Annotated in this window: 37 protein-coding genes and 5 pseudogenes; all 42 read right to left on the reverse strand. The window is 37.4% G+C overall.

The window, feature by feature from the left end:
* Nucleotides 1-126: 126 nt before the first annotated feature.
* The 42 genes and pseudogenes from ODU37_RS08130 to ODU37_RS08335 all read right to left on the reverse strand — a co-directional run bounded on the left by ODU37_RS08130 (nt 127) and on the right by ODU37_RS08335 (nt 42174).
* A pseudogene (locus tag ODU37_RS08130) lies at nt 127-1992 on the reverse strand (SAG1250 family conjugative relaxase).
* Nucleotides 1979-2344 (reverse strand): plasmid mobilization relaxosome protein MobC, encoded by a 366-nt coding sequence (gene mobC / locus ODU37_RS08135; protein ID WP_105159119.1) that lies wholly within the window; start codon nt 2342-2344, stop codon nt 1979-1981. Before mobC ends, ODU37_RS08130 begins: the two are co-directional and overlap by 14 nt.
* A gap of 6 nt (nt 2345-2350) precedes the next feature.
* Nucleotides 2351-2713, reverse strand: a complete 363-nt coding sequence (locus ODU37_RS08140; RefSeq protein WP_105159120.1) for an SAG1252 family conjugative relaxosome accessory protein — start codon at nt 2711-2713, stop codon at nt 2351-2353.
* A gap of 321 nt (nt 2714-3034) precedes the next feature.
* A pseudogene (locus ODU37_RS08145) lies at nt 3035-5503 on the reverse strand (Spaf_1101 family AAA-like ATPase); the annotation flags it as partial.
* Nucleotides 5504-5672: 169 nt separating this feature from the next.
* Nucleotides 5673-6410, reverse strand: a complete 738-nt coding sequence (gene erm(B) / locus ODU37_RS08150; protein ID WP_001038796.1) for a 23S rRNA (adenine(2058)-N(6))-methyltransferase Erm(B) — start codon at nt 6408-6410, stop codon at nt 5673-5675.
* 124 nt (nt 6411-6534) lie between these two features.
* Entirely contained in the window at nt 6535-6615 is an 81-nt protein-coding gene (locus tag ODU37_RS08155) for a 23S rRNA methyltransferase attenuator leader peptide ErmL (protein ID WP_032501554.1), read from the reverse strand.
* 65 nt (nt 6616-6680) lie between these two features.
* On the reverse strand, nt 6681-6914 hold the full coding sequence (locus ODU37_RS08160; RefSeq protein WP_020220349.1) for a peptide-binding protein: 234 nt from the start codon (nt 6912-6914) through the stop codon (nt 6681-6683).
* Between the two features lie 115 nt (nt 6915-7029).
* Nucleotides 7030-7596: pseudogene (locus tag ODU37_RS08165) on the reverse strand (topoisomerase DNA-binding C4 zinc finger domain-containing protein); the annotation flags it as partial.
* A gap of 63 nt (nt 7597-7659) precedes the next feature.
* Nucleotides 7660-8427, reverse strand: a complete 768-nt coding sequence (pezT, locus tag ODU37_RS08170; protein ID WP_001235242.1) for a type II toxin-antitoxin system toxin PezT — start codon at nt 8425-8427, stop codon at nt 7660-7662.
* Nucleotides 8427-8903, reverse strand: a complete 477-nt coding sequence (pezA, locus tag ODU37_RS08175; RefSeq protein ID WP_000578719.1) for a type II toxin-antitoxin system antitoxin PezA — start codon at nt 8901-8903, stop codon at nt 8427-8429. Before pezA ends, pezT begins: the two co-directional genes overlap by 1 nt.
* 69 nt (nt 8904-8972) lie before the next feature.
* Entirely contained in the window at nt 8973-9263 is a 291-nt protein-coding gene (locus tag ODU37_RS08180) for a hypothetical protein (protein ID WP_000667951.1), read from the reverse strand.
* A 50-nt stretch (nt 9264-9313) separates the two neighbouring features.
* Nucleotides 9314-9703, reverse strand: a complete 390-nt coding sequence (locus ODU37_RS08185; protein ID WP_000048066.1) for a DUF5945 family protein — start codon at nt 9701-9703, stop codon at nt 9314-9316.
* Nucleotides 9700-9927 carry a DUF5965 family protein gene (locus ODU37_RS08190; RefSeq protein WP_000110922.1) on the reverse strand — a complete coding sequence of 76 codons (228 nt, stop codon included), beginning with the start codon at nt 9925-9927 and terminating at the stop codon, nt 9700-9702. Before ODU37_RS08190 ends, ODU37_RS08185 begins: the two co-directional genes overlap by 4 nt.
* A 27-nt stretch (nt 9928-9954) precedes the next feature.
* A complete protein-coding gene (locus ODU37_RS08195) occupies nt 9955-11055 on the reverse strand; it encodes a toprim domain-containing protein (protein WP_249562498.1) in 1101 nt (366 codons plus the stop codon).
* A complete protein-coding gene (locus ODU37_RS08200; protein WP_249562497.1) occupies nt 11052-11720 on the reverse strand; it encodes a peptidylprolyl isomerase in 669 nt (222 codons plus the stop codon). The genes ODU37_RS08195 and ODU37_RS08200 overlap by 4 nt, the downstream gene beginning before the upstream one ends.
* Before the next feature lie 1591 nt (nt 11721-13311).
* Entirely contained in the window at nt 13312-13911 is a 600-nt protein-coding gene (locus ODU37_RS08205; RefSeq protein ID WP_105158868.1) for a response regulator transcription factor, read from the reverse strand.
* On the reverse strand, nt 13889-14743 hold the full coding sequence (locus ODU37_RS08210; protein WP_235181381.1) for a sensor histidine kinase: 855 nt from the start codon (nt 14741-14743) through the stop codon (nt 13889-13891). Before ODU37_RS08210 ends, ODU37_RS08205 begins: the two co-directional genes overlap by 23 nt.
* 650 nt (nt 14744-15393) lie before the next feature.
* Entirely contained in the window at nt 15394-16089 is a 696-nt protein-coding gene (locus ODU37_RS08215) for an ABC transporter permease (RefSeq protein WP_105202451.1), read from the reverse strand.
* A 9-nt stretch (nt 16090-16098) separates the two neighbouring features.
* Nucleotides 16099-16818 (reverse strand): ABC transporter permease, encoded by a 720-nt coding sequence (locus tag ODU37_RS08220; RefSeq protein ID WP_105202452.1) that lies wholly within the window; start codon nt 16816-16818, stop codon nt 16099-16101.
* The gene (locus ODU37_RS08225; RefSeq protein ID WP_105105943.1) at nt 16796-17710 is read right to left on the reverse strand and encodes an ABC transporter ATP-binding protein; all 915 of its coding nucleotides are present in this window, start codon (nt 17708-17710) and stop codon (nt 16796-16798) included. The genes ODU37_RS08220 and ODU37_RS08225 overlap by 23 nt, the downstream gene beginning before the upstream one ends.
* Nucleotides 17682-19751: a cysteine peptidase family C39 domain-containing protein gene (locus ODU37_RS08230; RefSeq protein ID WP_238138767.1), complete on the reverse strand. Its 2070-nt coding sequence runs from the start codon at nt 19749-19751 to the stop codon at nt 17682-17684. Before ODU37_RS08230 ends, ODU37_RS08225 begins: the two co-directional genes overlap by 29 nt.
* Nucleotides 19752-19762: 11 nt before the next feature.
* Nucleotides 19763-22267 carry a DUF4135 domain-containing protein gene (locus tag ODU37_RS08235; RefSeq protein WP_398580463.1) on the reverse strand — a complete coding sequence of 835 codons (2505 nt, stop codon included), beginning with the start codon at nt 22265-22267 and terminating at the stop codon, nt 19763-19765.
* 83 nt (nt 22268-22350) lie between these two features.
* Nucleotides 22351-22524, reverse strand: a complete 174-nt coding sequence (locus ODU37_RS08240) for a type A2 lanthipeptide (protein ID WP_012775117.1) — start codon at nt 22522-22524, stop codon at nt 22351-22353.
* Between the two features lie 339 nt (nt 22525-22863).
* Entirely contained in the window at nt 22864-23160 is a 297-nt protein-coding gene (locus tag ODU37_RS08245; RefSeq protein ID WP_024381915.1) for a DUF5966 family protein, read from the reverse strand.
* A gap of 13 nt (nt 23161-23173) precedes the next feature.
* Nucleotides 23174-23473 carry a DUF5962 family protein gene (locus tag ODU37_RS08250; RefSeq protein ID WP_105105940.1) on the reverse strand — a complete coding sequence of 100 codons (300 nt, stop codon included), beginning with the start codon at nt 23471-23473 and terminating at the stop codon, nt 23174-23176.
* Between the two features lie 70 nt (nt 23474-23543).
* Nucleotides 23544-24503: pseudogene (locus ODU37_RS08255) on the reverse strand (hypothetical protein); the annotation flags it as partial.
* Nucleotides 24470-26353 (reverse strand): recombinase family protein, encoded by a 1884-nt coding sequence (locus ODU37_RS08260; RefSeq protein ID WP_043028856.1) that lies wholly within the window; start codon nt 26351-26353, stop codon nt 24470-24472. The pseudogene ODU37_RS08255 and the gene ODU37_RS08260, both read right to left, overlap by 34 nt.
* A gap of 53 nt (nt 26354-26406) precedes the next feature.
* On the reverse strand, nt 26407-26598 hold the full coding sequence (locus ODU37_RS08265; protein WP_000503424.1) for a hypothetical protein: 192 nt from the start codon (nt 26596-26598) through the stop codon (nt 26407-26409).
* 70 nt (nt 26599-26668) lie between these two features.
* Nucleotides 26669-26899 (reverse strand): YdbC family protein, encoded by a 231-nt coding sequence (locus ODU37_RS08270; RefSeq protein WP_000659121.1) that lies wholly within the window; start codon nt 26897-26899, stop codon nt 26669-26671.
* Nucleotides 26900-26975: 76 nt separating this feature from the next.
* Nucleotides 26976-27830 (reverse strand): ParB/RepB/Spo0J family partition protein, encoded by an 855-nt coding sequence (locus ODU37_RS08275; protein ID WP_000743701.1) that lies wholly within the window; start codon nt 27828-27830, stop codon nt 26976-26978.
* A gap of 7 nt (nt 27831-27837) precedes the next feature.
* Nucleotides 27838-28803, reverse strand: coding sequence for a MobV family relaxase (gene mobV / locus ODU37_RS08280; protein WP_001145977.1), 966 nt, complete (start codon nt 28801-28803; stop codon nt 27838-27840).
* A 6-nt stretch (nt 28804-28809) separates the two neighbouring features.
* On the reverse strand, nt 28810-29076 hold the full coding sequence (locus ODU37_RS08285) for a hypothetical protein (RefSeq protein WP_162495498.1): 267 nt from the start codon (nt 29074-29076) through the stop codon (nt 28810-28812).
* A gap of 245 nt (nt 29077-29321) precedes the next feature.
* Nucleotides 29322-30353 carry an AAA family ATPase gene (locus ODU37_RS08290; RefSeq protein ID WP_001170965.1) on the reverse strand — a complete coding sequence of 344 codons (1032 nt, stop codon included), beginning with the start codon at nt 30351-30353 and terminating at the stop codon, nt 29322-29324.
* 153 nt (nt 30354-30506) lie between these two features.
* Nucleotides 30507-30980: pseudogene (locus ODU37_RS08295) on the reverse strand (sigma factor-like helix-turn-helix DNA-binding protein).
* 83 nt (nt 30981-31063) lie between these two features.
* Nucleotides 31064-31489, reverse strand: coding sequence for a sigma-70 family RNA polymerase sigma factor (locus tag ODU37_RS08300; protein ID WP_000323895.1), 426 nt, complete (start codon nt 31487-31489; stop codon nt 31064-31066).
* A 94-nt stretch (nt 31490-31583) separates the two neighbouring features.
* Nucleotides 31584-32093 carry a sigma-70 family RNA polymerase sigma factor gene (locus ODU37_RS08305; RefSeq protein WP_105116765.1) on the reverse strand — a complete coding sequence of 170 codons (510 nt, stop codon included), beginning with the start codon at nt 32091-32093 and terminating at the stop codon, nt 31584-31586.
* A 490-nt stretch (nt 32094-32583) separates the two neighbouring features.
* Nucleotides 32584-32757, reverse strand: a complete 174-nt coding sequence (locus tag ODU37_RS08310; RefSeq protein WP_002779755.1) for a cysteine-rich KTR domain-containing protein — start codon at nt 32755-32757, stop codon at nt 32584-32586.
* Between the two features lie 51 nt (nt 32758-32808).
* Nucleotides 32809-34728 carry a tetracycline resistance ribosomal protection protein Tet(O) gene (tet(O), locus tag ODU37_RS08315; protein WP_014636291.1) on the reverse strand — a complete coding sequence of 640 codons (1920 nt, stop codon included), beginning with the start codon at nt 34726-34728 and terminating at the stop codon, nt 32809-32811.
* Nucleotides 34729-35094: 366 nt separating this feature from the next.
* Entirely contained in the window at nt 35095-35469 is a 375-nt protein-coding gene (locus ODU37_RS08320; protein WP_001140406.1) for a TnpV protein, read from the reverse strand.
* Entirely contained in the window at nt 35450-41398 is a 5949-nt protein-coding gene (locus ODU37_RS08325; RefSeq protein ID WP_249562496.1) for an SNF2-related protein, read from the reverse strand. The genes ODU37_RS08320 and ODU37_RS08325 overlap by 20 nt, the downstream gene beginning before the upstream one ends.
* A gap of 49 nt (nt 41399-41447) precedes the next feature.
* Nucleotides 41448-41999, reverse strand: coding sequence for a hypothetical protein (locus tag ODU37_RS08330; protein ID WP_000312468.1), 552 nt, complete (start codon nt 41997-41999; stop codon nt 41448-41450).
* The gene (locus ODU37_RS08335; protein WP_024400605.1) at nt 41983-42174 is read right to left on the reverse strand and encodes a calcium-binding protein; all 192 of its coding nucleotides are present in this window, start codon (nt 42172-42174) and stop codon (nt 41983-41985) included. Before ODU37_RS08335 ends, ODU37_RS08330 begins: the two co-directional genes overlap by 17 nt.
* Nucleotides 42175-42338 lie beyond the last annotated feature (164 nt).

Raw genomic sequence — 42338 nt, forward strand, 5'->3', positions numbered from 1 at the left:
TAGTACCTTTTTTGTTTACCAAACGTGTAATTTCTTCCAGTCGTTCTCGTTTATTCATGTTTAATCCTTTGTTGTTTTTTTACATTATATCAAAAATCAACAAGAATATGTTGGAATTTTGAACATTTAATCAATTTTAATGGAAAAATCGTCTGTCTTGTATTTATCCATATTTAAAACTCTTACGTATTCATCCAACTTCCTCACCGCATTTTCGTATTCTTCGATTTTATTGTCTAGCTGATTCTGTATCATTTCAATCTCATATTCAATCTGTCCAATCGTTACATCCTTCTATAAATTCATCTTGGAACATTCATACTTAGCTAATCGCTTAGCATCTGGATTCTCACTTTTTAGGTTAACAACTACTTCTGCCATCTTGTTTAAGGTGGCAGTTTTTTCTTGTAGATTTGTCAAATCAATATCTAGCTGTGCAATTTCTTCAACCAATTCATCTTTTACCTCAAGAAATGATTTGTTTTGAGTGTCCAGTGTCATTAACAAATTGATTTCTTCAATTTTTTGTTGAAGATCTACCAAACTTATTCGTTTCTTATATGGTAGAGACCTATTATCATATGTCAATTGGCGAATCAAGTCTCTTCCTTTCATAAAACGATTTTTTTCTGAGTCCTCTTTATGATAAATGAAATAAGAAGATGTTTCTCGAATAAACACCTGATACTGTTTCTTATTTTCTTGTTCTACGATATTTAGTTGATAATTTGGAATGAAGATTAGTCCTTCTTGTCCAATCCCCATCCAAACTTTAATGTAAAGCCCATCTGAAACCACCTTTTCAACTTGCTCTTCAGCAATCTCAACTTCAAACTCATGCACAGCATCTCTCTTAGTCTTGTACGTTTCATAAGCTTCGGTTATTTCTTCTACGGTCAATATGTCTGAATACAGTTGCATCTCAAATTTTTCAAATTCCATTTTTACTTCACTATTATGAAGCACTTTAACTAGATCATGTTCCTTGAAATAACTATCAAAATACGTAGTATCATAACGATTTTTCTTACTTAATGACTTATTTGGTATGGAAATGCAGCTTTTTCCATCAGTAAGAACAAAATCTATCGTTTTTATCTTGCTCTTCAATTCCATTCCCAGTAACCCAGCTTTCTCAACTAAATCATCAAATGAGTTGGATCTTGGCAATAAAAATTCTAAAATCAGTTCAATCTTTCTCTTAGCAAAGTAATGTTGAAAATATTCTTTTGAATAGGGTTCTCTCTTATTCAGCATATCTCCTCGAATGACTTGCTTCATATTTCTATCTGTCATAAAAAATCGGCTATGTTTCCTTGAGAAATCTATTTTGACATTTAGTTGCTCAGCTTTTTGCATAAAATCATTGAAGTCAATTGAGTTTTCCATTAGAAAAAATAATCTCTGCTTCAATTCGTATTTGTGATTAGAACTGCGATAGACCTCGTAATCCCTATGAGAATAGCGTTTAAGGGGAATAATTTTTGCACCAGCTACTTTAGAAATTCTATCCGAAATCATTTGTAAATTTCTTTCAAGAACGTAGTCCCACTTCAACTTTTTTTGAGATTGGCTATTGATTGAGTTGATAATAATATGATTATGACAATGGTCCTGATCAACATGAGTGGCAACAATAAATTTATATTGCCCCCCTGTCAACTCTTTTATCGTTTCATAGCCAATACGATTGATTTCCTCTGGGCTTAATTTATCTTCAGGTGAGAAAGACTGAATGATATGATGAGCATGTATTTTCTGTTGCTTTTTCTCTTGTCTATCAAACCGTGAATCGTATAGTTGGTCATTTGATAGGAAATTATTTTGATACATCTTTACAAGCTCTATATAGTCAGGAAAATCAAGATAATTACTCATCCCAAAATCTGAAATCAACGATAAATTACTGGTTTTCTTAGGATCAAGAATATACTTAATCAATTGACGTCGGTATTTTTTCCCATGAACAGCATAGTGCTTAGTGATGACCATAAAATTCTCTCAATCGTTGACACTTTATATCAAAATCTTGTTGTAACTGTTTTTCTAACTCTGCTATACCGAGCTGCAATTCTTTGACTTGTTGAAGACTAAGTAGGTGGCTTTGATTTACCGAACGTGCAATCTGGTTTATATTATTTCCAATCCTACGAATTTCAAAAATCAGGTCTTGAAAACCTCTTGTATCGATTGTGATATAATTCATACCAGGATTGAGTAAGGTTTTTCTGGCATAATGCGAAAAGTTTGGACACTGACTCTGAGCAAGATTTTTGTTGAGGATAATTAATTCTTGATCACTCAAATACACCTTTTTCAAATTGGTTCGATAACGATTTTCCATAATAACTTACCCCATGTACTTGTCTTTGAATGAATAGCTTAATGGAATAGTTACCTCAATTTCCTTCATCAAGTCTTTGATACAAGTCAGGATGATTTCAAGATGTTCCATAGTAACTGATTGAGACAACTTTGCCAGAACAAGTATTTCATGTACATCCCGGTAAATCTGTTCTACTTTTTGGTGCTGTAAATATTTTATCCATTCTTCAAGCTGCTGAGATGATTGGTGGTCTATTTTCAATAATTTACCTCTAGCAAAAGGAGAGAACTGCTCATATCCCTCTTGAACCATCAAATTTTGTATCTGTTGATACTCTTTTTCCGAAAAATTTACTTCCTTACGAATCTCTCTAACTAAGTTTTCCATCCAGCATTCTCCTAATTCTTTATTATCGGTACAACCCCGCCCTCGTATTGGACACGGCACTGCATAACACCTTCCTTTTAGGTCTTTGCGAGCTCAGATATTGTGTCCACAATATCCCAAAAATCTTATCGCCAGCCGACCAAAACCTTTGAGTTTTGATAGCCGATGATAAGATAACTTGGTGGCTTCGCCCCCAAACCCCCAGTGAAAAATCATGGATTGATTTTTTTAGGAATGATATTAGGATAATAGAGGTGATTTGGAAAAGGTATCACAAAACAAAAAGTAGGATATTTCTAACCTACTTTTCATTTCCTTATATTATTCAGAAAGAGCTGTCTCATATATGGACATCTTATGTTTAAATGAGTCTCTTCCACCTTCCAATTGATTGATAATATGGTTTTTTATAAATTTTTCACTAACATATCCCTGTGATTCAATCCAAGCATGAGCCCCATCTGATTCCATAATTACCACTTGATCGGTCATGGAATTTGTTACAATTGTCGCATTATGGGTTGCTAAAATAATTTGTCGTTGAGCTTTCACGTCTCTAAACTGTTGAACTAAATGTCTGTATATATAGCGGTTATCCAAATTATCTTCAGGTTGATCAATAATTAATGGTCTGAAATCCTTTGAATAATCACTATATGCTAGTAAAAAATCTAACATCGCTACAACTTTTTGACCCAAACTTAATACACTAACTTCTTTATAAAGAATGTCAAGATGTTGTGATGTTTCTTTTGAGTTAATGTTAAACTCCAAAAAAAGTCTTTCATTGGCTACGTGTTCTTTTAGCACTCTCTTTAACTCATCTAGTAAACTACTATTTGCGATTAAAGAATAAATACTAGTTTTTAAATAGGGTATGTTAGAATCATTAATCTCGGAATTATTTCTCCACTTATTCTCATGTTTTGCAAAATTCTCCTCAGAAATATTTTTTAATAATATAAAATACCTATTAGGAATATTTTGTTTCAAAATAACGTTAACAAATCCTTTTATTCCTAACTCCTGATAAACAAGGTATAGAATATCTGCAACATCCCGCTTACTAATTCTATAATTTTCAAATGAGAAATTGAGAGTTGAATTACTTTTGAAAAGAGTGCTTTCAAAATCTGGTACTTCCCATCTATCAATTTGCTCATAACAGATTCTTAACTTACCAACTTGAGTTTGATTGAAATCATCAATTATTTTGAGTATTGAATCCTTACGAACTCTCCTATATTTATCAAGTTCCTGTAGTTTAGCTTCGAATGATTCTAGAGTCTGAGTTCTTAAACCATAGTTTGGTCTCGGTAAATTTTTATTTTTTAGCATTAAGTCGGAAATAAATTCTGTAATTTTTTCTCCATCCGCTGTTCTAACCAACTCATTAACAGAATATCTCCTATCAAACATTTTTTCTAATATTCTAGTTTTATCAACTAATTTGAAAAATTTTCCCTCAACTTTGTATACTTTCGTATATTGAGAGCGTGTCCACTCTTTGATAGAGTCAGAATTGTAGTTATAAGGATATCCATACCTATTCTCACGATTTTGCCCATAATATTGTAAGATATTGTCCCTATTTTCCTGCAAGACATCTGGCAAACTAACCTCAATGATATATTCAGCATCCTCTAAAACATAGAGTACAAAAGCATTTGCATGGTTACATAGGAATTCTAATTTACTCTGCTTGTCGCAATCCTGAGAAAGTACAAATTGTAACATATCTATTAGTGTACTTTTCCCTGTACCTCTCCCTCCAATTAAACAGTTCATAGATGGTGAGAATGTTAAAAAGAAGTCTCTATCTTTTTCTAACTTATCACCTGTAAGAAAACTTCTATCGCCTCCACGACTTTGAATGTATAAACCTTTTATGTAAGACTTTTGTTCAAAATTTGGTTCAAATAAACTTACTGATACAGTGTAATCAAGCAAAGCTTCTTGGAACATTTTAAAAGAAATCTTTCCACCTTTTATCCACATATTATTCTTTCCGACTGAATCAATATCATGTGAATCATTATCTAATAAAAAATTTGGTTCACAATTAAAATCTGTCAATAAACGATTTTTCGATCCTTCAACAGAATTTATATTTTTTACACCAATAAATCGTGTATTTTCTTTTGTAAAAACTTGTCTCTTATATGCACCCGACAAGTGAGAACCTTTTTTCAAAATATTATAACTATTGAAATGAGCAATGTAGTTAATTATGTTTTGATTATTAAAATCTTTCATGATAGTCAACGAATGCTGATAACTTCCATCTTTTTCACTTATAATATTTTCACATAACCATTGATTAACCCAAGATTCTTTTTCATGATCGTATATACAAACAATATGTAACTTATCTGCTGCACTAATTTCTACTCCATGTAAAATATGAGGATGTATATTATAAGTCGGATAGGTTCTCGTTATAATTGAAACTGCTGTTTGAAGTTTTTTAATACCTTTGGTAGTATTATGATCAGTTACTACAACTATTTCTATTTCATTTTTTAAGATAGCTTCTGCTAACAAAAGAAAACTAATATATCCCTTTTCTCCGATTTTTACAACGGCATTGTAGGACTTTCTATCTTTCGTTTTGATTCCTTTTACCAGGGTTTCTTTTCCCTCTAGTAATTCTTTTACATTTGTTTTGGTGAGTTTTTTCTTTCTAAAATGTTCAGCTAAAGTGAAGGTACATTCAGGATAATTTGAACAACCATAAAACGATTTTTTTAATACAATATTGTTGCCACACTTAGGACATTTTCCTACAAGGGGTCCCGAGCGCTTAGTGGGAATTTGTACCCCTTATCGATACAAATTCCCCGTAGGCGCTAGGGACCTCTTTAGCTCCTTGGAAGCTGTCAGTAGTATACCTAATAATTTATCTACATTCCCTTTAGTAACGTGTAACTTTCCAAATTTACAAAAGCGACTCATAGAATTATTTCCTCCCGTTAAATAATAGATAACTATTAAAAATAGACAATACTTGCTCATAAGTAACGGTACTTAAATTGTTTACTTTGGCGTGTTTCATTGCTTGATGAAACTGATTTTTAGTAAACAGTTGACGATATTCTCGATTGACCCATTTTGAAACAAAGTACGTATATAGCTTCCAATATTTATCTGGAACATCTGTGGTATGGCGGGTAAGTTTTATTAAGACACTGTTTACTTTTGGTTTAGGATGAAAGCATTCCGCTGGCAGCTTAAGCAATTGCTGAATCGAGACTTGAGTGTGCAAGAGCAACCCTAGTGTTCGGTGAATATCCAAGGTACGCTTGTAGAATCCTTCTTCAACAATCAGATAGATGTCAGACGCACGGCTTTCAAAAACCACTTTTTTAATAATTTGTGTGCTTAAATGGTAAGGAATATTCCCAACAATTTTATACCTCTGTTTGTTAGGGAATTGAAACTGTAGAATATCTTGGTGAATTAAAGTGACACGAGTATTCAGTTTTAATTTTTCTGACGATAAGTTGAATAGATGACTGTCTAATTCAATAGACGTTACCTGTTTACTTATTTTAGCCAGTTTCGTCGTTAAATGCCCTTTACCTGTTCCAATTTCGTAAACGGTATCGGTTTCTTTTAAATTCAATTGTTTTATTATTTGGTTGAGTACTTTTTCACTCGTTAAAAAGTTTTGAGAATATTTTATATTTTTGTTCATTTAATCACTCCTGAAGTGATTACATCTATAAACAAATACAGAAGTTAAACGATTTGTTTGTAATTTTAGTTATCTGTTTAAAAAGTCATAAGATTAGTCACTGGTAGGAATTAATCTAACGTATTTATTTATCTGCGTAATCACTGTTTTTAGTCTGTTTCAAAACAGTAGATGTTTTATCTACATAACGCATTTGATAACGCATATTTGGAATACCAACATGACGAATCCCTCCTTCTTAATTACAAATTTTTAGCATCTAATTTAACTTCAATTCCTATTATACAAAATTTTAAGATACTGCACTATCAACACACTCTTAAGTTTGCTTCTAAGTCTTATTTCCATAACTTCTTTTACGTTTCCGCCATTCTTTGCTGTTTCGATTTTTATGATATGGTGCAAGTCAGCACGAACACGAACCGTCTTATCCCCCATTATATCTTTTTTTGCGCTGATTGGCGTATCATTTCGTTTTGCTTTCTGTGCGCCTAAATTTCCCACGATCTCTCACTTCTTTCTATTTCTTCTTATTCTTATTTTATCACAAATCACTTGTGATTTGTGATAAGTGATTTGTGATTAATATATAAAAGCCCTATTTAAAGGGCTTTTATGTTTATTTTGAGAAAGATATAAAATCAATATATCCCTTTTCTCCAATTTTTACAACGGCATTGTAGGACTTTTTATCTTTCGTTTTGATTCCTTTTACCAGGGTTTCTTTTCCCTCTAGTAATTCTTTTACATTTGTTTTGGTTAGTTTTTTCTTTCTAAAATGTTCAGCTAAAGTAAACTTACATTCAGGATAATTTGAACAACCATAAAACGATTTTTTTAATACAATATTGTTACCACACTTAGGACATTTTCCTACAATACTTTTTTCAGCTTCTTTTTCTTTCTGTACCTGGTAATCAGAAAAATTTAGTTTTTCTATATCGTTAGGTACAGCTTCCAGTAAATGAACGATAAACTTCTTGATATTATTAATAAAGTTTTCTTGATTGCCTTCTCTTTTACCGATTTTTTTTAAATACGTTTCCCATTTAGCCGTCATTTCAGCACTCGTTAAAAGGTGCTGACTTTCAACTGCCTGGCACAATAATTTTCCTTTTTCAGTTACAACAAGCTTATTCTTAATCACTTGGATATATTCTTTTTGTTTTAATTCTCGATAAACAGATTTTATCTTATTATTAAATCCTCGCAATTCTAACCCCCAAAAAAATATTATCTTTAAAATCAATTATTTATTTTTCTCAAGTAATTCCTTAAGTAGGAGTTCACTCTCCTTCACCATCTCCTCCTCTACCTTGCTCCATTTTCCAAATAGGCATTCTTGTAGCACTTCTGCTGCGGAACCTTCAGCAGTTTCAGAATCATAGATACAAGTTCTATCTCTTTGATAAATTTGAATCTGGTCAAAGAGATTTTCACTTTCTAACTCCCTCAAGTTATCAACCAAGTTCTCAACAATCCCATCGTGGTGTTCTTTTGGTGTTGCTCTAGCCTGAGTCGGATCGATGGCATAAAGCTCTTCGTAACGAATCAAGGTGCTGAGATAAGAAAGCTCTGGTTTGGTACCAATCACTGCTAAGGAAACTTGGTAACCTTTAGAAGATAATAATTGAGCAGTCTGACGAGGAACTTGAGTAGTTCGCAAGGTTCCCTCAATCAGCAAATGGTAGCCTTGCGTACTGAGTTCATCAACCAACTGTTCTACCATTTTTCCTGCAAATCCCTTGGTATAGTCCACGCTATCCTTGCCATACTTTTCTTGCAGGGCTAAGTAATTGGGATGCTGAGAACGGTAGCTGTCACCATCGATAATAATGATATTACCTTGAAATTCCTTTTGCTTGATACGATGAATAGTCGTCTTACCTGCTCCGCTTTGTCCACCAAGCAAGATAGCTTTCGGTTGATCTGGAATCGTCTTTCCTCGGGTTAAGGCCCGAATGGTTCGCTGCAAGGCCTTCTGAAACTCAGCCTCACTAAATTCTTCCAGTCTCATTAAGCCACCACCCGATGATGCACCATGTCTAACATCCGCTCTATACCATCTAAATAGCCATTGTAACGCTCTATTTCATCGAAAGTAGCGACAAGGTAAATTTTCGTATTGATCAATTCGGCCAAGTCATCACTCATCAAAATCCAAGGATTAGATTCATCATCAAAAACAATATCTTGACTATCCTGGTATCTATAAAGCTTTGATAAAATGGCTGCTCCACGTTCTTTTATCACTTCTACTTTTAAAGTCAGATGGTAATCTTCGACAGGTGTTAACATCTTGTCCTCTCCTACAATATCGACATAAGAAACGTTAAATTTCTGACAAATACGGTCGATGAGTTCAGTTGAAACAGTGCTGGTACCATTTTCGTAGCGACTCAGGCTATTGCGTGAAATCCCAACCATTTTCGCAAATTCTGGCTGTGTTAAATCGTGTGTTCGGCGTAGTGATTTTATATTGTCTCCGATCATAGATAAAGACCTCCTCATATTTGCTTTCATTATACCATAAAAAACGGATAACGCACCATATTTGGTGCATTATCCGTTTTTAGGTTTCTTCGATTGCTTAAACTCCTCTATTCGCTTCTCCAACTGCTCAGTATTCAGTTTATTTTTCGCTTCTTGGATTGACTTATCAAGAATTTGTTCCTCATCGGTTATAATGTCCCTAGATATTTCCACTCTCTCACTAGACTTGAAACTTGAATCAAAGACCACATCTAGGAGTTGCTCTACTTTGGTTAGTTCACTATCTGACATCTCTGATAGTCGATGAATCAGTCGTTTAAATTGATCCTGGTTCTGTTTTTTCTTTTGAAAAAATTTCATTATCTTCTCCTTCAATTATAAGTCAGGTAGCCCGCATAGGACTACCTGACTTATAAATCATCAATGGCTACTGAAATAGCCTGCAACTTTTTATTTTGGATTTTCTTTTCATCAATCAATTGATGAAGTTCTTCAATTTGCTTTTGACAGGCTGAAATATCCTTGTTGTTTTGTGCAATAGTGTCTGCCAAGTGTTGTTTATAGTCGCTTGTGATATTTACTTTCTTCGGCTGGCTTTGTTTAACTTTTGATTCGGGCGTCTGTACATCTTTAGATTCTGACTCCTTTTGTTGCTGTTCAAAAGCAGCCACATAGTCTACTTCTTCAATTGGTTTTTCATCTTGTTTATGGAAAAGTGCTGCAATTTTTGCTCGTTCTTCATGGGATGATGTTGGTTTCACATCATCTAGTGGCTGATCAAAATTCCATGTTTTACTCATTCTGTATCCTCATTTCTGTAATTTGGGTGTAGTGTGGTTTCTTTACCAAAGGCTTGCTCTAGTGCTTCATGAAATGACAACTGACTAGATTGTTGCCGTTTGATAAAGGTACTGTACATAGCTGTTTGTAGTTGGTCACGATAGTGTTCCAATTTCTCCGTCTCACGTGAGACCTTTTCTTCTTGTCTAGCTACTTTTTCAGCCAGACGTTCAATCACACTCATAGGGTGTCCTCCTTGTCACATTCTAGATTATGATAGCGGACTTGATTTTGTTATCACATCAAAAGTGTGCTCTCGTTTAGGTGGAGGATGATCTCTAATGACTTTTGTTTGGGCTGACTGGATAAGATCTCTTAAAGATAATTCCTTTTGTCGTTTCACAATATCATTCCAATCTAACTTTGTTTCAAGTCCTTGCAATGGTGGTAAATCTTGAGAAAGCGGAAGTCCTTTATCTGACAGTTTCTGACAAAATTCTCTTCCTGCCTCATCGTTATCAACAGCCAATGTTAATGCATTTGAATGAGTTTGGAAGAAGGTTGTCGTCTCTTGTATTGCCTGAAGATAATGACTAAGTCTGCTTGGATTTACTGTATCTAGAAATGCCAATTTCCCCTGTTCCTCTGCTGCTAGACGCAAGGTCTGATAAGCAATCACAGAAAGTTTTAAACCTTCCATTGAAATCAGGCGAACATCGGATAATTGCTTTTGGTAAAGCTGATAATAACTCATCATATCGATAACTGATTCACAAAAAATGAGTCGCTTAGGATTCCCAATATCGAAACTAATACCGACATAGCCTTTTGAGCCTTTCATGATTTTCTTCAAATACCCTCGATCGTGTTTTTCTTCATTTTTGACGAGACCTTGAAGGCTCGCTGCCTGTAAGACACCATTATGGTCATAACTTTTAAACACTAAAACCGACTCCGCTTGATAAGTAGCTTGAGCAAGCAATCCTTGTCTGCCAAAGGATTTGATAGTCTGATCACTTAGGCCACGGATGTCTTTTAAGTAAATACGTGCTTGCTGAAAGGGTTCTTCACGCAAATAATATTGAAACGGTTGATAAACCTCTTCTATTACTTTGGTCTGTTCAAAATCTCCAGTTTCAAGATAAGACACAGCCTCTTTGAAAGAAACACCTGCCACTAATTGAACAAAGTCAATTACATCCCCTTGTATATCTCTTGAAAACCATTTGAAAGTATTGGTATCGGCAAAAATCCGAAAGGAATCATGGTCTGGGTGTTCATAAATGTGTCCTGATAAACGTCTGAAGGAATAACCCAGACTTTCAGCCACATCTAAAATGGCCTTTTGTTTTACTACTTTAATTCGTGTCATCTTGTCTCCCTATCAAAAAAAGCAGAAGACTGTCTCCTGCTAGTTGTTCTCACTTGTTGCGTTGGTATGCTGGAATTAGCACCATTTGTGGCTTCTTTCATGTCCTCCAGTTTCCCATTCCAAATAGTCAACTGATTAACCAGGAGCTTGTCGGAAACTTTGGAGTAGGATAACATAATTGTCTTGGTTTCTGTCTGAGTTGTTCGCTGTTGTTGCTCACTCAAATCAGAAACATAAGTCACTTGATAGGAAACTTCCGCAAGTGCAACATTGCTTTCTGTATTGACATAGATACTGGCTGATTCAAATCGATAGTCAAGCATATAGTCTTTATAAACTTGATTGATCGCTTTATTCTGATTTGCTTCCTCTTCTGAAAATGCCGAATCCGTCATGTAGGTTTTGATACGACTGTTATTTTCTCCTAGCTGGACCTTTGTATAATATTGAGTGAGAAATTCTTTGACAAGCTCATCTGATAGGACTGTCGCTCTTTCCTCCTGATTTTTCTTTGAAACAAGTTTATTGGCTTCTGCTCGTATTTGGTTCTCTGTTTGCTTTGAAATGGTTTGTGAGCCAATCGTGTAGCCAATCATGACCATAAAACTGACTGCGATTAAACCTCCGACTCCAATCAGAAATCGAGCTTTCACTTTGTTTAACATGGCTTACTCCTTTATTAGTGATAACCACATCATAACAAGAATGACTTGGAAAATTTATCACACAAAAAATATGAATAACTACAAATTATACTCTGTAAAAATCAAAAATAGCAAACTAGAACCTATTCAATAGATAAAGATGTTGAATTATAGTTCGTTGCGTTTTGAAGTAGTCAGCTCTATTCCAAATTCTACTGAACTAATTTTCAAAAATTGGTGCTCAAACATCTTTTCAAGAAAATATAGCTATAATGACTCTTTAAGAAAATTAAAAATTTTCACTCCAATTACTTTAAAACTGAGCCAAATAACTTTATTTACCGGATTAACTACTTTGTAGAATAATTTAAGCTAAATATTTTTTAGATATACTACAATAAAAGACTTATCATATAATTTCTGTAGTAACAATCTATACAGAGGCTATAGTTTTTTGAGTATACAAAAAAGTTCCACAAGACCTCCCTAACCATCATTAGGAAGTGCTTATGGAACAATTTTAGAATACAACAGTACTCTTCGAATTAGAAAATAAGAACATCAAATCGAGACTACTTTTTCAAGTCAACACGCATATCACTATTCAGCATGAACTTGATTACCCAGCTCCAAACTGCCTTAGTCAGATGTTATTTCCAACATAAATCTACAGTATCTATTCTGAATATCAAAGAGATGCCAACTATGTTAAAACCCAAAGATGTCTTCTTCAGTGTAAATCCTGTAAACAGATGACAGTCACTGAAGTGTCTCTCATCACGAAAAACACCAAATCTCACAACCCATCTACATAAAGATTACTCAATACTACACCGAAAAACTCACCGACACTTCCACTACCTAAAGACTCCCTTTCTCAACCTCTGTCGTACAACAGCAGTTAGAACTGCTATCTGACTGAATTTCCCTATTCTAACACTAATTTAACGCAATCGATAAGCTCATCAAGGATATCAAACGTCAGTCACTCAGTTTTCGACAAGTTACAAACTTCAGAAACAAAATTCTAAACTAACTTAACATCAAAAAGATAGAATCAATCTGCTCCTCTCTCCTATAGATTATATGTCTCCTGCTACAGCTGGCAATGGGTCTTTTTAACAACCAAATTATGACCATCTGAATAATTTATAACTTATCAAATGTAGAAGATAGTATATCTTTCAGAACGTAGACAAACTCCTAAAAATAGAAAAAATAGAAAAAGTTTGCGAAAGATAACAAATCATTAAACTCTTAGAAATGTTGATATTTCGGTGTTTCTAAGAGTTTTTAATTTTCAACATTAAGAAAAAAGATTGAAGAAAATTGTCCAAAATGGACTTTTTCTTCAATCTGGAAGATAGTATATCTTTGTATTTATTCTACATTATAGCTTTCTAAATTTTAAACTACATACTAGAAAGACTATGAATAACAAAACATCGACAACATACAGAGACCTACTCTCAAGATATATTCGGATGGCATTGAATAGAAAAAACATTGATAGAGTTAATAACGCATACGGTATTACTTTTTTCATGAATTTGAACCTCCTTTACACCAGTATATCTAAGTTACAATACAAAATCATGAGTAAAAAGGGTAATTACTTAATATATCCTAACTTCTGAGCTTTTATAACAGCTTTTAACGTTGAATCAACTTCGAGTTTTTCCAATATATTTTGAATATGATTCGTTAGCGTTCTATCAGAAATGTAAAGGGATTTAGCAATGTCTTTTCGTTTTTCGCCATTTCCTAAATGTATAAGTATTTCTTTTTCGCGTTCTGTCAATTCATCTATAAAATAATTCTGATTTGGAAAATAATTTTTCCCATAGGAAATATCTTTAAGAATCTGAATTAATCTTTTGGAACTTATATTTTTAGGAACAAATGCCTTTACTCCTATCTTCTGAGCTTGATATTCATATACAGGTAAATCAAATCCCGTCAATAATGCTATCTTGGAATCAGGATATTCCTCTAAAATATCTTGAGCTATTCCAAAGCCATCCGTACTAAATTTATTGTCTAAGTTAATGTCTAATAGTATCACTTGGTACTCAATTACTTTTGAAAAAATGCTTTTAAATTCATCTTCATCATTCAATATATCAATGTGGATATCCGGATGATACTGATGTATAGTTAAGGCTAAACTCTCTGCAAACAGGATATGATCATCTATTAATAAAATTTTCAATTGCCTTCTCTCCCTCCATCATCAATTTGATATCGACTCTTAATCCGTTAGAGTCCGCTTGCTCAAAAGTAATAGTCCCCCCTACTGACTTTACTTGTTCTTCCAAGACTAATAATCCGTGTCCATGTTTAAATGGTTTTAACTTTTGATAATAGCCATTATCCATAACTGATAAAGAGAGTTCTCGCCCATCTCTAGCCAATTTTACAGTAACCGTTTGAGCATTGGAATACTTATAAGCGTTATTAACGAGCTCTCTTAACCATCTATATATTAAAAAATCATAAGGAGGATAGATAGCTATGTTTTTTGCTGAATAAAAGTTCAGAGAAATATTCATTTTAGGGTAACGTTTTTCAAATGCTTTTAGCATCATACGATAGTTATCATACAAAGATAAGCCTTTTAGTAATTGAGGACTATACTGATTCATTCGCTCACGAACAAAAGTATTGAGATACTCTAGTCTTTCTTCAATAATTTTAACTGATACACTTGGATTATCTAAACGAGATAGTTGAATTAAAGCATTGATATCTTGAAGAATATTATCATGCAGGAAATTCGCAAACTCTTGTTTTAAAGCTTCTTCTTTCAAAATTGAATTGATCCCTACATGTTCAGATTGCCTACTTCCAGTTATTAGTCTATAACTTTCTCCAACTAACTGGAAAAAGTACTGAAAATATAAAATAATTGTTACCGTTTCAAGAACAACTAGACTCGTTCTCTTTAAAATTAGAATAAACAGAACAATATATAATAAAATCAGAAAAATAAGTGTTAATAATTGTTCTTTTTGTTTAAATACTGCATCATTATGATAAAACAAGATGAGTATTAATCCTGTAATTAGAGCTAAAAAATAAAATAACCAGAACCCAGAAAATAAAGCTGATGAATTAAAAAAAATGAAACCAATAGAACTGAAACAAATCATGAGGTAAAAGATTAATAACATTAGCCAATAAAATCTATTGGAATCATTTCTATAAAACGTTTGCTTGTTCCTTAGAAGAACAATTAAGAGAGCCATCGCGAACGTAACTACCAAATAAAGTGAAAAGGCAATACTAGTCAATCTTGGAAAAAGTAAGCTTACACTCGATAGAAGTCCTACTATCATCACAAATAGATAAAAAGAAGTCTGTAACTTTTGAAAAAACAAGCTGAGCGATATAGATATTAACGAAGAATAGATTATAATGCCAATCATATACTGTATCCATGGAGGAAATGCGGAATCTCCTATGACAAACAAAATTGAGTGACACTGACAAAGTCTGATTAACCAAATAATAAATTTGCTAATCTTAGACCTAGTAGATATTGCTCTGTGCAAAATAAAATCCAATAACAATAATACATTTAAAGCAAGCAAAAACAAGATATTTTCGATGTTATTTAGAAAGCATTTAGCGGACAAATAGATTAGTCCTGTAATAAACAAAGCATAATACGCTGTACTTAACAAATTTCTTCTCATGTCTTACTCAAATCTATTTTTTTCTTACATAATATTATACCAATAAAAGACAAAGAAAAGACTAGAAAAAACGCTAAATAGTGGGTTACAGTAAATGATTTAAAATTTGCTAAATAACTTAAATAGGAGTAAGGGTTAACAATCCATGTGATTTCTCCCAGAGGGAAACGTCCAACAACGACTCCTACAATAGCTGTTAAAATAGGTAATACATAATTCCCGCTTGACTGATGTATCAGTAGACTAATATTGATGAGTGCAATAATACTTAAAATTGATAACAGTAAAAATAAGCTATTATCAATAATCACATTAAGGGCACTTTCTCCTCTCAAGGAAATAAAAATCAGTGGAATCAAAAAGTGACAAAGAAATAAAATTGGCATTACTATCCAATAAAATTTCACTATAGACCACTTTATCTGTTGACTAGATATTCCTTTTATTGTTAAGTTTTGAAAAGCAGTATTCTCAACTTCACGGTGCAATGAAATGATAAGAAATACAGGAATCATCACTGGTAGTAAAAAATTACTATATAAATCTAGACCTGTCACAAATAAAACCTTCGCTGGAATTTCTTTAATCGTATATCCAGCGTAGCTTTGAAAAATGACTAAAAATATACCTATCCCTATGAATACGGGAGCTAAATAGGTTCTCTTATACTTTAATAATTCTAATTTCCACATAATTCCCTCCTAAAGATGAAACTTTTTAGAAACTACTAAAAGAACAGCACCACTCCATATAATATTCTCTAAAGTGATTACTAAAATTGTAATTGGATTGAGAATACTAGAAGTTATCAGATAAGAAATACCATTTATCGGGAATACATAAATAAATATAGTATTAGAGGCGAAAAGTGTTTGCAACAGAATAAGAATAATAACACTGCTTAGAGCAGATAAACTATTTTTTTCTAGTAGGTGAGTACAAAACTGAAGTGTGATCGTGAGTAAGCTGAAAAATATTGCTGATGATAACACTAAGAATACCGTAGACCAATCAATCGTTAACGATAAATAGGTCTGTGTAACTATAACAAAGAAAATAGTTGACAGTAATTGATAAAAAATAAAAGATAGAATGACTGTAAAATATTTTGAAAAGAGAATTTTATTTTTCTTCCCTATCCCCAAAAGCAACAATTCCCAAGTATGGTTATTGTGCTCGCTTGAAGTCACAAAAAAGTTAGTAATACCATTTACCACTAAACTCACCAATCCAGAAAAACCTAAAAAAATTATCATAGACTTCTGAAAAGGTGTTTGTGCTATGTCCCCAACTTGCACATCTAATGATTTAATGATAAAAACCGTTCCTAGCATTTGCAAACAAAAAGTAATGCCAAGCAATAACAAGGCTGTTGGGGTTCCTACAAACCTCTTTATTTCATTTTTTATCAATGTGACCATACACTTTATCTCCTTTCGTTAAGTCTAAGAAGATTCTTTCTAGGTTTTTATTTGGTGAAACCTCCAAAATATCGATTCCTTCTTGTACAATTAATTTTATTAAATTTGGTATATCTTTTTTGTAAGAATTTATTTCAAAATGCGATTCTTTTCGAATAAAAGAGATATCTCGAACACTCAAAATATGTTCAAAAACATCTGGATTTGCGACTTCAAAAAGATAAGAGCTGTCCCTTTTATTATAAAGTTCAGAGAGTGTTCCCTCAAAAATAAGCTCACCATCATGTATTATACCGACCATATCTGCAATCGTTTCTATTTCACTAATATGGTGACTTGATATAAAAATCGTTTTTCCTTCTTCTTTAGCTAGTCTGTATAAGAGTTCTCTGATTTCAACAATTCCTTTCGGATCTAATCCATTCGTAGGTTCATCTAATACCAATATATCTGGATTATTTAAAAAAGCAAATGCTAAACCAAGACGTTGTTTCATACCAAATGAGAACGAAGACACAACTTTATTGCGAACCTCACTTAGGCCCACCAGATTCAAAACTCGATCAATTTCTTCTTGCGGTTTTTTGAGAACTTCTTGTATAATAGCTAAGTTTTCATAAGCTGTTAAGTTTTTATAGTAACTTGGTGTACTAATAAAAGCTCCTATTATTGACTCCTGATTTTTTAAGTCGTTAAGACTTACACCGTCAAAGTATATGTTACCTTTTGTAGCAGGTAATAATCCAGTAAGGATTTTCATCGTTGTAGTTTTACCAGCTCCATTAGCACCAATAAACCCATAAATTTTCCCTGAAGGAATCCTAATAGTGACATCATTTAAAATAATTCGATTACCATATTTCTTACTTATATGATTTAAATGTATATCCATTTTCTCCCACTCCTAATTCTAATTGTTTTGATCCAGGTTGAATTAATTCATTATCATGTGTAATAATAATTTTGGTTGATTCAAGAGCATTAATAGCTGCCATGATAGCTTTTGCGTTTTCAGAATCCATATTACTTGTTGGCTCATCTAAAATAATAACCTTATATTCTTGCAAAAATAATCTTAGCATTCCTATTCTTTGACGTTGACCAGTTGAAAAATTAGTACCATTTTCCAATATAAATAAATTTTCAATATTTAAAGCATGAGGAAATATATCTGAAAGATTTGCTTTATCAATTGCTAACATCAGTTCTTCAATAGTATAGTTTGGACAGAATAATTTCAAATTTGATTTCAGAGTGCCTTTAAAAAGAATTGACGGATGTGATATATAGCAAATATCTCTTCTTAAATCTAGGTTTTGGTCTAGTAAGTTAACTCCTCCAATAATTATATTTCCTTCATTACCTTCCCCACTAATACTTTGTAAACCTAGTAAAATTTTTACTAAGGAGGTTTTGCCGGTACCTGATTTTCCAGTTATAAAAAGTGTATCTCCTTCCTTAAGAGAGAAAGAAAGATTTTTGAAAAGATATGTTGATGCGTCGTCGTATCTATATGATAACCCATCAACATTAACTGTGCCGTTTTGAATCTTCGTAAAGGTTTTAGGAATTTGTTCTTCTCCTACCAAGTCTACAAGTCTTTCAATATTTGGATACAGATTAGCCATGTTAATTAGGCTACTTACAATTCCCATCGTGGGAGAATACAATATCATAGCCATAGAACTGATTAAGGCAATTTCCCCACTTCTTTCAGGATTCAATAACACTATAACTAGGCTCATAATAGAAATTAGAAGAGAAAAGAATGTCGAAGTGGCTTGCTGGAATGTTATTGATTTAGCTTCTACAATTCCTCTATCAATCTGCGACTGTACATAATCTGATAAACTACTTTTGATTTTTTTTAGATAACGATAGGTAATTCCTGATCCTATTAAAAAATTATAAGATAGAATACCATCATTAGCAACACTTCGAAGTATAGACCGTTTATAACTTTCATTTTTGGATAATTTCATTAAAATAGTGATGAATATACAGTTAATGATAGCAATTAGTAAAAGTAGCAAAATTAACATACAAGCATAGATTCCAGTGTTTAATATTAAATATAAACTTGCAAAGAAAATAAGCATTATTGAGATAATCATATTAGGTACTTCAACTGCCAAAAATCTACAAATTTGAGGATTAATCGATATTCGTGACATGATGTCGCCACTATGGTATCTGCATATTTCAGATTCAGTTAGACTAAATAACTTCTCGTAAATATTAACTGTTGATTTTTCTTCAAGAATTATTGTTTTTTGATTCCGAAATTTTTCTAAAATATAGTTCAAACCAGTTGTTAACCATATAACACCTATTAAAATAATTACTTGATTTATATTAATGTCTCTTGTTGATAATTCATTTATTAATTTACTTATTAAAACAGGTATAATTAATAATAATATATTGTAACCCACCAAAACAGTAGGATAGACTTTTCCAAATTTCAAATTCCAAATTTTTGTGTTTCTGATCTTAGATACTTTATCTCTTAGGGATGACTTTCGCTTTGTAAAGGATTGATTTGGTCTTAGCTCCATACAGTATCCTGAAAAGAATTTTATAAATGTATCTTTGTTAAGAGTTTTTCGACCATAATTAGGGTCAAGTATAGTTACCTCTAACTCGTTGTACTTTTCTAGCACTACAAAATGTGAGAAATCCCAGTAAAGTATTGCTGGAAGTAGTATTGATGACATCCCTTTCATATTAACTATCCTAAACACAGTAGCGTCTACACCGAATTGTTTTGCAACGTTCTTTATATCTCCCATGCTCCATCCAACAGCGGTATTTTTATATTTATATAGTTCTGATAACTCAACATCTCTTCCTAAATAGTCCAAAATCATTGCTAAACAGCATGGTCCACAATCATTTTGTTGGGATTGTAGCTTTTCTCTTATTTTTTTCATTGGCATCTCCCTTAGAACCCTAGAGTAATAACAGACCCTCTAAGTGTTTTTTTTCGTTTGAGATAATAGAGAAATCCTGAGATTCCTGTAAATAGCGAAATATCTTTTTTTAGAATATTATTGTGATTGGATTTAAAAATTAAAGTTTTCTCCAATATTTCCAGTCTCTTCTTATGCTCGTTAGAAAGCAAATTATCCTGATTCAATACTTGCAAGAAATCCAATCCTCCTAAAAATCCGTGGCACAAACAATATTCCTCAGTCTCACATAATTTATTCATAAGATAATCAATATTATATAATACTTTATCAAGATATCTAGAGTCGTTACTTATTTTATATAAAATATATTCAGAAACAAGATAACCTGTCAATCCGTTGCACCATCCCGAGCTTGGATATAATAAAACATTATCCTGACTCTCAAAGTACTCAAATCTATTCATAAACTCTGAATTATCTGGTAAAATAAGAGAACATATTTTATAAATAACCTTTATACCGGTAAATCCATGAGCAAATCCTACTTTAAACTGTTCCTGATTTTTTGTTAATTCTAGAAAAACTTCTCCTAACTTCTTCAATTCAACTACATCTACTAATTCTGGTTTTTTCAAAAATATTAAATAGCTTTGTAAAATTAATCCACCCAAACCATCAATTATATCAAATTCAGTAAAGTCTATATCATGAAGTAAATAATCATCTTTATTTAAAGAGTTATTTAAATTTTTATAAAGCAATAATGAAGCATAGCCATTAATTAAGCCTATATCTTTTGAATTTATAATTTCTTGTTCAATAACTTTTAAATCAAATATTTCTTCCAATTCATCATAAGATAATAGCAATCCCAACTTTCCTTCATATAGTCCCAAATTAGACTCTCCATATATGTAATTACCACTAGAATCTTTCTGAAGAGTCAGTGCATAAGGCCGTGTGACATTAAATATTGATTCCCTTACTAATTTTTTAACATCTAATTCAAGATGATTATTTCTCAATTTAGAAAAATTGTAATTATCAATATTCAAACAAACTCTAAGGAGATTTAATTGATATTGTAAATCTTCATCGGACATACAATTTAACTTAAAATTTACAGAATCGTAAAGACTCATAAGGTATTTTGTATCATTTCTTGAAACATTTCCAAAATTACCAAATGTAAACAATGGAACCTCACCATTAACTAATTGCTCAACTTCAAGCATAATGTACTTTTTTTCATGACTACTGATTACTGGTATTTCTTTTAAGAAGCTTGTTAAAACATTTCTTGTTTTTAGCTCATCCATTAATAAATCTGGCACAGTAATTCGATCAATAAGTGCTGAATATACAGATGTATTTCTTAAGACCAATCTACATAGTAAGGCATTTTTATACCTTAAGACCACTGTTTTTATAATATTATAACAACTTCTCAATCTTGAATAACCAAATATGAATCCAGATTCAATATCACCTAAAAATTTATTAGCAGAAATATGAGATTCATGGAGTAAAGGTAAGAATTCTTTGATATCATTAAATTGGTGTTCTGTCAATTCCAATCGTAATTCCGAACTAAACGGGTTAATTTCTTCAAAAACTTTTTTTACAACTATATTTACTTGACCTATACTGCTACAGTCAAATATTCCATCAAAATTTCGTCTATATTTCATTGGGAGTAAGCCAGTTGAAAAGATGCTTTGTGAAATTCTTCCCTCTATTTGTGACACAGGATTTATTAAAGTTTCAAAATCAATCACATAGGGATGTTCTTTACAAGCAATAATATTTTCATTGTGCATATCATTTCCATTCAACACATACGTAAATGCCAAAAGTACTCCCATATTTCTATAAAATGAATGGATTTGACTTTTATCATGGCAGGACAAATTGTCAATCTTCTCTTGGATCATAAAATTGCTACCAATGAATGTATCAGGAAATTTGAAATACTTAGAATCGAATACTCTACAATTTAATTCATTCAAAATTGGATACAAAGTGTATCCTGAAGTCTTATAAAAAAATGATTTATTTTGAAGTTCAAAGCTGATATTCCTATTACTACCGTGATTGTCTCCCACCATTGATAATATTTTTACACTTATATTTTCTTGCCTTAGATCAAAATTTTCTATAATTTCATTATAATTCTTGGTTAAATTTTTCAAAAAACATTCAATGCTAATTTCATAATTTTCTTTTAAAATATTCAATCTTCTTTTTAAAACTGGATATTTATCAAGAAAATACAAACCGTTATTAAGAATATTTTTACAAAATTCATTGTATTCACTATATTTTGAATTGGTTCCTTTCCCTATCCTAAATAAATTTATTTCTTGGACCAATACAGGAAGCAGTATTTTTCTAAACTCTTCCTTAAAACTATTAATAATGCTATCAGAAAAAGAGCACACTTCACTAAATTTTGAAGTGGAGAAAGAAAATTCCTCTATTACCTTTGAAATTACTATATCAAAACTTTTTTCCTCTGTAATATTAATTGTCATAGATGTTACCTCTAGTAAAATAAAAGGAAATGTCCTATCAATTATGGCGATAGGACATACATAGTTACAAACTAAATTTTATTTTAACAATTTTTGCATCCAGAGATGAATCCAATATTTACGCAAACATTTGATAAAAAGCCTGGACAGTCTTTAGTTAGAGTCTTAACAAACCCACTACCAGCACCACCAATTAATAATGTAATTTCTTGATCAGTTGCAGTTTGAACATAGATTTCTGGTTTAATATTATTCATTATAAATTCCTCCTTGAATAATTAAATATTTGTAACTATGTTTCCCTATAAGATTATTATAAATCGATTAGTGATGTAAAACATGAGTAAAAAAGGCAAAACTCTATGGTACAAATCCTAAAAATAACGAAACGAGAAAATAAACCTGCAAACTAAATAATTAGTTCTCTTTATTCCTCTTATTAAATTTTGCTTTTTGCTTCTCAAGTTCATCTATTCTGAACTGTACTTTATCTTGAAATATCAGTTCACATTGACTTTCTTCTATGTGTATTGAAAAAAACAAATAATATCTTAAACCAATCACTAGGAATACCAATTCACACATTCCTGATAATCCTAAGATTTAGGTTGCTCTATTTTTAAAATTTTTATAGTAATTATAAACAAGAGAAAGTTATTAAAGGCAATATAAAAACCAGTAAAACTCCAAATACCATTGGTGGCTAAATCTTCTGTATAGAGATACCTTTCCGTAAAGAATAGGTAAATTCCATATATTTCAATAAAGACTAATCCACTGATAAGTCCGATAAGAAACAAAGCAGCTGAAACTTTCACAATCCGATAAAGGACGAGCAACATCAGTCCTATTGCTGCGAAAATCGAAAGGCTTTGTAGAATTTGCTCCAACATCTTACACCTCTTTCTAGGCTAATTGCTTGCGATAATAGTCAGCCTGTTCCTGGTCAAGTTCATCAAGTTGGGCAACCAAATCAAGGTATTCTGCCTTCGTCACCTCATCTAAGTTTGGAAAATCATTCTCACGAGTTTTGATGATGAGTTCCAGCTGTCCAGTGATTTCACGCTTTGAAAAGCTATAATCAAGAGTTTCATCTTCATACTGTTCCTTTAAGGTTTGGTAGTTTGCCCTATCTTCTGGACTCGTAAAGCCTTGTGCCAACCAATCTTCAAGTTTATAACGCATTTCTTCTAGTGTTTGGGTCATGATCTATTCTCCTTTTGTGATTTCTTGACTTCATTTTACCGCGTTCAAAATTATTTGTCAGCCTTTTTTCTTATATCTCAAGTGCTATTTGTTGCTTCTTTTGGGGTGTTGTATCTTCACTAAACTTGGCCAAAGCTGCATCTATCTCTTCAATCTCTGCTTCTTTTTCAACCAAGGGAGCTAAAACATCATACTTAGCCTTTACAAGCTGATAGTCTTCTTCCTTTGGAAAGACTTTTTCAACTTCTACTTTGGCTACTCGTAGCTTATCTCGTAAGTCCTTAACCATTTCTTCAGTCTTTTCTTGATCATCTATAATATGGTCGATGGCATTACAAATTCGTTGAATGGTTCCTACGTCTGATTTCAAATCTAAGGTAACAGTATAGTGGTTGTCACCAACAATCATTAAAGAGACGGTCTCTGGCAAGGGCTCACTAGGACCTCGTGTAGTCATTTTCAAATCAAATCCTCTAAAGTTGGCCAGAGTCCTGACTTCCTTAGTTTCTGAGCGATTATAGGTGATGAGTTTACGCAGATAATCCCCAGCTTCAGCACGATTATCCATTGATTTATTGTCAAATCGCATGACAAAATCTTGCGACTTTGTTGCCAAAGATTGGGAAATATCTTTATCATATTTACTCAACCGTTTTTCCATAATAGGGAGGTGCTTCTCGCTATAGGAAATGGTATGGCGATACTCATCTTTGGAGCGATTAAAGGCGCGTTTTTGATTTTCTAAAACTGTCAGTTCATTTTCCAACTCCATTTTGAGCTTAAGGTAGGGATTACCAGTAGCTAAAGCCTTAAAGTCAGAAGCAGTCATGGTTTGTTCATCAATGTCTTCAGCTGATCTCACAGGGTCTTTTGAGGTCATTATCTGCGTAATGTATTTGAGCTTATTCTCCTGTGTCTGCCAGAGGTAATTGTCGAAGCTCCCTTTAGTAATATAGTGATAAATATCTACCTCCTGGTGCATGTTTCCTTGTCGAATTAGTCGTCCATTTCGCTGGACAATGTCAGTCGGTCATTTTTTGCGGACAGTTCAATACATGCCCTTCGGTTCCTCTCCCTACTCCTGCGTTTGCTCTCGTTTGATTTCTCCCTCTGTATCCTCTTAGCACAAGCGGGACAATACTTTGATATTCCAGAGCTGGGGACGTATTCAACACCGCACACCGTACAATTTTTAGGCTTTAACGCCGTCCACCGCTTTGTGGGTGTGATATGTAATTCACCGACAAAGCCGATGAATTTATAGTAAATCTTGATTTCCTGCCTTACTGTCCCGTCCGCAAGTTTCTCACGTTCCGAAACAAGTATCTTGTCTATGAGTGCGTTTATGATGGTTGCGTCCAACTCTTTCAGCCCCTGATAGTTGCGGATTAGGGATAGAAAGTCCCTCACGCCCTGCGATTTCTCATAGCTGTCATTGAGCGTTTCCGTTACCTCTTTCAGCCGTGCTTCAATTTCAAGCTGCTCTTTCTGGTATTTCCCCGACATCATCTCAAAATTCCGCTCCGTGATACGCTCCATTACCTTGTCCTCATAGAGAGAGGAAAACAGCCTGTCAAGCTCCGCAAGGCGTTTGTTCAGCTTCTTCTTTTCTTTCTCTAATGATTTCGCCCTGCTCTGGTCTGTTTCCGTGAGCCGCCTTTCTATGGCTCTGACCGCCTTTTCATCATTGACCGCCATATCCGCAAAGCGGTTGATGTCGGCAAGGACGGCATTGAATAAGTCCCTCGCTTCAATGCTGTGTGCGGTACACATAACATTGCCATATCTGCCATAATTATTGCAGGTGTATTGTACGCAGTCGATGATGTCGGGGCGTTTCCTCCTGTTGGCACTCGCCGCCCGCATCGCATAGCCGCAGTCCGCACACTTGATAACGCCCGAAAAGATATTCTCAAATCCCCCTGCGTTCTGCTCCCGCCTGCGGCTCGTCATAAGCTGCTGTACGGTGTCAAATTCCTCCTGCGTGACTATCCCCTCATGGGTGTCTGGTATCACTTCCCATTCTTCGGGCAGCTTAGAGGGGCGTTTCTTGCTTTTCATGTTGGCTGCAATCCGCTTGTAGCCTGCAAGGTTGCCCGCATATATCGGGCTTCTTAAAATGCCCCTCACGCTGTTCTCGCTCCAAATATAACGGTTTTCCTCGTTATCCTCAAAGTACCGCTCATAGCCTGTTGCCCCTTGCTCCACCGCATAAGCGGCAGGGCGTAGGATATGCTGTTTGTTGATGTGCTTGCGGATTTTGGCGATGCCGTTGCCCGCTAACGCAAGGTCGAATATCTCCCTTACCACATGGGCAACTTTGTCATCTATCAGCAGATGGTTGTGGTCGGCAGGGTCTTTGACATAGCCATAAGGGGCTGTTGTTCCCATGAATTTCCCCTGCTGAAACCTCGCACGGTACGCCGATTTTATCTTGACTGACACATCGGCAGAATACATTTCGTTTAGGATGTTGCGGAAAGGCGTGATGTCCATAGCGGATTTGTTTAAGGTGTCCACGCCGTCATTGACCGCTATATACCTCACGTTATGCTCTGGGAAAAAGACTTCCAGATATAACCCACAATCAAGATAGTTCCTCCCCAGACGGGATAAATCTTTTGTAATCACGCAGTTTATCAGCCCGTTTTCAATGTCCTTAATCATATTCTGGAAACTTGGTCTTTGGAAATTTGTTCCAGAGTAGCCATCGTCAACATACGTTTTTGCTAAATGCCATCCCTGCCTTTTCACATAATCCGTGAGGATGGATTTTTGTGTCGCAATGCTCGCACTCTCGTTATCCGTGCCATCGTCCTTTGATAAGCGGCAGTAAATGCCGACTTCATAAATCTTGTTCTCCGTTCTTATTCCTGCCATACTGTAAAACCTCCATATCTGTCCTAACGTTTTCATGTTCCATTGCGTACATTCTAAGCGGACAGCCCCTCATTGTCGAAGGTGTCGCCCTCGGCAATCTTCTTCCGAATATCCTCGGAGATAATCGGGACAAACGCTTCTGCAACGGTCTGTGTGCCGATATATTCTCGACTGATAATCATTTGTACTTGCCCTTTTGGCACAATACGCTTTCTTCTTCCAGTTGTTTTCCTATCCTCGCCCATACTTAAATCTTCCTTTCCAGACAGGGCAGGAGAACGTCTGGAAACGCCCCGCCCTGTCAATCAGATACCATCAATCCCCGCTGTTTACTTCTTTCTGTAATGCTTCAAGGAGTGCCGCTGCTTCATCAGCGTTCAACGTGATACCCTTTCCGCACTTCTCACGGTTCGGGGAAAAGCTGCGGATGTCATATTTCGGCTCTCTCCCGTTCCATGAAATAAGATTGATTTCCTTTGTGTAGCCGCTGTCACTCGCAGACAATACGGCGATTTCCTTTACAATCTCATACTGGATTTCTTTCATTCCTTACCTCATTCTCCTTAAAATTCTGTCTTTCTTCTGTTCCAAATTCCTGCATTTACTTCCCGAAAAAAGAAGGTTAGCGGCTGTCCCTGCTCCGTTTTCTCTGCAACTCACGTTCCAGAAGTCGGATGATGGTTTCCTCCATCTGCTTCGGCGTTGTGTCCTTCGGAAAGTATTTTTTCAGTTTGCTTGTGTTGATTTTCAAGGTTTCTTTCTGGTTTCCCTTTTCCTCCGTCATAATGGAAAATATCATATCCATGTCAAGCTGCCCGCTCTGGCTCATGCTTTTCATCCGCTGTGCCTGTGAGAGTGAGGGCGTTGCTTCTTCGCTCTCCATCGTGGCAAAGAGATTTTCCTGCTCGTCTTTCTTCAAAAAGGACAGTTCCACCGCAGGTGTGAGGGCGATTTTCCCCTCGTCCACCATCTGCAAAATCGGCGGTATCAGTTCCGTCAGGCGGATAAAACGCTGGACGGTCATCCTGCCCACGCCGAAGCCCTGTGCCACTTTGTCGTCCGTCCGCAACTTCGTCACAACTTGTGACGAGGTTAAGTCTGTGCGGAAACCCTGCCGCTTCATGGCTTCGGATTTCATCCTGTAGGCAAACGCCCGCTCCGATGGCAGGATATTTTCACGCTGTAAATTACTGTCTACAAGGGTGATGATGGCTCGGTCACGGTCTAAGGGCAGGACAAATGCAGGCACGGTATTTATACCTGCAAGTTCGGACGCACGGACACGCCGCTGCCCCGCAATCACTTCATAACCGTTCCCGTCCTCTTTCGGGCGTGTGATTATCGGCGTGACAATGCCAAATTCCTTGATGCTTTCCGCTAACTCTGACAGCGTTTCATCCTCCACAACATGAAACGGATTGTCGGGAAACGGGTATAAATCTTTGGTCTTTAACACCTTAAAATCCTGTTTCTTCATTCACTTTTTACCTTTCTCTTGATTTGTTTCTGCCTGTTCTCTGTAATTCTTCCAACACTTCTGGCGGTATCTTTGAGAGCAGCCGCCCCATCTGCTCGTTGGTTCTCTGCAATTCAAATATCCTCTGGTTGGCTTTCTGCACCTTTAATTCCTGCTCGTACTTTTCATCACGCATACGCCCTGCATAGTCGGCTTCCTGCCCGATTTGCTCCTTTAAGCTGTCGATATACGCCTGCTGTCTGCCGATTTCCTTAGAGAATTTCTCCACTTCGGGCAGCCATGCGGCAACCAGTTCCAGAGCCTTGTCACGCTTTTTCCCTGCGTTAAAGGCGTTGATGTCGGACAGGGCAGACACGATTTCCCCATACTGCTTATCAAGCCTGCCGCCCAACTTATAGAGCCATGTGGGGACGTGTTTCCGCTTGGTTTCCATCGAAGATTGACCTCTCTCAAGCTGATTCCAACGTGAGGACATCCGCTCATGGTAGGCGGTCTGCCACTCCGACAGGCTCTTTTGATTGCCTAAAATTGTTTTGGCGGACAGCTTATTGTCTGGTGTAATCGGCACAAAGCAGAGGTGCATATGGGGCGTTCTCTCGTCCATGTGGACGACTGCGGAGAGGATATTCTGCTCCCCGACACGCTCCGAAATGAAATCCAGAGCCATCGTAAAATACGCTTTCTGTTCTTCGGGCGGTAACTGGTTCATAAATTCTGGTGAAGCCGTGATGAGCGTTTCCACCATCATCACGCTGTCTTTCCTTGTCCTGCACCCTGCTTCGGCTACCTTTCGGTTAATCTCTTTCTTATAGGTGTACTTTGGCGGTGCGACAAGATGATAGTTATTTTTAGAGCGTTCCATGTCGATATCTGGGTTGCTTTTGTAGGCTTCTTTCTTCCGCTCGTTGTGGCGTTCGCAAGCCGCAACGCCGCCCGCTTTGCGTTTCTGGAAACGCAGGATTGCATAGGGCATAATCCATCATCTTCCTTTCTTCGGCGGGTAACTGCCCTTTGGGTGACAGCGGTGACGGTGGTGACGGCAGTTTTGGGATGCCCCCTGCCGATTGCCGTAACTGTCACCCTTATCCCCTGCATGACGGTCATGACGATGGTGACGGTGTTTTTGGGATACTCCCTCGCAAGAGCTGTAACCGTCATGCCGCCGTTCTTTTATCCGAAGCCGCAAGGCGTAGGATAGCAGGGCGTAAGACCTGCCATAAGGGAGTCCAGAGGGAACGTCTGGCACACGGCTCTTTGCAGGGCAAAGTGTAGTGTGTTACACCCTGTAAACGCAGTCGGAAAAATCGGAGAGATTTTTCTGACCGCAGGGGTGATTTTACACGCCCGAAAAGGGCGGGTGAATCCCACGCCTGCATTTTGCGTTTGCGGGGTGTTCTCCCGTAGGGATGACAGCGGCAGGGTATCCTAAAATCACTGTCACTGCCGTCACCGCTGTCACCCGCAGGGCAGAGCCGCCAACTTTACATGGCTTTAAGCGTCAATGACAGTAACAGGGGGTATCCCAATATCGCTGTCACCGCCGTCACCGCTGTCACCCGCCCTCCTTGCAAGGGCAATCTGCCTGCCGTCTTTCCTGCGGCTGTACTGGTAGCAGATACGGTTCTCGCTTAAAAATGTGGTGTGATATTCATTCAGCCATTTCGTAATCACCGTGGGTATGGTTTCCGTTTCCCCCATAGCGGCTAACAGCTCCGTTGCCGTGCCTGCCCATTCTTCCTTATCCCTCATAAAATCCACCAACCGAAAAAGGACATCTGGTATCGTTTCTTTCGCAAGCTGCTCCTGCGTTTTCCTCTCCACAAGTTCCCAACTGCAATCACGGAAACGGAGCGTGTATTCCTGATAGGGCGTGTCCCTGCCCGTTACATACAGCTTGGCGGTGTCAGATGCCCGTTTCTCCTTTTCCAGAACAAAGGTAGCGTCCGCACTCCCCGTTAAGCCTGTCGTCCCAGACACCTTGTTGAACACATCGCTGTCATTCTGCTTTCGGATGTGGTGTACGACAATGACCGCCAGAGAGTGCCTGTCGGCAAAATCTTTGATTAGGGAGATGTCCCCATAGTCGCTTGCATAGGCGTTGTCTTTTGAAGCTGTACGGACTTTCTGCAAGGTATCAATGACAATGAGCCTGCTGTCTGGATAGTCTTTCAGATAATCCTCAAGCTGCACGATAAGACCGTCTGACAGCTTGCAGCTTGCCACGGCAAAATGAAGCCGCCCGCTCGCTTCGTCCGTCAAACGGAACAGCCTGTCCTGTATGCGGCAGAACGTGTCCTCAAGGCAGAGGTAAAGCACATCGCCCTCCATTGTCGTCATGTCCCATAAGGGGATTCCCTGCGACACGCATAAGCACAGCTTCAGCATGAGCCAGCTCTTGCCTATCTTCTGTGAGCCGCAGAACAGCGACAAGCCTGTGGGGATAAGGCTGTCCACCACAAAGGACGGCTTCTCAAGCGGCTCATAAAGGAGCGTTTCGGCGTTGACTGTCTGTAACTTCTGCATGGGTTTCCTCCTTTCGGGCAGTTATCTTGTTTTTGTTGCACATAGGCGTTGACCTCCTTAAAAATAGATTTACTCCCACGAAAAAAGTGAGAGTATGTAATACCGCCAATCCCACACAAATAAAAAACAGATTTCTTTTTCGGGCGGTGTCGGTCATGGTTGGAGATATTTCCTCATTTCCGCTTTTACTTTCTTCTTTGCAACAGCAACGGATTTCTGTATTGCAGAAGCGGTGCAATGCTCCATAGCGGCGATTTGGTAAAAATTGAACTCATACTCGTAGTAGAGCAGGAAACGCCGCCTTTGTATCTCTGGAAGGCTCCCAACCGCCTTATAGAGCGTTTCATTCCGTTCTTCCTCAACCATGCGTTCATCAAGGCTCTTAGGCACACGCAACGCCCGTCTGTAAAGGGTTTCGTCCCATACCTCGTTAAACTCCCTGTGCCGCTCGTCCCATTAGAAAAGATTCCTGTTCCTGCGCTCCATCTGCCGAAACTCCATAAAGAACTGTTCCGACACTTCCAACTCGTGGGATTTGCCCTGCCCGTCCTTAAAGCTGATAAAATACCTTGTGCCGCTTTCCGTGGATTCCTCCCGAAGCGTGTATGCCTTAACCCTGTATGCCATCCTGTTGTCCTCCTGCAAAAAATGAGTGAGGGGATTTCCATCCCTCACCCAGTAGCCCGCAGGATGGCAGGCTGTTTTAGAAGCTATAAAATTTTCCGCAGCTTCTTCCGCAGATGGTCTAACCTCGCATAGATGGCACCAGTCGTCAAATGCACAAGCGGGGCAATCTCCTTTGTGGAATACCCCTGCATTTTCAGCAGGACGATTTTCAAGGTACGCCCGTCCACCGTGACTAATACTTGATAGAGATTTTCGCTCTCAATCTCTTCCAGTAACTCCGCAACCGTACCCACTTCCGCCTGCCGCTCCCTGCCTGCCATGTCCTCAAGATATTCCGCAACGTCATTCGTCCATCGGTAAAACCGCCTGTTGGAATTGAAGTCTGCCCTGTCCGCCATGCGTATCTGCTCAATGGTCGCTTCATCAACGCCGCACTCACGCAGCAGCTTTTCCTCCGCTTCTTTCCAGATACGCCATTTCCTGTCCTCCCGTCCGTGGTTGTATGCCATTCTTACTTCCTCCAATCAGAATTGATTGAGAGGGCAGAGAAAAGCCCCCTCATCTTCCCAAAGGAAAAAACAAGGGGGCTGAACGCCTTAAATTTTAATTTTCTATTATCTTTCTTAGTTTTATTAGGATTCTGGCTTTGCGTTTGTTTACAACGCTCTGGGTTATGCCCAACCTCGCCCCGACTTCACGCTCGGAAAGTCCGTCAAAAAAGATTGCCTGTATCAGCTCCTGTTCACTATCCGACAGCAAAGGCAGGGCGGCTTTCAGCCTGTCCACCATGACCGCATTGACAACGGTTTCTGCAATGTCCACCGCTTCATCAGTGATAAAGTCCAGAGGATTCCCCTCGCTGTCCGTAAATCCGTCGAGAGATAGCAGTCTATTCTTTGTATCTAATTTTTGCAGATAACGCCACCGTTCCTTGTCACGGTAGAAGTCTGTGTATTGCTCCCTCACGACTTCAAGCAGACAGCCTTGAATGGGGATAAACAGCTTGTCCATATAGGTCTGGTCGGATTCCCTGCAACGGCAGAACTCCGTGTAGGATAATTCCACATAGCCGCCACTTTCTCTGATATATACCTTTCTTGGTGCATATTTCACCATAAATACCTCCCATCTGAATTTTTGAAATGTAAAAAATCCAGATGGAGAGGCGGAGAACGACACCGCATATCAGAAACAGCCCTACGGCACTTTCCAACAAAAATCGACAAAAGAAAAACCGCAAAGGCTCTGTGACCTTTACGGTTATAGGAAATAGTAATTCTATTGTATGGAGATTGTACTTCTACTTTCAAGGTGAGAAGTACCGTTGCACTGGCAGAAATTTTTTTAACTGGTTTCCTGCCGTTCTCTGATATGCTATGTATTGATAAATTTTGCTTCGTATGAGCAGATAGATAACTGCCCGAAAAAAGGACATAAAAAAATCCCTCCAAATTTAAAAACAAATTCAGAGGGTAATTTAGGGTATAACAAAATAACCCACCCGAATATCGTTTTTTTTATTTGGTGAGTTTGTTCTTTCAAATACGAAACAAAAAGAGCCGATGATTCGTGAATTGTTCCACAATTTCATCGGCTCTGCGTCTTAAGCGTCTGGCTCTTTGATGACAGTTATCTTCAAGTTGTCAACTTTAATCAATCTTTCTTGTCTGCATTTTGGACAATAAAGGGGATAATTCTCCAAAACAGTGTCCTTCCTAATTTTATTACGGGTTTTGCTCCCACAAACAGGACACAATATCCATTCGCATTTCATCATAATTAGTCTCTAATCCTTTCAAATCTCATTTTATATGACTTTTGCAAGCTGTTAAGCTAACTTGTGGAACATATGCCGAACCTTATCTATACGGCTATTCGGGCGGCGGGGTTGGCAAATAAATTTACCAATAGCTGGCTGGTATCCTTTTAACTCTGTCAAGCAGACTCCCTGCCCATTTGTGAAATAAGTTAAATCGTTCCTGTATTCTTGAATACATCTAGCAGGGATTTCTCCTTTCAGAATGACCTCGTCATTCTTTATCTGAGTACTTACAATATCTGCACAATACCTTGGAGCATCATGATACGCCCGTGAGAGATATTCCTGCGGTGCATAAATTTCAAAGTGGAGATATGGCTCTAATAGTTCTGTCCCTGCTTTTTTTAAAGCCTGCTCCAATACGATAGGGGAAAGCAGCCGAAAGTCTGCGGGGGTACTTACAGGACTATAATACAATCCATATTCAAAACAGATTTTACAGTCTGTCACTTTCCATCCATACAGCCCCTGCTCGCAGCCATAAAGAACCCCCTCCATAACCGCATTTTGGAACGATTGATTTAAATATCCAAGTGAAACTCTGCTTTCATACTGCACTCCGCTTCCAATAGGGAGCGGCTCTATGGACAACCCGACAGAAGCCCAGAAAGGATTTGGCGGGACTTCTATGTGGATGGTATATTCTGCTTTTCTAAGCGGTCTTTCCATATATATAACAGTAGGCTCTTTTATTTCTGCCTCCACATGATATTTTTCCTCAAGGATGGCACAAATGACTTCCATCTGCACATTCCCCAAAAAAGAAAGTATAATCTCATGCGTTGTAGTATCCACATAATATTTTAAAAGAGGGTCGCCATCTGAAATTTCTGTAAGTGCCCCAAGCAATATTTCCCGCTGTTCAGATTTCTTTACTGCAATCGTTGTTTGGAGCATAGGGAGAGGATTTTCAATAAATTTTCTCTGCGGCAACAGCATTTCGTTCCCCAAAATACTGTTTAGCTGCAAAACATCATTTGGTAAAATTACAATATCACCAGAGCAGGCTGTATCGGATGAATATAATTCACCGTTTGTCGGAACACACATCTCTGTGATTTTTATTTTCTCTTTTTCAGATATTTTAATAACATCCCTCAAATGCAATGTTCCGCTATATATACGCACATAAACAAAACGCCGCCTTTTCTCTGAATATTCAATCTTAAAAACCTGCCCGCATAGTTCAGATTGACCTTCAGGCGTTGATGAATAAAACTTACTGGCAATCACTTCTATAAGCTGCCGAATCCCCAGATTGTTTTTAGCACTTCCGTGATAAACGGGAAATAACGTTCCGTTTTGGAATCTCCTGTTTTCTTCCTGTTCCAGTTCTGACATTTTAAACGGTTTCCCTGACATATATTTCTCTAATAGTTCATCGTTTCCCATAATTACCGCATCCCACTGTTCCATATCGTCATTGTCCGTTACATTTATATGGGGATGCTGCCCAACCTTTTGCTTCACTATAATTTCCGAAGAAAGCTTTGCTTTCATTTCTTGATATACCATTGGCAAATCAATCCCCTCTTGGTCAATTTTATTGATGAAAAAAATTGTCGGAATCTTCATTGTCTGTAGTGCATGAAACAGTATACGGGTCTGTGCCTGTATGCCATCCTTTGCAGAAACTAATAATACTGCTCCGTCTAATACGGATAAAGAACGGTATACTTCCGCCAAAAAATCCATATGGCCTGGCGTATCTATAATGTTGACTTTTACATCCTCCCACTGAAAAGATGTCACTGCTGTCTGGATAGTGATTCCCCTTTGACGCTCCAAATTCATTGTATCTGTCCTTGTTGTGCCTTTATCTACGCTCCCTGGTTCTGCAATTGCACCACTGGTATACAATAAACTCTCCGTTAATGTTGTCTTTCCTGCGTCAACGTGAGCCAGAATGCCTAAGTTAATTATTTTCATGTGATTTTCCTCCTATCAACACCCAAAAAAGGGCATAAAAATACCCAGTTATAAATACTCCTATCACTGGGTAAATAACTCCAATAGCCCCAAAACACTTATATGTTTTCGGGCATATAAAATTACATGATAAAAGTATTCTTAAACTGGGTACAAAAAACTAAGCCCCATATTAAAAGTGAAACGGGACTGCTACTTTTTGTTCCCACTATCAAATTGACAGTTTATTTAAGAATACCTTGCCGCATATTTATTAACTCCTTGTATAATACTGAATCTAATTATATTCCTTAACCCTTTATTTGTCAAGCTGACAAACTAAAGCAGAAAAAGCGGCAGGATTTCCCCCTGCCACTAATCATCTGTTTATGCAAAAATAATTTCCTTTTCCACAATCTCCCTCGCACAAGCCCTTATGTTATTGAGGCATCCTGTCCATTCTAAGGCGTTTTCTGCCTTTAGCTGTTCCGTTATGCCCTGTGCCTGTTTCATACCCTCTATGAGCCTTTCAAAGCGTTCCTGTGCCTGTCTGTCAATGTCGGCAAGGTAAGCGTTAAGTCTGCCGCTTGTAAGAAGATTGGTGTATGTAACTTTGCAGTGATGCTTCAGATAATCCAAATGCCGCTGTCCCCAGATGCCTATCGGCTGTTCTTCTTCGGCGGGTACAGTTAAGCACGGTATTAAATAATCGCCTTGCCTTTCGTATTTGCCGCCCATTTCCTCAAAAATTGTCTTTGCCATTGTCTGTTACCTCCACATTCTTTTTTATTTTGAATGTCCGCAAAATCCGTCCTACATCTGAGGGCCTCCAGGGAACGTCTAAATGGTGGACAGCTTTCATGCGTGATTGCACGTTTAGACCCGTTCCACCTTTTTCAGTCGAAGCCATGAGAATCCGTACTTCTCCGCTATTGACCTTTCTAGACAGTGAGTTTTTCTTTTCATCAGTATTGGCATCATGGACAAAGGCAATTTCTTCTTTTGGAATCCCTCGATCAACCAGCAAAGCTTTCAGTTCATTGTAAACATCAAAGCCTTCTTCCTTACTTTTAGGGGTTCCAATATCAGAGAAAATCATCTGAGTGGCTTTGTCTACAGCTCCATCACGGTAAATCCGTTCCACATTGTCCACCACTTGAAGGATTTTCTGATTATCCGATAAGGAGTAAGCAGGGTCAATCAACCGCATATCAATAGCTAGTTTTCTGGCTTCTCCTGTGATTTTAAGCATGTTATCTCTACTTGGATCAACACTACCTGACTTGATAGCGTCCGAACGCTCTACCAGCTCTTCTAAATAGTATTTCTGAGCTTGCGTTAACTCGCTTTCCACCGCAATAATCTTAGCTTCAGGTACAGGTAAGTCAAGCATATCTGAGGTCTGAATATCGGCAGTTTCCTTATAGATTCGCATGAGTTCAGGCAAGTTGACAAATTTCTTAAACCGTTTCTTAGGTTGGTATTTATCACCTGTCGGGGCTAGTTCCATGGAGTTTTCAATATTCCCAAAAGCCCCAACCCATGAATCAAAATTGGATACCTGGTATCGCTCTAAAACATCAGGTTGAATGTAATTCATCATGGTGAAAAGTTCACTAATAGAGTTAGAAACTGGTGTTCCTGTCGCAAAAACGACATTTCTATCTCCATGCTCTGCCTGAACCTGTCTCACCTTCATCTCCATGTCTACGTTCTTTTTTGAAGTAGTATTGGTGATTCCCGCGACATTCCCAAGTCCAGTGATTGGACGGATATTCTTGAAGTGATGAGCCTCATCCACAAAAAGAAAATCAATGCCAAGGTTTTCAAATTCGATAAAGGTATCTCGCTCTAGTTTTTGGAGTTCTTCCAACTGGTGTTCTAATCCCTTAATCGAACGTTCCGCTTCTTTCACCGTATAATCACTGTCACTTCCCAGCTTGATTTCTCGGAGTTGCTCGAGTTTGTCATTGATATAGGTGACCTGTTTTTCACGACTCATCGGTATTTTCTCAAACTGGGAATCCCCAATGACAATGGCATCATAGTCCCCTGTAATAATACGGGATACAAACTGTTTGCGTTTGGCTTTGGCAAAGTCTTTCTTAGTGGTCACATAGACTTTTTTGGTTGGGAAAAATTTCATGATTTCTTGACCAAACTGAGCAGTCAAACTAGAAGGAACCACATAGAGAGGTTTATGCACCATCCCTAATTCTTTCAACTTGAAACCAGCTCCAAGCATGGTCAAGGTTTTTCCAGACCCTACCTCGTGGGCTAGTAGGGCACGTTTTTCCACCACAATCCGTTGAATGGCATTCTTTTGGTGAGGACGTAAGGAGATATTCTGAGCAAGTCCATCAATGGTTAAATGGCTACCATCATAGGTCTTCGATACTGTACGATTGTAGAGCCTATTATAGGTGTCTTCAATCATTTGTTGGACTTCTGGATACCTTGCCACATAGTCTTGAAAGAGTTCTTGTAGGTGTGCTTCCTTGGCACGCAGGACTGTTGTTTTCTCCACATCTGTCACATTCTTTTTCTTATCCCCTTCGACAACTTGTTTTGTGATGGTTGGTTGATTAGAATTCAGGAGATTTTCAAAGATTTTTCGACCACTATCATAGCGTGAAGCAGGGACACCTAAACTCCTATCCGTTGCGTTGGAATAGGTGTAGGCAAACTTAGATTGGTAAGTGATAACCCCGTCAATGGGACTGACCTCAAGGACTGTTGCTACTTCTTGGTCTGACAGTTCATAGGCTTTCCCCATAAAGGTTTCTTGGGCAAATTTTCCGTAAACAGACAAAGGAATCCAGCGTGAACCGATTCGATAATCAATGTCTGCCAAAGTAATAAGGGCTGGTTTGATAGCTTCTAGAAGTCCCGCATAATGTGACCAGTTAAAGTCCTGATTGTCTTGTTTGACGAATAGGTCCACTACTTCTAACTTAGTGACGACATCCCCTGACAGAAAGTCTTGGCGAGAAACATAGGACAGCTCCCCATTCAAATACTTCTCAGGATCAGGCATAATGAGGTCGCCTAACTCCTCAATCAAGGTCATCTGCGATTCAACCTGATAGATAGACATCATATAAGCGAAATCAACACCTCGTCCGTCAGCCAAGCTCGAATTTAAGGCATCAAGGGCAGTATGTACCTTTTTAACCTCTTTTTCAGGACGCACTAGAGCCTTCTCAAAGGCAAGGGATTTAGTATAGATAACAGACTTTCCACTTGGATCCAGACTTTCATCTTCCAAACTAGCAAGAAGCGAATACTTATCATCACTATCAAAAAGATTGCGGTTCACTGCACTGTTCAAATACCCATAGCGTTTGACAAAGCTATCATAGGTACGATTGAGTTTGCCTAACAAGTGGTTAAAAGTCTTCCTATCGTAGTCATAATAGCGTTGAATGGCAATGACCTCTTGGTAAGCATTGCGAATATCGACCATTCCTTTGATTCGTGCCACTTCTTTATCAGACAAAGGAGCTTCATAGAAAACTGTCTTTTTATAATAACCCTTAAACTGACCACGTTTGGCTGCATCATCGGTCACATAGACATCCAGAGCAGTGTTATCAGTCACTTCTAAGGCATTAAAGCGATCAATCTGCTTTTGAGAATGTTTGGTGTCCCATGCTTTGAAGTTGCCCTCTTCATCGACATAGTAACTGATTTCTTCCGTCTTGGTTCCGACTCGAATGCCTTTATTATCTCGATAGTAAACTGTAGAACCCTGGTAACCAAAACTGTACTGACCCAGATTCTCCCTCATTTCAGCTGGAATGGAGGTATCAATGACTTGTTTGATCAACACATCTGGATTAATGATGACCTCATTTCTATCAATCTCTCTTGGGGCTTTTACTTGATGTAGAGCTGCTTCAACACTTGCAATCAAGTCATCACTAGTCCCCTTAACAGAAAGTGTTCCTCCGTTAAAATTCCTGACCTCGTAGGTTCCTAGCACTTGGCTATTGTATTCTCCATCAAAGTAAGGATTGAGCCAAATGCGACTATCCTTGTCATAGCGAATGGAACCTGAAAAGGCTAAATCGTCTGCCACATATCCCTTGTCTAAGTGTTTCTGGAAGAATAACATATCCGTTGTGACACTCGTTCCTGCAATGGCCTTAAAGGCAGAATCAGGCAGTCGAACCCCACCAAGAAATTCAGTTGTCTCACGAATATCTTGTAAAATATTTTCTGTTCGCTTATCCATAGTTCCTGTGGAAGAGATAATCGCTACTTGTCCACCATCATGAACCAAATCAAGTGACTTTTTGACAAAGTAATCATGAATCATATAAGGCCTATCGTACCTGTTATCCGCAATTCGTATATTGGCAAATGGCACATTTGAAATCACCAAATCAAAACTATTATCGTTAAAAGCCACCGTCTCAAAGCCCTTAATTTCAATGTGACTATTGGGATGAAGGTGTTTGGCAATAGCTCCTGTAATGGTATCTAATTCCACACCATATAACTCACTCTTTTCTCTTAAGTGTTTGGGCATTGCTGCAAAAAAATTCCCTGTTCCCATGGAAGGATCTAGGATTTTGCCACCTGTAAAGCCATCACTTTCCAACTTATCCCACATCTGACGGATAAGGGCAGGGTCTGTATAATAGGCTGTCAGAGAGGACTGTTTCATATCCGAATACTCTTTATCTGTGACTAGGCTTTTCAGTTCTTCTCGTTCCTTAGAAAATTTTGGATTATAGTCATCAAAAAATTCATTGGCTAGTCCACCCCAGCCTACATACTTGGCAAGGAGTTCTTGTTCACTTGGTAAAGCATTGCGGTGCTCTACTTCTAGTTTTTTTACCAAACGAATAGCCGCAATGTTTGTCTCAACCTTATCTCTAGCAGTCTTTGGATAAAAGTCCGTCATATCTTCTGGAAAATAAAAGTCCATTACTGGAATCTCTGGAATTGTTTCGACGACTACCTCTTCAGGAATTTGACTATCTGTTTCTTCAAGATCAATATCGTTATGACCTTTTTCAGAACCATCGGGTTCCAATAGTCCAATACTCTGAACTGGCTCCTCTTCCAGAAATGAAAAAAGATTTAGTTCTTGGTCCGCTTCTTCTAACTCTGTTTGTGGTTCTGCCTTTGGCTGATGAAGTGCCTGACTGACTTCTTCCCAGGTCCTCACATAAAGAACTGGATTTTGTTCAATGATATCCGAAAAGTCATTAACTAACTCAATCCGAATCAAACCGTTCAATCGAGCATCGCTGACCGACATGACCTCAAAGTCCTGTCCCTTATAGGAAACCAATGACCCCAGAGGATAAGTGTCCAATACTCTCTGGACTAGTGGACTTTCCGCAAATTCTTCATCAACTACTACTTTCGTCTCAGCTTTCTCTAGCTTGTTCTTCCAATTTCTAAAGGTCAAATCTGGCTGGTTGCCCTTATCTTTTTCAAAATACTCCGCATCTTCTCTACTGAGTTCTTGGTGTAAAAAGGCGTAGGCAACTTGTCGCAACTCTTCAATGGAAAGCTGACTACCAAAGAAAAATTCAACCTTTTCATGACTTAGTCCCATTTGGAGTAGTTCTGTCGCAAGGGCTAGTTGAGTTACCGAGGCTTTGGGATAACCACCTAGTAAAGCAAGGTCCGCATTTTTTAAACGAAAACGACCTGCCGCATCCAATAAAATACCGACTTGGTCTGATTCAAACTGAGATAGCTCAATCCCTAGCTGAGTCAATTTTTCTTGATTTTCTATCCTAATGGCTTGTCCAATTTTTTCTAATTCCTTTTCTTCGACTGTAGTCAGCGTTCGTTTCAACTCATAGGGACTACCATCAGCCTCTAGATAGGTAAGTAACTCCTCGCCCTCAAAGATTGGTGTCATTTCCATCTCAGTATCAAAATCACCTCGTCTAAAACTTGCGACTTTGGAACGTTCATTTCGAATTTGGTCAAAATATGTTAGAATCTCAAATTTACGTCGTAAAGATAACTCTTCATAAGCAGGCAGATGACTGGTTTTTCCTGTTTGAACATCTAGTTGAGACAAATCTACATCTAAACTAGCAATAACCAGAGAGCCCTCTTCTCGAAAAGATATTGCTTGATGAACACTTGTTTTGTGCTCATCAATAGTTTCTTCATTTTCTAGAATAGTTTCATCAGCTCTTGTTTCAAGCTCAGGCTCGTAAGTTAAGAGAAACTGTTCAATATCTCGGCTGATCCGATCCGCTAAATTATTAGCCACACGATAAACATTGACCAAATTAGCTCCCCTACTCTTTTGTAATAGAGAATCTGGTGAAATAGTTTGGTAGTGTCCATTTGAGTCTAATAGTTGAAAACGAGTGGCCAGATTGAACAAGGCCACTTCAATCACCAAGTCTTTTTCAGACGGCGATAGTTGGTCAAGTTTTTGGAGACCAGTTTGGCCGAATACTTGTGTATAGGTCAATAGATCATGAGCAGTATCATAAGGACTAGCCTGGACAAAAGCTGAAACATCTGTCTCAAAGTGAAGTACTTGAACAGACTTATTTATTTCTTGCCTATTGGTCATAAACTGATAAACGAGACTATCCCACTCCTCATCAAAATGCTCTGCTTGGTAATATAAAAACGCTTCAAGCAAGGCTCTATCACGAGGAATGGTTGCTCTCATCATTTGTAGTAAGACTTCTTGATTCATTATTCCCTCCCATTTTAAAAAGGCTGAGAGTGTTTCTCAGCCCTTTGTGTTAATCTAGGACCAAGGCTCGTTGGTCTCTTTCTTGTGGAATACCATCCATTACAGTTGCCACATAGTGTTGTAAGAAATGACTTTTCTGGTCTAGTAAATCTTTTTGCAAGGCAAGGTGAACCAAATCTCCAAAATAATCCTGACTAGAAATAGCCAAGTCCTGTTGAATCATGGCCTGTAAGGTTTCAAGGCTAAGTAGTGAATAATCGTCACTATCCAAAACCTCATACTGTTCCAAGGTGTCTGAAAGACTATTTGAGGACATTAAATCCATAATAAAATTAGAGCCTTCACCTGTTCGGTACAACTTTTCCAGAATGTCAGTCATATCTGCCTGTACTTCATCCTGATAACTATCAACTTTAACTCGTAGCTCATCACTAATCAAGGATAGGTCATCCTCATCCATATAATCTTGATAAACCTGATTGAGGATTGTTCTATCAGAAATACTTAATTCCAAAGAGAGAAAGGCTTTGATAAACTCTTGGTAATCGACCTTCTCCATTTCAGACAAAGCCTCTTTCATGGTGTCAAAGTTCCAAGCCATCACACAACTCCTTTTGTGAGACTAGTGGTGAATGTCCAGATTGTAGCTCTTCTAAATCAGCTTGACCATCACCATCTGTGTCAACAGACTGCGGATTGGTTCCCAAAGCTAGTTCCTGAGCATCTGTCAAACCATCTTGGTCTGAATCCTTTTCATAAATAGTTTTTGGATTCATCTACTTCTCCTCCTTTTTCTTTAGTCCATAAGCTGTACGGTTCTGTTGCAAAGTTTTAAATCTACTATCAAATAAGGTAGAATAATAGAAAAAGATAGCAGGAGGAATGACGATGAATCATTTTAAAGGAAAGCAATTTCAGCAGGATGTGATTATTGTAGCCG

Origin of the sequence: Streptococcus sp. 2021WUSS109, from assembly GCF_044427305.1 — a bacterium.
In the GTDB taxonomy this organism is placed as follows: domain Bacteria; phylum Bacillota; class Bacilli; order Lactobacillales; family Streptococcaceae; genus Streptococcus; species Streptococcus suis.

Coding starts and splice junctions, on each gene's coding strand:
- mobV (WP_001145977.1), bottom strand. CDS start 28,803: ATGCCCTATGCAATCCTGCGTTTCCAGAAACGCAAAGCGGGCGGCGTT.
- ODU37_RS08275 (WP_000743701.1), bottom strand. CDS start 27,830: ATGAAGAAACAGGATTTTAAGGTGTTAAAGACCAAAGATTTATACCCG.
- mobC (WP_105159119.1), bottom strand. CDS start 2,344: ATGGAAAATCGTTATCGAACCAATTTGAAAAAGGTGTATTTGAGTGAT.
- ODU37_RS08265 (WP_000503424.1), bottom strand. CDS start 26,598: ATGGGCGAGGATAGGAAAACAACTGGAAGAAGAAAGCGTATTGTGCCA.
- ODU37_RS08155 (WP_032501554.1), bottom strand. CDS start 6,615: ATGCGTTATCAAATGCGTTATGTAGATAAAACATCTACTGTTTTGAAA.
- ODU37_RS08245 (WP_024381915.1), bottom strand. CDS start 23,160: ATGTTGGAGCAAATTCTACAAAGCCTTTCGATTTTCGCAGCAATAGGA.
- ODU37_RS08180 (WP_000667951.1), bottom strand. CDS start 9,263: ATGAAATTTTTTCAAAAGAAAAAACAGAACCAGGATCAATTTAAACGA.
- ODU37_RS08290 (WP_001170965.1), bottom strand. CDS start 30,353: ATGCAGAAGTTACAGACAGTCAACGCCGAAACGCTCCTTTATGAGCCG.
- ODU37_RS08260 (WP_043028856.1), bottom strand. CDS start 26,353: ATGGCAGGAATAAGAACGGAGAACAAGATTTATGAAGTCGGCATTTAC.
- ODU37_RS08325 (WP_249562496.1), bottom strand. CDS start 41,398: ATGAATCAAGAAGTCTTACTACAAATGATGAGAGCAACCATTCCTCGT.
- ODU37_RS08320 (WP_001140406.1), bottom strand. CDS start 35,469: ATGGCAAAGACAATTTTTGAGGAAATGGGCGGCAAATACGAAAGGCAA.
- ODU37_RS08190 (WP_000110922.1), bottom strand. CDS start 9,927: ATGAGTGTGATTGAACGTCTGGCTGAAAAAGTAGCTAGACAAGAAGAA.
- ODU37_RS08185 (WP_000048066.1), bottom strand. CDS start 9,703: ATGAGTAAAACATGGAATTTTGATCAGCCACTAGATGATGTGAAACCA.
- ODU37_RS08310 (WP_002779755.1), bottom strand. CDS start 32,757: ATGATGAAATGCGAATGGATATTGTGTCCTGTTTGTGGGAGCAAAACC.
- ODU37_RS08240 (WP_012775117.1), bottom strand. CDS start 22,524: ATGAATAATATTAAACCAGAAATCTATGTTCAAACTGCAACTGATCAA.
- ODU37_RS08250 (WP_105105940.1), bottom strand. CDS start 23,473: ATGACCCAAACACTAGAAGAAATGCGTTATAAACTTGAAGATTGGTTG.
- pezA (WP_000578719.1), bottom strand. CDS start 8,903: ATGATCGGAGACAATATAAAATCACTACGCCGAACACACGATTTAACA.
- ODU37_RS08215 (WP_105202451.1), bottom strand. CDS start 16,089: ATGTGGAAATTAGAATTATTAAAGTATAAGAGAACCTATTTAGCTCCC.
- ODU37_RS08220 (WP_105202452.1), bottom strand. CDS start 16,818: ATGGTCACATTGATAAAAAATGAAATAAAGAGGTTTGTAGGAACCCCA.
- ODU37_RS08200 (WP_249562497.1), bottom strand. CDS start 11,720: ATGTTAAACAAAGTGAAAGCTCGATTTCTGATTGGAGTCGGAGGTTTA.
- ODU37_RS08235 (WP_398580463.1), bottom strand. CDS start 22,267: ATGACAATTAATATTACAGAGGAAAAAAGTTTTGATATAGTAATTTCA.
- ODU37_RS08300 (WP_000323895.1), bottom strand. CDS start 31,489: ATGGCATACAACCACGGACGGGAGGACAGGAAATGGCGTATCTGGAAA.
- pezT (WP_001235242.1), bottom strand. CDS start 8,427: ATGAGACTGGAAGAATTTAGTGAGGCTGAGTTTCAGAAGGCCTTGCAG.
- ODU37_RS08140 (WP_105159120.1), bottom strand. CDS start 2,713: ATGGAAAACTTAGTTAGAGAGATTCGTAAGGAAGTAAATTTTTCGGAA.
- ODU37_RS08330 (WP_000312468.1), bottom strand. CDS start 41,999: ATGGCTTGGAACTTTGACACCATGAAAGAGGCTTTGTCTGAAATGGAG.
- ODU37_RS08225 (WP_105105943.1), bottom strand. CDS start 17,710: ATGGATATACATTTAAATCATATAAGTAAGAAATATGGTAATCGAATT.
- ODU37_RS08270 (WP_000659121.1), bottom strand. CDS start 26,899: ATGAAAGAAATCCAGTATGAGATTGTAAAGGAAATCGCCGTATTGTCT.
- ODU37_RS08230 (WP_238138767.1), bottom strand. CDS start 19,751: ATGAAAAAAATAAGAGAAAAGCTACAATCCCAACAAAATGATTGTGGA.
- ODU37_RS08195 (WP_249562498.1), bottom strand. CDS start 11,055: ATGACACGAATTAAAGTAGTAAAACAAAAGGCCATTTTAGATGTGGCT.
- ODU37_RS08335 (WP_024400605.1), bottom strand. CDS start 42,174: ATGAATCCAAAAACTATTTATGAAAAGGATTCAGACCAAGATGGTTTG.